53 protein-coding genes and 4 tRNA genes (1 of these 57 running past the window's edge) are annotated in these 57671 nt (G+C 52.2%); 40 read left to right on the top strand and 17 right to left on the bottom strand.

Annotation, left to right across the window (positions count from 1 at the left end; genetic code table 11):
• Nucleotides 1-338 carry the 5' end (the start) of an HTH-type transcriptional regulator HdfR gene (gene hdfR, locus HEN33_RS13375; RefSeq protein WP_032185545.1) on the bottom strand. It extends 502 nt beyond the left edge of the window, so the window shows 338 of its 840 coding nt (coding positions 1-338); it begins with the start codon at nucleotides 336-338; the stop codon falls past the left edge of the window.
• A 118-nt stretch (nucleotides 339-456) separates the two neighbouring features.
• Between hdfR and maoP the strand changes: the two genes are divergently transcribed.
• The gene (gene maoP, locus HEN33_RS13370) at nucleotides 457-795 is read left to right on the top strand and encodes a macrodomain Ori organization protein MaoP (protein WP_000841001.1); all 339 of its coding nucleotides are present in this window, start codon (nucleotides 457-459) and stop codon (nucleotides 793-795) included.
• Nucleotides 796-819: 24 nt separating this feature from the next.
• Here the strand turns inward: maoP and HEN33_RS13365 are convergent, their stop codons facing one another.
• Complete coding sequence (locus HEN33_RS13365; protein ID WP_105288344.1) at nucleotides 820-2340, bottom strand: YifB family Mg chelatase-like AAA ATPase; 1521 nt, start codon at nucleotides 2338-2340, stop codon at nucleotides 820-822.
• A 352-nt stretch (nucleotides 2341-2692) separates the two neighbouring features.
• Between HEN33_RS13365 and ilvL the strand changes: the two genes are divergently transcribed.
• The 7 genes from ilvL to ilvA all read left to right on the top strand — a co-directional run bounded on the left by ilvL (nucleotide 2693) and on the right by ilvA (nucleotide 9248).
• Nucleotides 2693-2791, top strand: a complete 99-nt coding sequence (gene ilvL, locus HEN33_RS13360; RefSeq protein ID WP_001311244.1) for an ilv operon leader peptide — start codon at nucleotides 2693-2695, stop codon at nucleotides 2789-2791.
• A gap of 86 nt (nucleotides 2792-2877) precedes the next feature.
• Nucleotides 2878-2928, top strand: coding sequence for a peptide IlvX (gene ilvX, locus HEN33_RS13355; RefSeq protein ID WP_001387183.1), 51 nt, complete (start codon nucleotides 2878-2880; stop codon nucleotides 2926-2928).
• A gap of 2 nt (nucleotides 2929-2930) precedes the next feature.
• Nucleotides 2931-4577 carry an acetolactate synthase 2 catalytic subunit gene (gene ilvG / locus HEN33_RS13350; RefSeq protein WP_176263596.1) on the top strand — a complete coding sequence of 549 codons (1647 nt, stop codon included), beginning with the start codon at nucleotides 2931-2933 and terminating at the stop codon, nucleotides 4575-4577.
• Complete coding sequence (ilvM, locus tag HEN33_RS13345; protein WP_000983255.1) at nucleotides 4574-4837, top strand: acetolactate synthase 2 small subunit; 264 nt, start codon at nucleotides 4574-4576, stop codon at nucleotides 4835-4837. The genes ilvG and ilvM overlap by 4 nt, the downstream gene beginning before the upstream one ends.
• 19 nt (nucleotides 4838-4856) lie before the next feature.
• Nucleotides 4857-5786, top strand: coding sequence for a branched-chain-amino-acid transaminase (ilvE, locus tag HEN33_RS13340; RefSeq protein ID WP_000208520.1), 930 nt, complete (start codon nucleotides 4857-4859; stop codon nucleotides 5784-5786).
• Nucleotides 5787-5850: 64 nt separating this feature from the next.
• Nucleotides 5851-7701, top strand: a complete 1851-nt coding sequence (ilvD, locus tag HEN33_RS13335; RefSeq protein WP_176263595.1) for a dihydroxy-acid dehydratase — start codon at nucleotides 5851-5853, stop codon at nucleotides 7699-7701.
• A gap of 2 nt (nucleotides 7702-7703) precedes the next feature.
• Nucleotides 7704-9248 carry a threonine ammonia-lyase, biosynthetic gene (gene ilvA, locus HEN33_RS13330; RefSeq protein WP_105288346.1) on the top strand — a complete coding sequence of 515 codons (1545 nt, stop codon included), beginning with the start codon at nucleotides 7704-7706 and terminating at the stop codon, nucleotides 9246-9248.
• Here ilvA and ilvY read toward each other — a convergent pair.
• Nucleotides 9245-10135: an HTH-type transcriptional activator IlvY gene (gene ilvY, locus HEN33_RS13325; RefSeq protein ID WP_032304143.1), complete on the bottom strand. Its 891-nt coding sequence runs from the start codon at nucleotides 10133-10135 to the stop codon at nucleotides 9245-9247. The genes ilvA and ilvY overlap by 4 nt on opposite strands.
• 151 nt (nucleotides 10136-10286) lie before the next feature.
• Between ilvY and ilvC the strand changes: the two genes are divergently transcribed.
• On the top strand, nucleotides 10287-11762 hold the full coding sequence (gene ilvC, locus HEN33_RS13320) for a ketol-acid reductoisomerase (RefSeq protein ID WP_001296589.1): 1476 nt from the start codon (nucleotides 10287-10289) through the stop codon (nucleotides 11760-11762).
• 45 nt (nucleotides 11763-11807) lie between these two features.
• Here the strand turns inward: ilvC and ppiC are convergent, their stop codons facing one another.
• Both ppiC and HEN33_RS13310 read right to left on the bottom strand, forming a co-directional pair.
• Nucleotides 11808-12089: a peptidylprolyl isomerase PpiC gene (gene ppiC, locus HEN33_RS13315; RefSeq protein WP_001140258.1), complete on the bottom strand. Its 282-nt coding sequence runs from the start codon at nucleotides 12087-12089 to the stop codon at nucleotides 11808-11810.
• Nucleotides 12090-12240: 151 nt separating this feature from the next.
• Entirely contained in the window at nucleotides 12241-12690 is a 450-nt protein-coding gene (locus HEN33_RS13310; protein ID WP_000996698.1) for a type II toxin-antitoxin system PemK/MazF family toxin, read from the bottom strand.
• Nucleotides 12691-12906: 216 nt separating this feature from the next.
• Here HEN33_RS13310 and rep point away from each other — a divergent pair, with 216 nt between their 5' ends.
• Nucleotides 12907-14928, top strand: a complete 2022-nt coding sequence (gene rep, locus HEN33_RS13305) for a DNA helicase Rep (RefSeq protein WP_176263594.1) — start codon at nucleotides 12907-12909, stop codon at nucleotides 14926-14928.
• Between the two features lie 47 nt (nucleotides 14929-14975).
• Here rep and gppA read toward each other — a convergent pair whose 3' ends face one another.
• Nucleotides 14976-16460, bottom strand: a complete 1485-nt coding sequence (gene gppA / locus HEN33_RS13300; RefSeq protein WP_001355380.1) for a guanosine-5'-triphosphate,3'-diphosphate diphosphatase — start codon at nucleotides 16458-16460, stop codon at nucleotides 14976-14978.
• Nucleotides 16461-16595: 135 nt separating this feature from the next.
• Nucleotides 16596-17861: an ATP-dependent RNA helicase RhlB gene (gene rhlB / locus HEN33_RS13295; RefSeq protein WP_000047508.1), complete on the bottom strand. Its 1266-nt coding sequence runs from the start codon at nucleotides 17859-17861 to the stop codon at nucleotides 16596-16598.
• A 130-nt stretch (nucleotides 17862-17991) separates the two neighbouring features.
• On the opposite strand from rhlB, the gene trxA reads away from it, so the two are divergent.
• The 21 genes from trxA (at nucleotide 17992) to HEN33_RS13190 (ending at nucleotide 36424) form a co-directional block, all read left to right on the top strand.
• Nucleotides 17992-18321 (top strand): thioredoxin TrxA, encoded by a 330-nt coding sequence (gene trxA, locus HEN33_RS13290; RefSeq protein WP_001280776.1) that lies wholly within the window; start codon nucleotides 17992-17994, stop codon nucleotides 18319-18321.
• Nucleotides 18322-18461: 140 nt separating this feature from the next.
• On the top strand, nucleotides 18462-18563 hold the full coding sequence (rhoL, locus tag HEN33_RS13285) for a rho operon leader peptide RhoL (protein WP_001295255.1): 102 nt from the start codon (nucleotides 18462-18464) through the stop codon (nucleotides 18561-18563).
• A gap of 84 nt (nucleotides 18564-18647) precedes the next feature.
• On the top strand, nucleotides 18648-19907 hold the full coding sequence (gene rho, locus HEN33_RS13280) for a transcription termination factor Rho (RefSeq protein ID WP_001054527.1): 1260 nt from the start codon (nucleotides 18648-18650) through the stop codon (nucleotides 19905-19907).
• A 239-nt stretch (nucleotides 19908-20146) separates the two neighbouring features.
• Complete coding sequence (gene wecA, locus HEN33_RS13275) at nucleotides 20147-21250, top strand: UDP-N-acetylglucosamine--undecaprenyl-phosphate N-acetylglucosaminephosphotransferase (protein ID WP_001050960.1); 1104 nt, start codon at nucleotides 20147-20149, stop codon at nucleotides 21248-21250.
• A gap of 11 nt (nucleotides 21251-21261) precedes the next feature.
• Complete coding sequence (wzzE, locus tag HEN33_RS13270) at nucleotides 21262-22308, top strand: ECA polysaccharide chain length modulation protein (protein ID WP_001355381.1); 1047 nt, start codon at nucleotides 21262-21264, stop codon at nucleotides 22306-22308.
• A 55-nt stretch (nucleotides 22309-22363) separates the two neighbouring features.
• Complete coding sequence (gene wecB / locus HEN33_RS13265) at nucleotides 22364-23494, top strand: non-hydrolyzing UDP-N-acetylglucosamine 2-epimerase (protein WP_001364316.1); 1131 nt, start codon at nucleotides 22364-22366, stop codon at nucleotides 23492-23494.
• Nucleotides 23491-24753, top strand: a complete 1263-nt coding sequence (gene wecC / locus HEN33_RS13260) for a UDP-N-acetyl-D-mannosamine dehydrogenase (protein WP_000006603.1) — start codon at nucleotides 23491-23493, stop codon at nucleotides 24751-24753. Before wecB ends, wecC begins: the two co-directional genes overlap by 4 nt.
• A complete protein-coding gene (rffG, locus tag HEN33_RS13255; RefSeq protein ID WP_001226575.1) occupies nucleotides 24753-25820 on the top strand; it encodes a dTDP-glucose 4,6-dehydratase in 1068 nt (355 codons plus the stop codon). Before wecC ends, rffG begins: the two co-directional genes overlap by 1 nt.
• A gap of 18 nt (nucleotides 25821-25838) precedes the next feature.
• A complete protein-coding gene (gene rfbA / locus HEN33_RS13250; protein ID WP_000676063.1) occupies nucleotides 25839-26720 on the top strand; it encodes a glucose-1-phosphate thymidylyltransferase RfbA in 882 nt (293 codons plus the stop codon).
• Nucleotides 26698-27372, top strand: coding sequence for a dTDP-4-amino-4,6-dideoxy-D-galactose acyltransferase (rffC, locus tag HEN33_RS13245; protein WP_032304146.1), 675 nt, complete (start codon nucleotides 26698-26700; stop codon nucleotides 27370-27372). Before rfbA ends, rffC begins: the two co-directional genes overlap by 23 nt.
• A 4-nt stretch (nucleotides 27373-27376) precedes the next feature.
• Nucleotides 27377-28507, top strand: a complete 1131-nt coding sequence (gene rffA / locus HEN33_RS13240) for a dTDP-4-amino-4,6-dideoxygalactose transaminase (protein WP_176263593.1) — start codon at nucleotides 27377-27379, stop codon at nucleotides 28505-28507.
• Nucleotide 28508: 1 nt separating this feature from the next.
• The gene (gene wzxE, locus HEN33_RS13235; protein WP_176263592.1) at nucleotides 28509-29759 is read left to right on the top strand and encodes a lipid III flippase WzxE; all 1251 of its coding nucleotides are present in this window, start codon (nucleotides 28509-28511) and stop codon (nucleotides 29757-29759) included.
• Nucleotides 29756-30835: a TDP-N-acetylfucosamine:lipid II N-acetylfucosaminyltransferase gene (rffT, locus tag HEN33_RS13230; protein ID WP_176263591.1), complete on the top strand. Its 1080-nt coding sequence runs from the start codon at nucleotides 29756-29758 to the stop codon at nucleotides 30833-30835. Before wzxE ends, rffT begins: the two co-directional genes overlap by 4 nt.
• Entirely contained in the window at nucleotides 30832-32184 is a 1353-nt protein-coding gene (gene wzyE, locus HEN33_RS13225) for an ECA oligosaccharide polymerase (protein ID WP_000055118.1), read from the top strand. The genes rffT and wzyE overlap by 4 nt, the downstream gene beginning before the upstream one ends.
• Nucleotides 32185-32186: 2 nt before the next feature.
• Nucleotides 32187-32927 carry a lipopolysaccharide N-acetylmannosaminouronosyltransferase gene (gene wecG, locus HEN33_RS13220; RefSeq protein ID WP_176263590.1) on the top strand — a complete coding sequence of 247 codons (741 nt, stop codon included), beginning with the start codon at nucleotides 32187-32189 and terminating at the stop codon, nucleotides 32925-32927.
• Between the two features lie 190 nt (nucleotides 32928-33117).
• On the top strand, nucleotides 33118-34503 hold the full coding sequence (gene thrP, locus HEN33_RS13215; RefSeq protein ID WP_176263589.1) for a bifunctional threonine/serine APC transporter ThrP: 1386 nt from the start codon (nucleotides 33118-33120) through the stop codon (nucleotides 34501-34503).
• 102 nt (nucleotides 34504-34605) lie between these two features.
• Nucleotides 34606-34682 (top strand) — tRNA-Arg (locus tag HEN33_RS13210).
• A 58-nt stretch (nucleotides 34683-34740) separates the two neighbouring features.
• Nucleotides 34741-34816: transfer RNA gene (locus HEN33_RS13205), tRNA-His, on the top strand.
• Between the two features lie 20 nt (nucleotides 34817-34836).
• Nucleotides 34837-34923, top strand: a tRNA-Leu gene (locus HEN33_RS13200).
• Between the two features lie 42 nt (nucleotides 34924-34965).
• Nucleotides 34966-35042: transfer RNA gene (locus HEN33_RS13195), tRNA-Pro, on the top strand.
• A gap of 146 nt (nucleotides 35043-35188) precedes the next feature.
• On the top strand, nucleotides 35189-36424 hold the full coding sequence (locus HEN33_RS13190; protein ID WP_176263588.1) for an anaerobic sulfatase maturase: 1236 nt from the start codon (nucleotides 35189-35191) through the stop codon (nucleotides 36422-36424).
• A gap of 174 nt (nucleotides 36425-36598) precedes the next feature.
• Here the strand turns inward: HEN33_RS13190 and aslA are convergent, their stop codons facing one another.
• The 5 genes from aslA to hemC all read right to left on the bottom strand — a co-directional run bounded on the left by aslA (nucleotide 36599) and on the right by hemC (nucleotide 43049).
• A complete protein-coding gene (gene aslA / locus HEN33_RS13185; protein ID WP_000395858.1) occupies nucleotides 36599-38254 on the bottom strand; it encodes an arylsulfatase AslA in 1656 nt (551 codons plus the stop codon).
• Nucleotides 38255-38932: 678 nt separating this feature from the next.
• Complete coding sequence (gene hemY, locus HEN33_RS13180; protein ID WP_000921814.1) at nucleotides 38933-40129, bottom strand: protoheme IX biogenesis protein HemY; 1197 nt, start codon at nucleotides 40127-40129, stop codon at nucleotides 38933-38935.
• A 2-nt stretch (nucleotides 40130-40131) separates the two neighbouring features.
• Complete coding sequence (gene hemX, locus HEN33_RS13175) at nucleotides 40132-41349, bottom strand: uroporphyrinogen-III C-methyltransferase (protein WP_000139105.1); 1218 nt, start codon at nucleotides 41347-41349, stop codon at nucleotides 40132-40134.
• A gap of 21 nt (nucleotides 41350-41370) precedes the next feature.
• Nucleotides 41371-42111, bottom strand: coding sequence for a uroporphyrinogen-III synthase (hemD, locus tag HEN33_RS13170; RefSeq protein ID WP_000026064.1), 741 nt, complete (start codon nucleotides 42109-42111; stop codon nucleotides 41371-41373).
• Nucleotides 42108-43049 carry a hydroxymethylbilane synthase gene (gene hemC, locus HEN33_RS13165; RefSeq protein WP_001303155.1) on the bottom strand — a complete coding sequence of 314 codons (942 nt, stop codon included), beginning with the start codon at nucleotides 43047-43049 and terminating at the stop codon, nucleotides 42108-42110. The genes hemD and hemC overlap by 4 nt, the downstream gene beginning before the upstream one ends.
• Before the next feature lie 386 nt (nucleotides 43050-43435).
• On the opposite strand from hemC, the gene cyaA reads away from it, so the two are divergent.
• Nucleotides 43436-45982 carry a class I adenylate cyclase gene (gene cyaA / locus HEN33_RS13160; protein WP_176262855.1) on the top strand — a complete coding sequence of 849 codons (2547 nt, stop codon included), beginning with the start codon at nucleotides 43436-43438 and terminating at the stop codon, nucleotides 45980-45982.
• A 39-nt stretch (nucleotides 45983-46021) separates the two neighbouring features.
• Here cyaA and cyaY read toward each other — a convergent pair whose 3' ends face one another.
• The 3 genes from cyaY to HEN33_RS13145 form a co-directional block, all read right to left on the bottom strand.
• Nucleotides 46022-46342 (bottom strand): iron donor protein CyaY, encoded by a 321-nt coding sequence (cyaY, locus tag HEN33_RS13155; RefSeq protein ID WP_000999963.1) that lies wholly within the window; start codon nucleotides 46340-46342, stop codon nucleotides 46022-46024.
• A 62-nt stretch (nucleotides 46343-46404) separates the two neighbouring features.
• Complete coding sequence (locus tag HEN33_RS13150) at nucleotides 46405-47718, bottom strand: DKNYY family protein (protein ID WP_176262856.1); 1314 nt, start codon at nucleotides 47716-47718, stop codon at nucleotides 46405-46407.
• Nucleotides 47715-49193: a DKNYY family protein gene (locus tag HEN33_RS13145; protein ID WP_105271957.1), complete on the bottom strand. Its 1479-nt coding sequence runs from the start codon at nucleotides 49191-49193 to the stop codon at nucleotides 47715-47717. The genes HEN33_RS13150 and HEN33_RS13145 overlap by 4 nt, the downstream gene beginning before the upstream one ends.
• 188 nt (nucleotides 49194-49381) lie before the next feature.
• Here HEN33_RS13145 and lptM point away from each other — a divergent pair, with 188 nt between their 5' ends.
• The 6 genes from lptM (at nucleotide 49382) to uvrD (ending at nucleotide 55005) form a co-directional block, all read left to right on the top strand.
• Nucleotides 49382-49585 (top strand): LPS translocon maturation chaperone LptM, encoded by a 204-nt coding sequence (gene lptM / locus HEN33_RS13140; RefSeq protein WP_000799889.1) that lies wholly within the window; start codon nucleotides 49382-49384, stop codon nucleotides 49583-49585.
• A 36-nt stretch (nucleotides 49586-49621) separates the two neighbouring features.
• Nucleotides 49622-50446 carry a diaminopimelate epimerase gene (dapF, locus tag HEN33_RS13135; RefSeq protein ID WP_001160648.1) on the top strand — a complete coding sequence of 275 codons (825 nt, stop codon included), beginning with the start codon at nucleotides 49622-49624 and terminating at the stop codon, nucleotides 50444-50446.
• The gene (locus HEN33_RS13130; RefSeq protein WP_176262857.1) at nucleotides 50443-51150 is read left to right on the top strand and encodes a DUF484 domain-containing protein; all 708 of its coding nucleotides are present in this window, start codon (nucleotides 50443-50445) and stop codon (nucleotides 51148-51150) included. Before dapF ends, HEN33_RS13130 begins: the two co-directional genes overlap by 4 nt.
• Entirely contained in the window at nucleotides 51147-52043 is an 897-nt protein-coding gene (gene xerC, locus HEN33_RS13125) for a tyrosine recombinase XerC (RefSeq protein ID WP_000130685.1), read from the top strand. The genes HEN33_RS13130 and xerC overlap by 4 nt, the downstream gene beginning before the upstream one ends.
• The gene (gene yigB / locus HEN33_RS13120) at nucleotides 52043-52759 is read left to right on the top strand and encodes a 5-amino-6-(5-phospho-D-ribitylamino)uracil phosphatase YigB (RefSeq protein ID WP_001213567.1); all 717 of its coding nucleotides are present in this window, start codon (nucleotides 52043-52045) and stop codon (nucleotides 52757-52759) included. The genes xerC and yigB overlap by 1 nt, the downstream gene beginning before the upstream one ends.
• An 83-nt stretch (nucleotides 52760-52842) precedes the next feature.
• Nucleotides 52843-55005 (top strand): DNA helicase II, encoded by a 2163-nt coding sequence (gene uvrD / locus HEN33_RS13115; RefSeq protein ID WP_176262858.1) that lies wholly within the window; start codon nucleotides 52843-52845, stop codon nucleotides 55003-55005.
• Nucleotides 55006-55147: 142 nt separating this feature from the next.
• Here the strand turns inward: uvrD and HEN33_RS13110 are convergent, their stop codons facing one another.
• Nucleotides 55148-55912: a phosphodiester glycosidase family protein gene (locus HEN33_RS13110; protein ID WP_176262859.1), complete on the bottom strand. Its 765-nt coding sequence runs from the start codon at nucleotides 55910-55912 to the stop codon at nucleotides 55148-55150.
• A 161-nt stretch (nucleotides 55913-56073) separates the two neighbouring features.
• Between HEN33_RS13110 and ysgD the strand changes: the two genes are divergently transcribed.
• Together ysgD and corA are read left to right on the top strand one after the other, a co-directional pair.
• Nucleotides 56074-56130, top strand: coding sequence for a YsgD/CorL family protein (gene ysgD / locus HEN33_RS26355; protein WP_212723238.1), 57 nt, complete (start codon nucleotides 56074-56076; stop codon nucleotides 56128-56130).
• Nucleotides 56131-56281: 151 nt separating this feature from the next.
• Nucleotides 56282-57232, top strand: coding sequence for a magnesium/cobalt transporter CorA (gene corA, locus HEN33_RS13105; RefSeq protein WP_000947159.1), 951 nt, complete (start codon nucleotides 56282-56284; stop codon nucleotides 57230-57232).
• Nucleotides 57233-57274: 42 nt separating this feature from the next.
• On the opposite strand, the gene HEN33_RS13100 is transcribed toward corA, so the two are convergent.
• Entirely contained in the window at nucleotides 57275-57655 is a 381-nt protein-coding gene (locus tag HEN33_RS13100) for a DUF2628 domain-containing protein (RefSeq protein ID WP_176262860.1), read from the bottom strand.
• Nucleotides 57656-57671: the final 16 nt, after the last annotated feature.

Raw genomic sequence — 57671 nt, 5'->3', positions numbered from 1 at the left:
TGATACAAGCGTCCCAACCACTGATTAAGCATACATTCCCACAACGAGGCGCTGGCACCGATAGAAAACTCATTATGTCGTGAGGTATGCGCCACCTCCTTACGGGCGGCCTGCCAGGTACTCATGAGCGTTTCTGCATAGGGCAGTAGCTTTTCACCGGCAGCGGTTAAACGGATATTGTTTCTGTGGCGGGTGAAAAGGTTCACACCCAGTTGATTTTCCAGTTGTCTGATTCGAAAGCTCACTGCTGACTGGGTCAGATAGAGCGATTCAGCCGCTCGACCAAAGTGACGCGTTCGGCTAACTTCCAGGAAAGTTTTTAACAATTCCGTATCCACAGTGCTCTCCGCAAAATTATTTGTCGTTATGATTTAAATGTTTTGTTTTACACTCTGTCAAGCGTAACTAATACTCCGCGCCATAACTAGCTCGGTCAAAGAATTAGGAGCGTGCAGGATGGCGGAAAGCTTTACGACGACTAATCGATATTTCGACAATAAACATTATCCACGTGGATTCTCTCGTCATGGTGATTTCACCATCAAAGAGGCACAACTGCTTGAGCGTCATGGTTATGCCTTCAATGAGCTGGATCTCGGCAAACGCGAGCCGGTTACCGAGGAAGAGAAACTCTTCGTAGCAGTATGCCGTGGCGAACGTGAGCCAGTGACAGAAGCAGAACGCGTGTGGTCCAAGTATATGACGCGTATCAAGCGTCCAAAACGTTTTCACACCCTTTCCGGCGGTAAACCGCAGGTTGAAGGTGCTGAAGACTACACCGATTCTGACGATTAATAAAAAGGGCGAAATGCCCTTTTTTTATGTCAGCAGTTTTTGCAAATGGATGAGCAAGCGGTCGATAGCACGATAGCTAACAGCCTCTTGCAAATGCTGACGTGTAATAATGTCAGACTGATCAATATCAGCAATGGTTCGTGCAACTTTAAGTAACCGCTGCCAGGCACGAATCGATAACCCCAGATGAAGCAGCGTTTCTTCCAGCCACTGCGCATCTTCGCTCTCAAGCTTGCAGAATTGGCGTATTTCCGGACTATCCAGCCAGGCATTCAGTTTATTCTGCCGCTTAAATTGGCGCTCTCTGGCGGCCATTACGCGTTGTTTAACGGTGGCGCTGCTTTCTCCCGGCACTACCGTTTTACTCAAAATGCCGGGTGGCGGTAATGGGATCTCCAGTGAGAGATCGAAGCGGTCGAGAAAGGGACCAGAGAGTCGGTTGAGATAACGCAGCGTTTGCTCTGGTGTGCAGCGGTTATGGTTTCCCTGATAATGTCCGGTAGGGCTGGGATTCATCGCCGCGACAAGCTGGAAACGGGCTGGATAGGTTATTTTTGCTCGCGTGCGTGAAAGATGGATCTGCCCGGATTCAATCGGCTCTCGCAAGGCATCCAGTGTACGCCGTTCAAATTCAGGTAACTCATCAAGAAAAAGCACGCCGTTATGCGCCAGCGAAATTTCACCAGGCCCTGGAATTGCACCACCGCCCACCATCGCAGTTAACGACGCACTGTGATGAGGTGAGCGGAACGGGCGCTGCCGCCATTGTTTTTGTACTGATTCAGCATTTACCAGACTTAATATCGCAGCGCTCTCCAGTGCCTCTTCATTGCTTAAATCTGGCAACAGGCCATTAATACGGCTGGCGAGCATTGTTTTACCTGTTCCCGGCGGTCCAATCAGTAAAAGGTTGTGTCCGCCAGCGGCGGTAATTTCCAGTCCTCGCTTTCCTTGCTCCTGACCGACAACATCACTGAGATCATGTTGTAGCGCCCGGGATACTGCATCAGTTGGTTTCGGGCGTTCGAGAGCGTGCTTACCTTCCAGAAACGCACAGACAGCCTGCAGATGATCGGCTATCAGGCATCCTTCACCGTTAATTAGCCCCACTTCATCTTCGTTATCTTTCGCGACGATAATTTTTCTGCCCGACTTAATAGCTTCAGTTGCACTGGAGATTGCGCCGGGAACGCCACGCAGAGCGCCTGTAAGCGCCAGTTCTCCGACTAATTCATATTCATCTAACTTATTGGCTGTAAGCTGTTCTGAGGCCGTCAGTAACGCAATAGCGATAGGCAAATCATATCGTCCCCCTTCTTTTGGCAGATCGGCTGGAGCAAGGTTGATGGTGATTTTTTTCGCCGGATATTCATATCCGCTATTGATAATGGCGCTGCGCACGCGATCGCGAGCTTCTTTTACCGTTGTTTCTGGTAAGCCCACCATCGTTAAGCCGGGTAGACCTTTACTGATATGTACCTCAACAGTGATTGGGGGCGCATTTACTCCCAGGGCTGCGCGGGTATGAACAATTGACAGTGACATAAGCCCTCCTTGAGTCACCATTATGTGCATAAGATATCGCTGCTGTAGCCCGCTAATTCGTGAATTTTAGTGGCTGATTCCTGTTTATTTGTGCAAGTGAAGTTGAGTTGTTCTGGCGGTGGAACGATGCTCGCAAAAATGCAGCGGGCAAAGGATGAACTACGAGGAAGGGTACAACATTCATACTGAAATTGAATTTTTTTCACTCACTATTTTCTTTTTAAAAAACAACAATTTCTCTTGAAATTATTAAAGACATCATAAAAATCAGCCAAAAAATATCTTGTGCTATTCGCAAAATCTATGGTAACTCTTTAGGCATTCCTTCGAACAAGATGCAAGAAAAGACAAAATGACAGCCCTTCTACGAGTGATTAGCCTGGTCGTGATTAGCGTGGTGGTGATTATTATCCCACCGTGCGGGGCTGCACTTGGACGAGGAAAGGCTTAGAGATCAAGCCTTAACGAACTAAGACCCCCGCACCGAAAGGTCCGGGGGTTTTTTTTGACCTTAAAAACATAACCGAGGAGCAGACAATGAATAACAGCACAAAATTCTGTTTCTCAAGATTCAGGACGGGGAACTAACTATGAATGGCGCACAGTGGGTGGTACATGCGTTGCGGGCACAAGGTGTGAATACCGTTTTCGGTTATCCGGGTGGCGCAATTATGCCGGTTTACGATGCATTGTATGACGGCGGCGTGGAGCACTTGCTGTGCCGGCATGAGCAGGGCGCGGCAATGGCGGCTATCGGTTATGCCCGTGCTACCGGCAAAACTGGCGTATGTATCGCCACATCTGGTCCGGGCGCAACCAACCTGATAACCGGGCTTGCGGACGCACTGTTAGATTCCATCCCTGTTGTTGCCATCACCGGTCAGGTGTCCGCTCCCTTCATCGGCACCGACGCATTTCAGGAAGTTGATGTCCTGGGGTTGTCGTTAGCCTGCACCAAGCACAGTTTCCTGGTGCAATCACTGGAAGAGTTGCCGCGCATCATGGCTGAAGCATTCGACGTTGCCAGTTCAGGTCGTCCAGGTCCGGTTCTGGTCGATATCCCAAAAGATATCCAGTTAGCCAGCGGCGATCTGGAACCCTGGTTCACCACCGTTGAAAACGAAGTGACTTTCCCACATGCCGAAGTCGAGCAAGCGCGCCAGATGTTGGCAAAAGCGCAAAAACCGATGCTGTACGTTGGCGGTGGCGTGGGTATGGCGCAGGCAGTTCCTGCATTACGAGAATTTCTCTCTGCCACAAAAATGCCTGCCACCTGCACGCTGAAAGGACTTGGCGCAGTTGATGCGGATTATCCGTACTATCTGGGCATGCTGGGGATGCACGGCACCAAAGCGGCGAACTTTGCGGTGCAGGAATGTGACTTGTTGATCGCCGTGGGTGCACGTTTTGATGACCGGGTAACTGGCAAACTGAACACCTTCGCACCACACGCCAGTGTTATCCATATGGATATCGACCCGGCAGAAATGAACAAGCTGCGTCAGGCGCATGTGGCATTGCAGGGTGATTTAAATGCTCTGTTACCGGCATTACGACAGCCGTTGAATATCAATGACTGGCAGCAACACTGCGCGCAGCTGCGTGATGAACATGCATGGCGTTACAACCATCCCGGTGATGCTATCTACGCGCCGTTGTTGTTAAAACAACTGTCGGATCGTAAACCTGAAGATTGTGTAGTAACCACAGATGTAGGGCAGCACCAGATGTGGGCCGCGCAGCACATCGTCCACACTCGCCCGGAAAATTTCATCACTTCAAGCGGATTAGGCACCATGGGGTTTGGTTTACCGGCAGCGGTTGGTGCGCAAGTTGCGCGGCCGAACGATACCGTCGTCTGTATCTCCGGTGACGGCTCTTTCATGATGAATGTGCAAGAGCTGGGCACCGTAAAACGCAAGCAGTTACCGTTGAAAATCGTCTTACTCGATAACCAACGGTTAGGGATGGTTCGACAATGGCAGCAACTGTTTTTCCAGGAACGATATAGCGAAACCACCCTTACCGATAATCCCGATTTCCTCATGTTAGCCAGCGCATTCGGCATCCCTGGCCAACACATCACCCGTAAAGACCAGGTTGAAGCGGCACTCGACACCATGCTGAACAGTGATGGGCCATACCTGCTTCATGTCTCAATCGACGAACTTGAGAACGTCTGGCCGCTGGTGCCGCCTGGCGCCAGTAATTCAGAAATGTTGGAGAAATTATCATGATGCAACATCAGGTCAATGTATCGGCTCGCTTCAATCCGGAAACCTTAGAACGTGTTTTACGCGTGGTGCGTCATCGTGGTTTCCACGTCTGCTCAATGAATATGGCCGCCGCCAGCGATGCACAAAATATAAATATCGAATTGACCGTTGCCAGCCCACGGTCGGTCGACTTACTGTTTAGTCAGTTAAATAAACTGGTGGACGTCGCACACGTTGCCATCTGCCAGAGCACAACCACATCACAACAAATCCGCGCCTGAGCGCAAAAGGAATATAAAAATGACCACGAAGAAAGCTGATTACATTTGGTTCAATGGGGAAATGGTTCGCTGGGAAGACGCGAAGGTGCATGTGATGTCGCACGCGCTGCACTATGGTACCTCAGTTTTTGAAGGTATCCGTTGCTATGACTCGCACAAAGGACCAGTTGTATTCCGCCATCGTGAGCATATGCAGCGTCTGCATGACTCCGCCAAAATCTATCGCTTCCCGGTTTCGCAGAGCATTGATGAGCTGATGGAAGCGTGTCGTGACGTGATCCGCAAAAACAATCTCACCAGCGCCTATATCCGTCCGCTGATCTTCGTCGGTGATGTTGGCATGGGCGTAAACCCGCCAGCGGGATACTCAACCGACGTGATTATCGCCGCTTTCCCGTGGGGAGCGTATCTGGGTGCAGAAGCGCTGGAGCAGGGGATCGATGCAATGGTTTCCTCCTGGAACCGCGCAGCGCCAAACACCATCCCAACCGCGGCAAAAGCCGGTGGTAACTACCTCTCTTCTCTGCTGGTGGGTAGCGAAGCGCGCCGCCACGGTTATCAGGAAGGTATCGCGCTGGACGTGAATGGTTATATCTCTGAAGGTGCGGGCGAAAACCTGTTTGAAGTGAAAGACGGTGTGCTGTTTACCCCACCGTTCACCTCATCCGCGCTGCCGGGGATTACCCGTGACGCCATCATCAAACTGGCGAAAGAACTGGGAATTGAAGTGCGTGAGCAGGTGCTGTCGCGCGAATCACTGTACCTGGCGGATGAAGTGTTTATGTCTGGTACAGCGGCTGAAATCACGCCAGTGCGCAGTGTAGATGGTATCCAGGTAGGCGAAGGCCGTTGTGGCCCGGTTACCAAACGCATCCAGCAAGCCTTCTTCGGCCTCTTCACTGGTGAAACCGAAGATAAATGGGGCTGGTTAGATCAAGTTAATCAATAAATACAAAAAATGGGACGGCACGCACCGTCCCATTTACGAGACAGACACTGGGAGTAAATAAAGTATGCCTAAGTACCGTTCCGCCACCACCACTCATGGTCGTAATATGGCGGGTGCTCGTGCGCTGTGGCGCGCCACCGGAATGACCGACGCCGATTTCGGTAAGCCGATTATCGCGGTTGTGAACTCGTTCACCCAATTTGTACCGGGTCACGTTCATCTGCGCGATCTCGGTAAACTGGTCGCCGAACAAATTGAAGCGGCTGGCGGCGTTGCCAAAGAGTTCAATACCATTGCGGTGGATGATGGGATCGCTATGGGCCACGGGGGGATGCTTTATTCACTGCCATCTCGCGAACTGATCGCTGATTCCGTTGAGTATATGGTCAATGCCCACTGCGCCGACGCCATGGTCTGCATCTCTAACTGCGACAAAATCACCCCGGGGATGCTGATGGCCTCCCTGCGCCTGAATATTCCGGTGATCTTTGTTTCCGGCGGCCCGATGGAAGCCGGGAAGACCAAACTGTCCGATCAGATCATCAAGCTCGATCTGGTGGATGCGATGATCCAGGGCGCAGACCCGAAAGTCTCTGACTCGCAGAGCGAGCAGGTTGAACGTTCCGCCTGCCCGACCTGCGGTTCCTGCTCCGGGATGTTCACCGCTAACTCGATGAACTGCCTGACCGAAGCTCTGGGTCTGTCGCAGCCGGGCAACGGCTCGCTGCTGGCAACCCACGCTGACCGTAAGCAGTTGTTCCTCAATGCCGGTAAACGCATTGTTGAATTGACCAAACGTTACTACGAACAGGATGATGAAAGCGCACTGCCGCGTAACATCGCCAGTAAGGCGGCGTTTGAAAACGCCATGACGCTGGATATCGCGATGGGCGGATCGACTAACACCGTACTTCACCTGCTGGCGGCGGCACAGGAAGCGGAAATCGACTTCACCATGAGTGATATCGATAAGCTCTCCCGCAAAGTACCGCAGCTGTGTAAAGTCGCGCCGAGCACCCAGAAATACCATATGGAAGATGTTCACCGTGCTGGTGGTGTTATCGGTATTCTCGGCGAACTGGATCGCGCGGGGTTACTGAACCGTGATGTGAAAAACGTACTTGGCCTGACGTTGCCGCAAACCCTTGAGCAATACGACATCGTCGTGACCCAGGATGATGCGGTAAAAAATATGTTCCGCGCTGGCCCTGCGGGCATTCGTACTACACAGGCATTCTCGCAGGATTGCCGCTGGGATACGCTGGACGACGATCGCTCCAATGGCTGTATCCGCTCGCTGGAACACGCCTACAGCAAAGACGGCGGTCTGGCGGTGCTCTACGGTAATTTCGCAGAAAACGGCTGCATCGTTAAAACCGCAGGCGTCGATGACAGCATCCTAAAATTCACCGGCCCGGCGAAAGTGTACGAAAGCCAGGACGACGCGGTAGACGCGATCCTCGGTGGTAAAGTTGTCGCGGGCGATGTGGTGGTGATCCGCTATGAAGGCCCGAAAGGCGGCCCTGGCATGCAGGAAATGCTCTACCCAACCAGCTTCCTGAAATCAATGGGGCTCGGCAAAGCCTGTGCGCTGATCACCGATGGACGCTTCTCCGGCGGCACCTCTGGTCTTTCCATCGGCCACGTCTCGCCGGAAGCGGCAAGCGGCGGCAGCATTGGCCTGATTGAAGATGGTGACCTGATCGCTATCGACATTCCGAACCGTGGCATTCAGTTACAGGTAAGCGATGCCGAACTGGCGGCCCGTCGTGAAGCGCAGGAAGCCCGTGGCGACAAAGCCTGGACGCCGAAAAACCGTGAACGTCAGGTTTCCTTTGCCCTGCGCGCCTACGCCAGCCTGGCAACCAGCGCCGACAAAGGCGCGGTGCGCGATAAATCGAAACTGGGGGGTTAATGATGGCAGACTCACAACCCCTGTCTGGTGCTCCGGAAGGCGCCGAATATTTAAGAGCGGTGCTACGTGCACCGGTTTACGAGGCGGCGCAGGTCACGCCGCTACAAAAAATGGAAAAGCTCTCGTCGCGTCTTGATAACGTGATTCTGGTGAAGCGCGAAGATCGCCAGCCGGTACACAGCTTTAAGCTGCGCGGTGCATACGCCATGATGGCGGGCCTGACGGAAGAACAAAAAGCGCATGGCGTGATCACTGCCTCGGCGGGTAATCACGCGCAGGGCGTCGCGTTTTCTTCCGCACGGTTAGGCGTGAAGGCGCTGATCGTCATGCCAACCGCCACCGCCGATATCAAAGTCGATGCGGTACGCGGCTTTGGCGGCGAAGTGCTGCTTCATGGCGCGAACTTTGATGAAGCGAAAGCCAAAGCGATCGAACTGTCACAGCAGCAGGGCTTCACCTGGGTGCCGCCGTTCGATCATCCGATGGTGATCGCCGGGCAAGGCACGCTGGCGCTGGAACTGCTCCAGCAGGATGCCCATCTTGACCGCGTGTTTGTGCCGGTCGGCGGCGGCGGTCTGGCGGCGGGTGTGGCGGTGCTGATCAAACAACTGATGCCGCAAATCAAAGTGATCGCCGTTGAAGCGGAAGACTCCGCCTGCCTGAAAGCGGCGCTGGATGCGGGTCATCCTGTGGATCTGCCGCGCGTGGGGCTGTTTGCTGAAGGCGTTGCGGTAAAACGCATTGGCGACGAAACCTTCCGTTTGTGCCAGGAGTATCTCGACGACATCATCACCGTCGATAGTGATGCTATCTGTGCGGCGATGAAGGATTTATTCGAAGATGTGCGCGCGGTGGCGGAACCCTCCGGCGCGCTGGCACTGGCAGGGATGAAAAAATATATCGCTCAGCACAACATTCGCGGTGAACGGCTGGCGCATATTCTTTCCGGTGCTAACGTGAACTTCCACGGCCTGCGCTACGTCTCGGAACGCTGCGAACTGGGCGAACAACGTGAAGCATTGCTGGCGGTGACCATTCCGGAAGAAAAAGGCAGCTTCCTGAAGTTCTGCCAGTTGCTTGGCGGGCGTTCGGTCACCGAGTTCAACTACCGCTTTGCCGATGCCAAAAACGCCTGCATCTTTGTCGGCGTGCGCTTAAGCCGCGGGCTCGAAGAGCGAAGAGAAATTTTGCAGATGCTCAACGATGGCGGCTACAGCGTGGTTGATCTCTCCGACGACGAAATGGCGAAGCTACACGTGCGCTATATGGTTGGCGGGCGTCCATCGCATCCGTTGCAGGAACGTCTCTACAGCTTCGAATTCCCGGAATCACCGGGTGCGCTGCTGCGCTTCCTCAACACGCTAGGTACCCACTGGAACATTTCGCTTTTCCATTATCGCAGCCACGGCACCGACTACGGGCGCGTACTGGCGGCGTTCGAGCTTGGCGACCACGAACCGGATTTCGAAACCCGGCTGAATGAGCTGGGCTACGATTGCCACGACGAAACCCATAACCCGGCGTTCAGGTTCTTTTTGGCGGGTTAATGGTTCGGTAAAATCTTCCAGAAAGCCTCAATCAGCGGCTCATGCAGCCGCTTTTTTTGTGCACACACACCCAGTTCAAACGGCGTTTTCTCATCGCTACGCTCCAGAATCATCACGCGGTTACGCACCGGTTCCGGGCTGTTTTCCAGCACCACTTCTGGCAACAAGGCCACGCCGCAGCCGAGCGCCACCATCGATACCATCGCTTCATGCCCACCGACTGTGGCGTAAATCATCGGGTTGCTGATTTTGTTGCGTCGGAACCACAGTTCAATGCGGCGGCGTACCGGTCCCTGATCGGCCATGATAAACGGCACTGTAGACCAGTCCGGCTTCTCTACCGAAACCTGATTACGCACCGGGCACGGTAAGGCTGGCGCGATCAGCACCACCGCAAGGTTCTCCAGCATCGAAAACGCCACCGCACCGGGCAGCGTCTCCGGCTTCCCGGCAATCGCCAGATCCGCTTCCCCCGTTACAACTTTTTCCATTGCATCCGCCGCATCACCAGTAGTGAGTTTAATCTCCACCGACGGGTGTTCCGCGCGGAAGCGATCCAGAATCGGCGGCAGATGGCTGTAGGCAGCGGTCACCGAGCAGAAGATATGTAATTCGCCAGAGAGGGACGGCCCTTGCTGGTCGATGGTGTGGCGCAATTGCTGATACTGCAACAGTGTTTGCTGGGCGAAAACGCGCAGTTCTTCGCCCGCTTCCGTCAGCGTCACCGTACGGTTATCGCGTACAAACAATGGTTGACCGAGATCGTCTTCCAGGCGCTGAATCTGACGCGAAAGCGTGGACGGACTGACGTGCATCGCCCGTGCGCTGCGGCCAAAATGGCGGCTTTCCGCCAGATGTAGAAACATTTTCAGGTCGCGTAAATCCACTGGTAGATCCCCCGGTTAGGACGTTGCAGAAATTGCAACATGACGTTGTGAATATATCAATTTCCGCAATAAATTTCCTGTTGTAATGTGGTGACATTCTCGCTCATCAGCGAACCGAACAATAAGAAGCACAACATCACGAGGAATCACCATGGCTAACTACTTCAATACACTGAATCTGCGCCAGCAACTGGCGCAACTGGGTAAATGTCGCTTTATGGGCCGCGACGAATTCGCTGACGGCGCGAGCTACCTTCAGGGTAAAAAAGTGGTCATCGTCGGTTGTGGCGCACAGGGTCTGAACCAGGGCCTGAACATGCGTGATTCTGGTCTGGACATCTCCTATGCCCTGCGTAAAGAAGCGATCGCTGAGAAGCGCGCATCCTGGCGTAAAGCGACCGAAAACGGTTTTAAAGTTGGCACTTATGAAGAGCTGATCCCGCAGGCGGATCTGGTCGTTAACCTGACGCCAGACAAACAGCACTCCGACGTGGTGCGTTCCGTACAGCCGCTGATGAAAGACGGCGCGGCGCTGGGTTACTCGCATGGTTTCAACATCGTCGAAGTGGGCGAGCAGATCCGTAAAGACATCACCGTAGTAATGGTTGCGCCGAAATGCCCTGGCACCGAAGTGCGTGAAGAGTACAAACGTGGGTTTGGCGTACCGACGCTGATTGCCGTTCACCCGGAAAACGATCCGAAAGGCGAAGGCATGGCGATCGCTAAAGCATGGGCGGCAGCCACCGGTGGTCACCGTGCGGGCGTGCTGGAGTCGTCCTTTGTTGCGGAAGTGAAATCTGACCTGATGGGCGAGCAAACCATTCTGTGCGGTATGTTGCAGGCTGGCTCTCTGCTGTGCTTCGACAAGCTGGTGGAAGAAGGCACCGACCCGGCATATGCAGAAAAACTGATTCAGTTCGGTTGGGAAACCATCACCGAAGCCCTGAAGCAGGGCGGCATCACCCTGATGATGGACCGTCTCTCTAACCCGGCGAAACTGCGTGCTTATGCGCTGTCAGAGCAACTGAAAGAGATCATGGCACCGCTGTTCCAGAAACATATGGACGATATCATCTCTGGCGAATTCTCTTCCGGCATGATGGCGGACTGGGCTAACGACGATAAGAAACTGCTGACCTGGCGTGAAGAGACCGGCAAAACCGCGTTCGAAACCGCGCCGCAGTATGAAGGCAAAATCGGCGAGCAGGAGTACTTCGATAAAGGCGTACTGATGATCGCGATGGTAAAAGCAGGCGTTGAGCTGGCATTCGAAACCATGGTTGATTCCGGCATCATCGAAGAGTCTGCTTACTATGAATCACTGCACGAACTGCCGCTGATTGCCAATACCATCGCCCGTAAGCGTCTGTACGAAATGAACGTGGTTATCTCTGATACCGCCGAGTACGGTAACTATCTGTTCTCTTACGCTTGTGTGCCGTTGCTGAAACCGTTTATGGCAGAGCTGCAACCGGGCGACCTGGGTAAAGCTATTCCGGAAGGTGCGGTAGATAACGCGCAGTTGCGTGATGTGAACGAAGCGATTCGCAGCCATGCGATTGAGCAGGTAGGTAAGAAACTGCGCGGCTATATGACGGATATGAAACGTATTGCAGTTGCGGGTTAAGTGCGATTCAGAGTTCAAGGCCTTCTCCCGGAGAAGGCCTTGCTGTTAGTTACGGTAAAGCACCTTAATGATGTGATACCCGAACTGGGTATGCAGCGGACCGGTTGGCTCCAGTACCGGACAAGAGAAAACCACTTTATCGAACGCCGGAACCATCTGGCCCTGGCGGAATTCACCTAAATCACCGCCGCGTTTCCCTGACGGGCAAATAGAGTGTTTCTTCGCCAGCTTGCCGAAATCGGCACCATTCTTAATCTGCTCGAGAAGTTCCAGAGCCAGTTTCTCTTCTTTTACAAGGATATGCAGTGCTGCTGCTGTTTTTGCCATGATCGTGCCTTGAATTAAAAATTGTCAGTCAGGGAGGGGGGACATATATGGCAAAAGCCCGGAAAATCCGGGCTTCGCAGGTCCCTCAAGGGGAGAAAACTTAGGGCCTCTATGGGCTACAGAGTCATTATCGGGGATGGTGATTTTATTGTCAATTTATGAGCGATATGGCATTGATTGACTTGATGACTGCCCTCTGTATGTCTGCAACCAACTCATGTGGCAAACATTGATTAAGATACCCCCGATAAGTCCTTGCTCTGTTTAATCGGTTTCGACTGACTTGTTGTACCAGGTCGGCTTTAGCCCAACGTATCTGCTGATCAAAGAATTGCAGGTCATTGATAACATTACTGGCTATTTCAACATGCATTCCACGATTTAACTTGTCATGGTCGCGAGTGGTTGATAATGGAACGACGATACATGCGTTGCCATTAATTTTTCCGTTGAGCACGACAACCAACCTATTTTTTATCATCTCAGGTGGAATGCGGCCATCGTAATACGTCGTGCTGAACTGTCCATTCTGGCTAACAGGATAGTTACCAAAGTTGCATTCCAGTATTTCACCAACCTTGGGGCTGAAATTAATCGCCACGAGTAAACCTCTCCTTAGTAAACTCTGAAAAAGTAATAACACAACGTTACGACCCGATATTTTCTAAGTCTAATGGATTCATGATGCACTCCGGTTTCGGCCTTCCCTCTCTGATTTAAACATCCGCAGCCATCCGGTTAGCGGTTTTCACTCGGTCACATTCAAATGCGATTCTGCTACAATCCTCCCCCCGTTCGAAGATTGAGCAATACACCTATGCGTCTAAACCCCGGCCAACAACAAGCTGTCGAATTCGTTACCGGCCCCTGCCTGGTGCTGGCGGGCGCGGGTTCCGGTAAAACTCGTGTTATCACCAATAAAATCGCCCATCTGATCCGCGGTTGCGGTTATCAGGCACGGCATATCGCGGCGGTGACCTTTACCAATAAGGCGGCGCGCGAGATGAAAGAGCGTGTCGGGCAGACGCTGGGGCGTAAAGAGGCGCGCGGGCTGATGATCTCCACCTTCCATACATTAGGGCTGGATATCATCAAACGGGAGTATGCGGCGCTTGGGATGAAAGCGAACTTTTCACTGTTTGACGATACCGATCAACTGGCGTTGCTCAAAGAACTGACCGAGGGGCTGATTGAAGATGACAAAGTTCTTCTGCAACAGCTGATTTCGACCATCTCTAACTGGAAGAACGATCTCAAAACACCGGCGCAGGCGGCGGCAGAAGCAAAGGGCGAGCGGGATCGCATTTTTGCCCATTGTTATGGGCTGTATGATTCACACCTGAAAGCCTGTAACGTTCTCGACTTCGATGATCTGATTTTATTGCCGACGTTACTGCTGCAACGCAATGAAGAAGTCCGCGAGCGCTGGCAGAACAAAATTCGCTACCTGCTGGTGGATGAGTATCAGGACACCAACACCAGCCAGTATGAACTGGTGAAACTGCTGGTGGGCAGCCGCGCACGTTTTACCGTGGTAGGCGATGATGACCAGTCGATCTACTCCTGGCGCGGTGCCCGTCCGCAAAACCTGGTGCTGTTGAGCCAGGATTTCCCTGCGTTGAAGGTGATTAAACTCGAACAGAACTATCGCTCTTCCGGGCGTATTCTGAAAGCGGCGAACATCCTTATCGCCAATAACCCGCACGTCTTTGAAAAGCGTCTTTTTTCTGAACTGGGTTACGGCACAGAGCTAAAAGTTTTAAGCGCGAATAACGAGGAACATGAGGCCGAGCGCGTCACCGGTGAATTGATCGCCCATCACTTCGTCAATAAAACGCAGTACAAAGATTACGCCATTCTTTATCGTGGTAACCATCAGTCGCGGGTGTTTGAAAAATTCCTGATGCAAAACCGCATCCCGTACAAAATTTCCGGTGGCACGTCGTTTTTCTCTCGCCCAGAAATCAAAGATTTGCTGGCTTATCTGCGCGTGCTGGCTAACCCGGACGATGACAGCGCATTTCTGCGTATCGTTAACACGCCGAAACGAGAGATTGGCCCGGCGACGCTGAAAAAGCTGGGCGAGTGGGCGATGACGCGCAATAAAAGTATGTTTACCGCCAGTTTTGATATGGGCCTGAGTCAGACGCTTAGTGGACGTGGTTATGAAGCATTGACCCGCTTCACTCACTGGCTAGCGGAAATCCAGCGCCTGGCGGAGCGGGAACCGATTGCCGCAGTACGCGATCTGATCCACGGCATGGATTATGAATCCTGGCTGTATGAAACATCGCCCAGCCCGAAAGCTGCCGAAATGCGCATGAAGAACGTCAACCAACTGTTTAGCTGGATGACGGAGATGCTGGAAGGCAGTGAACTGGATGAGCCGATGACGCTCACTCAGGTGGTGACGCGCTTTACTCTGCGAGACATGATGGAGCGCGGCGAGAGCGAGGAAGAGCTGGATCAGGTACAACTGATGACTCTGCACGCGTCAAAAGGGCTGGAGTTTCCTTATGTCTACATGGTCGGTATGGAAGAAGGATTTTTGCCTCACCAGAGCAGCATCGATGAAGACAATATTGATGAGGAGCGTCGGCTGGCCTATGTTGGCATCACCCGCGCCCAGAAGGAATTGACCTTTACGCTGTGTAAAGAACGCCGTCAGTACGGCGAACTTGTGCGCCCGGAGCCGAGTCGCTTCCTGCTGGAGCTGCCGCAGGATGATTTGGTATGGGAACAGGAGCGCAAAGTTGTCAGCGCCGAAGAACGAATGCAGAAAGGCCAAAACCATCTGGCAAATCTGAAGGCGATGATGGCAGCAAAACGAGGGAAATAATCAAGGCCGGGTAAGATGCGCGAGCATCGCACCCAGCATATTACTCTTTAATGCACTTCCAACGGCCAGTGAACATAGCTTTGCCACTGGCTTTCCTGATCAATAATCTCTTTACCCAGCGGATGTTGGGTTAGCCAACCTTGCGGAAGCGTCAAGGTCAACAGTTCATGGTTGGCCTTTAATGTCATCTCTGGCACGAGATCGTCACGGCGACGGCTGGCAAAAATGATGGCCAGGCGTAGTAAACGGCAGAGTTGTTCTGCGACGCGTGGCGGTACGGCATTTTGTTGATGCAACGAGGAGAGATCTATTGGGTTCGTCTGGTTGAGTAGTAGCGTCGCCAGTAATTTTTTCTGTGCAGGCGTAAAACCGGGAAGATCCAGATTACGCACCAGATAAGCAGCATGTTGCGGCGCTTGTTTGAAATCAACGCTCAGACCGATTTCATGAAGCTGACAGGCGCTGATGAGCAAATCACGGCTTATTGCTTCAAGATGCCATTCGTTTTCCACCTGATCGAAGAAATTAGCCGCAACTTTGGCTACTCGCTGAGCCTGATCAATATCGATCATAAAGCGGCGTTGAATATTACGCAGCGTACGGCTGCGAATATCCTGCTCGACGGCCAGATGCAACATGCCGTAGACCAGGCCTTCACGCAGTGCACCGCCAGCCAGGGTCATACACTGAATATTCAGTTCGGTAAAAATGGCTATCAGGATCGCCAGACCACTCGGGAACACTAACGCACGTTCCAGCGTCAGCCCGTCGATCTCCAGTTCCTCCAGTCGACCACAATGAATGGCGCGCTGTTTCAGTTGCTGCAACTTTTCCAGGGTAATCCGTTCATCCATCCCCTGTGCCATCATGATTTCTTGTAAGGCCTGCACAGTGCCGGAAGCACCAACGCATACTTTCCAGCCGTGATACCGCAATTCATCGGCAACCGGACGTAACACTTCGCGTGCCGCTTTTTCTGCGGCATCAAAATTTTCCTGCCCCAGATTACGATCGGCAAAATAGCGTTCCAGCCAGGTGACGCAGCCCATCGACAGGCTGAACAACGAGGTGGTTTGTGCGCCCGTGCCGGTTACCAGTTCAGTACTGGCGCCGCCGATATCCACCACCAGGCGCTGATCGGCACCGCCAGTGGTGTGAGCAACCCCCTGATAAATCAGGCGAGCTTCTTCTTCACCGCTGATCACTTGTACCGGACAACCGAGGATTTCCTGCGCTTTGGCAATAAAATCACCGGCATTGACGGCAAGGCGTAATGTCGCCGTGGCGACAACGCGAATTTGCGAGGGAGGGATATCTTGCAGACGTTCAGCAAACAGGCGCAAACATTGCCAACCGCGCTCCATTGCTTCATTAGACAGGGCATTTTCGCTGTTCAGGCCAGCAGCCAGACGCACTTTGCGTTTAATTCGCGTCAGCGTCTGGATGCTTCCAGCCACCTCGCGCACAACCAGCATATGAAAACTATTCGAACCGAGATCAATGGCTGCATATAATGACGAGGTGGAACCCATACTCTTCATCCTTCATTCTGTCTCTGCGTTGGCTGCGTTCTTTCACCCGAATCACTTACTACAGTAAGCTCATTGGGATTAACTCTCTTGCCATCTTGATACAGTTTGAATGATTTTGAGTATGACATTTTTTATTTAACCTGAACGACGACGATTACGCGGAGCGCCAGTACGACGCGGACCATTACCTGTACGCGGGCGTGTGAGGCGCAGCGGTTTTGGCAGATCGGTCATCAATGCGTCCGGATTGTATTTGCTTACCGGAATTGAGTGACCAATATAGGTCTCAATAGCAGGCAAATTCAATGCATACTCTTCACAGGCCAGGCTGATAGAGTGACCGCTTGCGCCTGCGCGACCTGTACGACCAATACGGTGAACGTAATCTTCACAGTCATCGGGTAAATCGTAGTTAAAGACGTGCGTCACCGCAGGGATGTGCAAACCACGCGCAGCAACGTCGGTGGCAACCAGAATATCCAGATCGCCACGGGTAAATTCATCAAGGATACGCAGACGTTTTTTCTGCGCGACATCGCCTGTCAACAAACCGACACGATGACCATCTGCCGCCAGGTGGCCCCAGATCTCTTCACAACGATGTTTGGTGTTGGCGAAAATAATCGCTCGGTCTGGCCATTCTTCTTCAATCAGCGTTTGCAGCAAACGCATTTTTTCTTCGTTAGAAGGGTAGAAAAGCTCTTCTTTTATACGGTGGCCCGTTTTCTGTTCCGGTTCCACTTCAATATATTCGGCATTGTTCATCTGCTCGAATGCCAGTTCGCGTACCCGGTACGAAAGCGTGGCGGAGAACAGCATGTTGAGGCGCTGGTTTGCAGGCGGCATACGGCGGAACAGCCAGCGTATATCTTTAATAAAGCCCAGATCGTACATGCGATCGGCTTCGTCCAGTACCACCACCTGAATGGCACCGAGGTTAATGTGGTTCTGCTTGGCGTAGTCAATTAAACGACCCGTGGTGCCAATCAGTATGTCAACGCCGCTTTCCAGCACTTTCAGCTGTTTGTCGTAGCCATCACCACCGTAAGCCAGACCCAGCTTCAGGCCGGTAGCTTGCGCCAGTGGCTCCGCATCGGCGTGGATCTGCACGGCAAGTTCACGCGTCGGTGCCATAATTAAGGCACGCGGCTGATTCACCTTGCGATCGGCAATCGCGGGATGAGAGAGAAGATAATGAAACGTTGACGTAAGAAACGCCATCGTTTTCCCGGTACCGGTTTGCGCCTGCCCGGCTACGTCACGACCCGCCAGCGTCAGCGGAAGGGCCAGTGCCTGAATGGGCGTACAGTTATGAAACCCTTTTTTTTCAAGGGCTTCTACAACCTTCGGATGCAGGGCGAAGTCGGAAAACTTCTGTTCTGTTAAATGTGTTTTGCTCATAGTGTGGTAGAATATCAGCTTACTATTGCTTTACGAAAGCGTATCCGGTGAAATAAAGTCAACCTTTAGTTGGTTAATGTTACACCAACAACGAAACCAACACGCCAGGCTTATTCCTGTGGAGTTATATATGAGCGATAAAATTATTCACCTGACTGACGACAGTTTTGACACGGATGTACTCAAAGCGGACGGGGCGATCCTCGTTGATTTCTGGGCAGAGTGGTGCGGTCCGTGCAAAATGATCGCCCCGATTCTGGATGAAATCGCTGACGAATATCAGGGCAAACTGACCGTTGCAAAACTGAACATCGATCAAAACCCTGGCACTGCGCCGAAATATGGCATCCGTGGTATCCCGACTCTGCTGCTGTTCAAAAACGGTGAAGTGGCGGCAACCAAAGTGGGCGCACTGTCTAAAGGTCAGTTGAAAGAGTTCCTCGACGCTAACCTGGCGTAAGGGAATTTCATGTTCGGGTGCCCCGTCGCTAAAAACTGGACGCCCGGCGTGAGTCATGCTAACTTAGTGTTGACTTCGTATTAAACATACCTTATTAAGTTTGAATCTTGTAATTTCCAACGCTTCCCGTTTTATCTTAAATGCGAAGTGAACAGATTTCTGGCTCGTCACTCAATCCGTCTTGTCGTTTCAGTTCTGCGTACTCTCCTGTGACCAGGCAGCGAAAAGACATGAGTCGATGACCGTAAACAGGCATGGATGATCCTGCCATACCATTCACAACATTAAGTTCGAGATTTACCCCAAGTTTAAGAACTCACACCACTATGAATCTTACCGAATTAAAGAATACGCCGGTTTCTGAGCTGATCACTCTCGGCGAAAATATGGGGCTGGAAAACCTGGCTCGTATGCGTAAGCAGGACATTATTTTTGCCATCCTGAAGCAGCACGCAAAGAGTGGCGAAGATATCTTTGGTGATGGCGTACTGGAGATATTGCAGGATGGATTTGGTTTCCTCCGTTCCGCAGACAGCTCCTACCTCGCCGGTCCTGATGACATCTACGTTTCCCCTAGCCAAATCCGCCGTTTCAACCTCCGCACTGGTGATACCATCTCTGGTAAGATTCGCCCGCCGAAAGAAGGTGAACGCTATTTTGCGCTGCTGAAAGTTAACGAAGTTAACTTCGACAAACCTGAAAACGCCCGCAACAAAATCCTCTTTGAGAACTTAACCCCGCTGCACGCAAACTCTCGTCTGCGCATGGAACGTGGTAACGGTTCTACTGAAGATTTAACCGCTCGCGTACTGGACCTGGCATCACCTATCGGTCGTGGTCAGCGTGGTCTGATTGTGGCACCGCCGAAAGCCGGTAAAACCATGCTGCTGCAGAACATTGCCCAGAGCATTGCTTACAACCACCCGGATTGTGTGCTGATGGTTCTGCTGATTGACGAACGTCCGGAAGAAGTCACCGAGATGCAGCGTCTGGTAAAAGGTGAAGTTGTTGCTTCTACCTTTGACGAACCCGCATCTCGCCACGTTCAGGTTGCGGAAATGGTGATCGAGAAGGCGAAACGCCTGGTTGAGCACAAGAAAGACGTTATCATTCTGCTCGACTCCATCACTCGTTTGGCGCGTGCTTACAACACCGTTGTTCCGGCGTCAGGTAAAGTGCTGACCGGTGGTGTGGATGCCAACGCCCTGCATCGCCCGAAACGCTTCTTCGGTGCGGCGCGTAATGTGGAAGAGGGCGGCAGCCTGACCATCATCGCTACCGCGCTTATCGATACCGGTTCCAAGATGGACGAAGTTATCTACGAAGAGTTTAAAGGTACAGGCAACATGGAACTGCACCTCTCTCGTAAGATCGCTGAAAAACGCGTCTTCCCGGCAATCGACTACAACCGTTCCGGTACCCGTAAAGAAGAGCTGCTCACTACTCAGGAAGAGCTGCAGAAAATGTGGATCCTGCGCAAAATCATTCACCCGATGGGCGAAATCGATGCCATGGAGTTCCTCATTAATAAACTGGCGATGACCAAGACCAATGACGATTTCTTCGAAATGATGAAGCGCTCATAAATTTGTCTTATGCCAAAAACGCCACGTGTTTACGTGGCGTTTTGCTTTTATATCTGTAATCTTAATGCCGCGCTGGCGATGTTAGGAAAATTCCTGGAATTTGCTGGTGTGTTATGCAATTTGCATATCAAGTGGTTAATTTTTGCACAGGACTGGTGGGTTCGGAACGGACTTTCCCTTCTGAATAAAGGTCTTCGTGGTTATACTTCTGCTAATAATTTTCTCTGAGAGCATGCATTGTGAATTTACTGACAGTGAGTACTGATCTCATCAGTATTTTTTTATTCACGACACTGTTTCTGTTTTTTGCCCGTAAGGTGGCAAAAAAAGTCGGTTTAGTGGATAAACCAAACTTCCGCAAACGTCACCAGGGGTTGATACCACTCGTTGGGGGTATTTCGGTTTACGCAGGGATTTGCTTCACGTTCGGAATTGTCGATTACTATATTCCGCATGCATCTCTCTATCTCGCTTGTGCTGGTGTACTGGTGTTTATCGGTGCGCTGGATGACCGTTTTGATATCAGCGTAAAAATCCGTGCCACCATACAGGCCGCTGTTGGCATTGTTATGATGGTGTTCGGCAAACTTTATCTCAGTAGCCTGGGTTATATCTTTGGCTCCTGGGAGATGGTGCTCGGACCGTTTGGTTACTTCCTGACGCTATTTGCCGTCTGGGCGGCCATTAATGCGTTCAACATGGTTGATGGTATTGATGGCTTGCTGGGCGGGTTGTCCTGCGTCTCGTTTGCAGCAATCGGTATGATTTTGTGGTTCGACGGGCAAACCAGCCTCGCAATCTGGTGCTTTGCGATGATCGCCGCCATCCTGCCATACATCATGCTTAACCTTGGTATCCTGGGTCGCCGCTACAAAGTCTTTATGGGTGATGCGGGCAGTACGCTGATTGGTTTTACCGTTATCTGGATCCTGCTCGAAACGACCCAGGGCAAAACCCATCCCATCAGCCCGGTTACCGCTTTGTGGATCATCGCCATTCCGCTAATGGATATGGTGGCGATTATGTACCGTCGCCTGCGTAAAGGCATGAGCCCATTCTCTCCTGACCGTCAGCATATTCACCATTTGATCATGCGTGCTGGGTTTACTTCCCGCCAGGCGTTTGTGCTGATTACCCTTGCCGCGGCACTGCTCGCTTCCATTGGCGTGCTGGCAGAATATTCTCATTTTGTCCCGGAGTGGGTCATGCTGGTGCTCTTTTTGCTAGCATTCTTCCTCTATGGATATTGCATTAAGCGTGCCTGGAAAGTTGCTCGCTTTATTAAGCGCGTAAAACGCAGACTGCGTAGAAATCGTGGTGGCAGCCCCAATTTAACCAAATAAATGAGGATGTGATGACACAACCAATGCCTGGGAAACCGGCCGAAGACGCTGAAAATGAACTGGATATTCGTGGGTTGTTTCGTACCTTGTGGGCTGGGAAGCTGTGGATTATTGGCATGGGGCTGGCGTTTGCGTTAATCGCGCTGGCGTATACTTTTTTTGCTCGTCAGGAGTGGAGCTCGACGGCGATTACCGATCGTCCAACAGTGAATATGCTGGGAGGATACTACTCGCAGCAGCAATTTTTGCGTAACCTGGACGTCCGTTCGAACATGGCTTCTGCCGACCAACCATCGGTCATGGATGAAGCCTATAAAGAGTTTGTTATGCAACTGGCCTCGTGGGATACCCGCCGCGATTTCTGGTTGCAGACAGACTATTATAAACAGCGGATGGTCGGGAACAGCAAAGCCGATGCGGCGTTGCTGGATGAAATGATTAACAACATCGTGTTTATTCCCGGTGACTTCACGCGTGCGGTCAATGATAGCGTTAAGCTGATTGCCGAAACCGCGCCTGACGCTAATAACCTGTTACGTCAGTATGTTGCGTTTGCCAGCCAACGAGCAGCCAGCCATCTGAATGATGAGCTGAAAGGCGCATGGGCGGCGCGTACCATCCAGATGAAAGCTCAGGTGAAGCGTCAGGAAGAAGTGGCGAAAGCCATCTACGACCGCCGGATGAACAGCATTGAACAGGCGCTGAAAATTGCTGAGCAGCATAATATTTCGCGCAGTGCGACAGATGTACCTGCCGAGGAATTGCCTGATTCAGAAATGTTCCTGCTTGGGCGTCCAATGCTCCAGGCGCGACTGGAAAATTTACAGGCCGTCGGTCCGGCCTTTGATCTCGACTATGATCAGAATCGGGCCATGTTAAACACCCTGAATGTTGGTCCAACCCTGGATCCGCGTTTTCAGACCTATCGCTATTTGCGTACGCCGGAAGAACCGGTAAAACGCGATAGCCCACGTCGTGCCTTCCTGATGATTATGTGGGGCATTGTCGGGGGGCTGATCGGGGCTGGTGTCGCATTAACCCGCCGTTGCTCGAAATAGCAACACTGCTGCGGTGAGCGCAAAGGCGCTCGCCGCTTATTCGAAGAGAATCGATGTGAAAGTACTGACTGTATTTGGTACGCGCCCGGAAGCCATCAAGATGGCGCCGTTGGTGCATGCGTTGGCAAAAGATCCTTTTTTTGAGGCTAAAGTTTGCGTCACTGCGCAGCATCGGGAGATGCTCGATCAGGTGCTGAAACTCTTTTCCATTGTACCTGACTACGATCTCAACATAATGCAGCCAGGACAGGGTCTGACAGAGATAACCTGTCGGATTCTGGAAGGGCTAAAACCTATTCTTGCCGAGTTCAAACCAGACGTCGTGCTGGTTCACGGCGATACGACGACGACGCTGGCAACCAGCCTGGCGGCGTTTTATCAGCGTATTCCTGTTGGTCACGTTGAGGCTGGTCTGCGCACGGGCGATCTCTATTCGCCGTGGCCGGAAGAGGCTAACCGTACATTGACCGGGCATCTGGCGATGTATCACTTCTCTCCAACCGAAACTTCCCGGCAAAACTTGCTGCGTGAAAACGTTGCTGACAGCCGAATCTTCATTACCGGTAATACCGTTATTGATGCACTGTTATGGGTGCGTGACCAGGTGATGAGCAGCGATACGCTGCGTTCAGAACTGGCGGCAAATTATCCGTTTATCGACCCTGATAAAAAAATGATTCTGGTGACCGGTCACAGACGTGAGAGTTTTGGTCGTGGCTTTGAAGAAATCTGCCATGCGCTGGCAGACATCGCCACCACTCACCAGGACATTCAGATTGTCTATCCGGTGCATCTCAACCCGAACGTCAGAGAGCCGGTCAATCGCATTCTGGGGCACGTGAAAAATGTCATTCTGATCGATCCCCAGGAGTATCTACCGTTTGTCTGGCTGATGAACCACGCCTGGCTGATTTTGACCGATTCAGGTGGCATTCAGGAGGAAGCGCCTTCGCTGGGGAAACCAGTGCTGGTGATGCGTGAAACCACTGAACGTCCGGAAGCAGTGAAGGCGGGTACGGTGCGTCTGGTCGGCACGGATAAGCAGCGAATCGTCGAGGAAGTGACGCGTCTTTTAAAAGACGAAAACGAATATCAAACCATGAGCCGCGCCCATAACCCGTATGGTGATGGTCAGGCATGCTCTCGCATTCTGGAAGCGTTAAAAAATAATCGGATATCACTATGAGTTTTGCGACCATTTCTGTCATTGGACTGGGTTACATTGGACTGCCAACGGCGGCAGCGTTTGCCTCCCGGCAAAAACAGGTGATTGGTGTTGATATCAACCAACACGCGGTTGATACCATCAATCGTGGCGAAATCCATATCGTCGAGCCTGATTTGGCGAGCGTAGTAAAAACTGCCGTAGAAGGCGGTTTTTTACGAGCGAGCACGACGCCGGTTGAAGCGGATGCCTGGCTGATTGCTGTACCCACGCCGTTTAAAGGCGATCATGAGCCTGATATGGCTTACGTTGAATCGGCTGCTCGCTCCATTGCGCCAGTGCTGAAAAAAGGCGCGCTGGTGATCCTTGAGTCCACCTCGCCGGTGGGTTCAACCGAGAAGATGGCAGAATGGTTAGCAGAGATGCGTCCGGACCTGACTTTCCCACAGCAGGTGGGCGAGCAGGCGGACGTCAACATTGCTTACTGCCCGGAACGAGTGTTACCGGGCCAGGTTATGGTCGAGCTGATTAAAAACGATCGCGTGATTGGTGGTATGACGCCGGTTTGTTCGGCCCGTGCCAGCGAACTGTACAAAATTTTCCTCGAAGGTGAGTGTGTCGTCACTAACTCACGGACGGCGGAAATGTGTAAACTCACCGAGAACAGCTTCCGCGATGTGAATATCGCTTTTGCTAATGAATTGTCGCTGATTTGTGCCGATCAGGGGATTAACGTCTGGGAACTGATTCGCCTGGCGAATCGCCACCCACGCGTCAATATTCTTCAGCCTGGCCCAGGCGTGGGCGGCCACTGCATCGCTGTTGATCCGTGGTTTATCGTGGCACAGAATCCGCAGCAGGCGCGGCTTATCCGTACCGCGCGCGAAGTGAACGATCACAAACCGTTCTGGGTGATTGATCAGGTCAAAGCGGCGGTTGCCGACTGCCTGGCCGCTACCGATAAACGCGCCAGTGAGCTGAAAATTGCCTGCTTTGGTCTGGCGTTTAAACCGAATATTGATGACCTGCGCGAAAGTCCGGCGATGGAAATCGCTGAATTGATCGCTCAGTGGCACAGCGGCGAAACGCTGGTTGTTGAGCCTAACATTCACCAGTTGCCGAACAAACTGAATGGGCTTTGTACTCTGGCGCAGCTTGACGAGGCGCTGGCAACGGCAGATGTGCTGGTGATGTTGGTCGATCATAGTCAGTTCAAAGTTATCAATGGCGACAACGTCCATCAGCAGTATGTCGTCGATGCCAAAGGAGTCTGGCGCTAATGAGAAAGATTCTGATAACAGGCGGTGCCGGGTTTATTGGCTCGGCGCTGGTGCGTTATATCATCAACGAGACGAACGATGCGGTGGTGGTGGTCGATAAGCTGACCTACGCCGGAAACCTGATGTCGTTGGCACCAGTCGCGCAAAGCGATCGCTTTGCCTTTGAGAAAGTTGATATCTGCGATCGGGCAGAGTTGGCGCGCATTTTCACAGAACATCAGCCAGACTGCGTTATGCATCTGGCAGCTGAAAGCCATGTTGACCGTTCTATTGACGGCCCGGCAGCGTTTATCGAAACCAACATTGTCGGGACTTATACACTGCTTGAAGCGGCGCGGGCTTACTGGAATGCGCTGGCAGAAGACAAAAAATCGGCGTTCCGTTTTCATCATATCTCCACCGACGAAGTATACGGTGACCTGCATTCCACAGATGATTTCTTCACCGAAACCACGCCGTATTCGCCGAGCAGCCCTTATTCTGCTTCAAAAGCAAGCAGCGACCATCTGGTGCGCGCCTGGCTGCGGACCTACGGTCTACCGACGTTGATTACCAACTGCTCTAATAACTACGGTCCTTACCACTTTCCGGAAAAACTGATCCCGCTGATGATCCTCAACGCGCTGGCGGGTAAACCGCTGCCAGTATATGGCAATGGGCAGCAAATCCGTGACTGGTTATATGTTGAAGATCATGCCCGCGCGCTGTATTGCGTGGTGACCACCGGGAAAGTCGGTGAAACCTATAATATTGGTGGTCACAACGAGCGTAAGAATCTCGAGGTTGTGGAAACCATTTGCGAGCTGCTGGAAGAACTGGCCCCGAATAAACCGCACGGTGTGGCGCACTATCGCGATCTGATCACCTTTGTCGCTGACCGTCCAGGGCATGACCTACGCTATGCCATTGATGCTTCGAAAATTGCCCGTGAACTTGGCTGGCTGCCGCAGGAAACCTTTGAAAGTGGAATGCGTAAAACAGTGCAGTGGTATCTGGCTAATGAAAGCTGGTGGAAGCAGGTGCAGGACGGCAGCTATCAGGGTGAGCGTTTAGGTCTGAACGGCTAATTCTCAGCGGAGGCAAACATGAAAGGTATTATCCTGGCGGGCGGTTCCGGCACCCGATTGCATCCGATTACGCGCGGCGTATCGAAGCAATTGTTGCCGATTTACGATAAGCCAATGATTTACTATCCGCTGTCGGTGCTGATGCTGGCCGGTATCCGCGAAATTCTCATCATCACCACGCCGGAAGATAAAGGTTATTTCCAGCGCCTGCTGGGCGATGGTAGTGAGTTCGGTATCCAGCTGGAATATGCCGAACAGCCCAGCCCGGACGGTCTTGCGCAGGCATTTATCATCGGTGAAACCTTCCTTAATGGTGAACCATCTTGTCTGGTGCTGGGCGATAACATCTTCTTCGGCCAGGGCTTCAGTCCGAAGCTGCGTCATGTTGCGGCGCGCACGCAAGGGGCGACGGTATTTGGCTATCAGGTAATGGATCCAGAACGCTTTGGCGTCGTGGAGTTTGACGACAATTTCCGCGCTATCTCTCTGGAAGAAAAGCCAAAACAGCCAAAATCAAACTGGGCGGTGACCGGGCTTTATTTCTACGACAGTAAAGTTGTGGAGTACGCAAAGCAGGTGAAGCCGTCGGAGCGTGGTGAACTGGAGATTACCTCCATCAACCAGATGTACCTCGAGGCAGGCAACCTGACCGTTGAACTGCTCGGGCGCGGATTTGCCTGGCTGGACACCGGCACACACGACAGCCTGATTGAAGCCAGTACCTTTGTACAGACGGTGGAAAAACGCCAGGGCTTTAAGATTGCCTGCCTGGAAGAGATTGCCTGGCGTAACGGCTGGCTCGATGACGAAGGTGTGAAGCGTGCTGCCAGTTCATTAGCGAAAACTGGCTACGGCCAATATCTGCTGGAGTTACTCCGTGCCCGTCCGCGCCAGTATTGAACCACTAACCTGGGAAAATGCCTTCTTTGGCGTTAACAGCGCTATCGTGCATCTCACTCCTGATGCGCCACTCCTGACGCCAGACGCTTTAGCGCCGTGGTCACGAGTGCAGGCCAAAATTGCTGCATCAAATACTGTTGAGCTGGATGCCTTGCAACAGCTGGGATTCTGCCTGGTTGAAGGTGAAGTTGATTTGGCGCTACCCGTGAACAATGTCAGTGATAGCGGCGCAGAAGTGGCACAAGAGACAGATATTCCCGTATTACGTCAGTTAGCCAGTGCCGCATTTGCGCAAAGCCGTTTTCGTGCGCCGTGGTATGCGCCTGACGCCAGCGGTCGCTTTTATGCGCAGTGGGTTGAAAATGCCGTGCGCGGCACCTTTGATCATCAATGCCTCATTTTACGTTCGGCGTCCGGCGATATTCGCGGCTATGTCTCTTTACGGGAACTCAATGCGACAGATGCGCGAATTGGCCTGCTGGCTGGACGCGGTGCAGGTGCTGAGCTGATGCAAACAGCGCTAAACTGGGCGTATGCTCGCGGTAAAACAACTTTGCGGGTGGCGACCCAGATGGGCAACACCGCCGCGCTTAAACGATACATACAAAGTGGTGCGAATGTAGAAAGCACCGCGTACTGGTTATACAGGTGATCACATGATTCCATTTAACGCACCGCCGGTGGTGGGAACCGAACTCGACTATATGCAGTCGGCAATGGGTAGCGGCAAACTGTGTGGCGATGGCGGTTTTACCCGTCGCTGCCAGCAGTGGCTGGAGCAACGTTTTGGCAGCGCCAAAGTGTTACTGACACCATCCTGCACCGCTTCGCTGGAGATGGCGGCGCTGCTGCTCGATATCCAGCCTGGCGATGAAGTGATCATGCCGAGCTACACCTTTGTCTCCACCGCCAATGCCTTTGTGCTGCGTGGCGCAAAAATCGTTTTTGTGGATGTTCGCACGGACACCATGAACATCGACGAAACGTTGATTGAAGCAGCGATCACCGACAAAACGCGCGTTATCGTGCCGGTTCATTACGCGGGTGTGGCCTGCGAAATGGACACCATTATGGCGTTGGCGAAAAAGCATAATCTGTTTGTGGTGGAAGATGCCGCTCAGGGCGTGATGTCCACTTATAAAGGGCGTGCGCTGGGAACCATTGGTCATATTGGCTGCTTTAGCTTCCATGAAACCAAAAACTACACGGCGGGCGGTGAAGGCGGCGCGACGCTGATTAACGATAAAGCGTTAATCGAACGAGCCGAGATCATCCGTGAAAAAGGCACAAACCGCAGCCAGTTCTTCCGTGGTCAGGTCGATAAATATACCTGGCGCGATATTGGCTCCAGCTATTTGATGTCCGATCTGCAAGCTGCGTACCTGTGGGCGCAACTGGAAGCAGCGGATCGTATCAATCAGCAACGTCTGGCGCTGTGGCAAAACTACTACGATGCGTTAGCACCTCTGGCGAAAGCCGGGCGTATCGAGCTGCCGTCGATTCCCGATGGCTGCGTGCAGAACGCGCATATGTTCTACATTAAACTGCGGGATATTGATGACCGGAGCGCGTTGATTAACTTTCTGAAAGAAGCGGAAATCATGGCGGTGTTCCATTACATTCCGCTGCACGGTTGCCCTGCGGGGGAACGCTTTGGTGAGTTCCACGGTGAAGATCGCTACACCACCAAAGAGAGCGAGCGCCTGCTGCGCCTGCCGCTGTTCTACAACCTGTCGCCCGTCAATCAGCGTACGGTAATTGCGACCTTGTTGAATTACTTCTCCTGATATGTCGTTGGCAAAAGCGTCCTTGTGGACGGCGGCCAGTACACTGGTCAAGATTGGTGCCGGGTTACTAGTCGGTAAGTTGCTGGCGGTGTCATTTGGTCCTGCGGGGCTTGGGCTGGCGGCAAATTTCCGCCAGTTGATTACCGTGCTCGGCGTGCTTGCCGGGGCGGGCATCTTTAATGGCGTAACCAAATACGTTGCTCAGTACCATGATAATCCGCAGCAGCTGCGTCGCGTGGTCGGCACTTCATCAGCGATGGTACTTGGCTTCTCTACGCTGATGGCGCTGGTTTTTGTGCTGGCGGCAGCCCCAATTAGCCAGGGATTGTTTGGTAATACCGACTATGTGGGGCTGGTGCGTTTAGTGGCGCTGGTGCAAATGGGGATCGCCTGGGGCAACCTGTTACTGGCGTTGATGAAAGGCTTTCGCGATGCCGCAGGTAATGCGTTATCCCTGATTGTCGGCAGCCTGATTGGCGTTCTCGCGTACTACGTCAGTTACCGTTTGGGTGGTTATGAAGGGGCGTTGCTGGGGCTGGCGTTGATTCCCGCGCTGGTGGTGATTCCTGCCGTCATCATGTTGATCAAACGTGGTGCCATCCCGTTAAGCTATCTGAAACCCAGCTGGGATAACGGCCTGGCAGGGCAGTTGAGCAAATTTACGCTCATGGCGTTGATTACGTCGGTGACCTTGCCCGTTGCGTACATCATGATGCGTAAACTGTTGGCGGCGCAGTATAGCTGGGATGAAGTGGGTATCTGGCAAGGGGTGAGCAGTATTTCCGATGCCTACCTGCAATTTATTACGGCATCGTTCAGCGTATATTTGCTGCCCACGTTGTCGCGGCTAACGGAAAAGCGCGATATCACCCGGGAAGTGGTTAAATCGCTGAAATTCGTCTTACCGGCAGTGGCGGCGGCGAGTTTTACCGTCTGGTTGCTGCGTGATTTTGCTATCTGGCTGCTGTTGTCGAATAAATTTACCGCTATGCGCGATCTCTTTGCCTGGCAGTTAGTGGGTGATGTGTTAAAAGTGGGCGCTTATGTCTTTGGTTATCTGGTGATCGCCAAAGCGTCACTGCGGTTTTATATTCTGGCGGAAGTCAGCCAGTTCACTTTATTGATGGTATTTGCCCACTGGCTAATCCCTGCGCATGGTGCACTGGGCGCGGCGCAGGCCTATATGGCAACCTATATCGTCTATTTTTCTCTTTGTTGTGGCGTGTTTTTACTCTGGCGTAGGCGGGCATGACTGTACTGATTCACGTACTGGGATCGGATATCCCTCACCATAACCGAACCGTTCTGCGGTTTTTCAACGACGTGCTGGCCGCGACGAGCGAGCATGCGCGCGAGTTTATGGTTGTTGGCAAGGACGACGGCTTAAGTGATAGCTGTCCGGCGCTTTCTGTGCAATTTTTTCCTGGGAAAAAATCGCTGGCGGAAGCGGTCATCGCGAAAGCAAAAGCTAACCGTCAGCAGCGATTTTTTTTCCACGGTCAGTTCAATCCCAAACTGTGGCTGGCTCTGCTGAGTGGTGGCATTAAGCCCAGCCAGTTTTTCTGGCATATCTGGGGGGCAGACCTGTATGAGCTTTCCAGTGGCTTGAGATATAAGCTTTTTTACCCGTTGCGTCGCCTGGCGCAAAAGCGAGTCGGCTGTGTATTTGCCACCCGCGGTGATTTGAGTTTTTTTGCCAAAACGCATCCAAAGGTGCGGGGCGAACTGCTGTACTTCCCGACGCGGATGGACCCTTCTCTCAATACGATGGCGAACGATCGCCAACGTGAAGGGAAAATGACCATTCTGGTGGGGAACTCCGGTGACCGCAGCAATGAGCATGTCGCCGCCTTACGCGCCGTTCATCAGCAATTTGGCGATACGGTAAAAGTCGTGGTGCCGATGGGATATCCACCCAATAACGATGCATATATCAATGAAGTTCGCCAGGCGGGGCTGGCGTTATTCAGCGAAGAAAATCTGCAAGTTCTGAGCGAAAAACTGGAATTTGATGCCTATCTGGCGCTACTTCGTCAGTGCGATCTCGGTTACTTTATTTTTGCCCGCCAGCAGGGCATTGGTACGCTGTGCTTACTGATTCAGGCGGGTATTCCTTGTGTGCTTAACCGGGAAAATCCGTTCTGGCAGGATATGACGGAACAGCATTTGCCGGTGCTGTTTACTACCGACGATCTCAACGAGGATATTGTGCGTGAAGCGCAGCGCCAGCTGGCGTCGGTGGATAAAAACACCATTGCCTTCTTTAGCCCGAACTATCTGCAAGGCTGGCAGCGGGCATTGGCGATTGTCGCCGGGGAGGTCGCATGAGTCTGCTGCAATTCAGTGGCCTGTTTGTTGTCTGGCTGCTCTGCACGCTGTTTATCGCCACGCTGACCTGGTTTGAGTTTCGCCGTGTGCGCTTTAACTTCAATGTCTTCTTTTCATTGCTGTTTTTGCTCACCTTTTTCTTCGGCTTTCCGCTGACCAGCGTGCTGGTATTTCGCTTTGATGTTGGTGTCGCGCCGCCAGAAATCTTGTTACAGGCGTTGCTTTCTGCGGGCTGCTTCTATGCGGTTTACTACGTCACTTACAAAACCCGCCTACGCAAACGCACTACCGATGTACCGCGCCGCCCATTGTTTACCATGAACCGCGTGGAGACCAATCTCACATGGGTGATTCTGATGGGCATTGCACTGGTGAGCGTCGGCATCTTCTTCATGCACAACGGATTTTTGCTGTTCCGGCTTAACTCCTACAGTCAGATCTTCTCCAGTGAAGTCTCCGGCGTGGCGTTAAAACGTTTCTTTTACTTTTTCATCCCGGCGATGCTGGTGGTCTACTTTCTGCGCCAGGACAGCAAAGCGTGGCTGTTTTTCCTCGTCAGCACGGTCGCCTTTGGCTTGCTGACTTACATGATTGTCGGCGGCACTCGCGCCAATATCATCATCGCATTTGCTATCTTCCTGTTTATTGGCATTATTCGCGGCTGGATTTCGTTGTGGATGCTGGCGGCGGCGGGCGTGCTGGGGATTGTGGGCATGTTCTGGCTGGCGCTAAAACGCTATGGAATGAATGTGAGCGGCGATGAAGCGTTCTATACGTTTCTCTATCTCACCCGCGATACCTTTTCGCCGTGGGAGAATCTGGCATTGCTGTTGCAGAACTACGACAACATCGACTTCCAGGGCCTGGCTCCCATTGTCCGCGATTTCTATGTCTTTATCCCTTCCTGGCTGTGGCCGGGTCGCCCGAGTATGGTACTGAACTCCGCCAACTACTTTACCTGGGAAGTGCTGAATAACCACTCCGGGCTGGCGATCTCGCCTACGCTTATAGGCTCACTGGTTGTTATGGGCGGCGCGTTGTTCATCCCGCTCGGGGCGATTGTGGTTGGACTAATCATCAAATGGTTCGACTGGCTGTATGAACTGGGCAATCGCGAAACTAATCGCTATAAGGCTGCGATATTGCACAGTTTCTGCTTCGGGGCGATCTTCAATATGATCGTACTGGCGCGTGAAGGGCTGGATTCGTTTGTCTCACGCGTGGTCTTTTTTATCGTGGTCTTCGGCGCATGTCTGATGATCGCAAAACTGTTGTACTGGCTTTTTGAAAGCGCCGGACTCATTCATAAACGTACAAAATCATCGCTCCGGACGCAGGTTGAAGGATAACAATGAATAACAACACCACAGCACCGACCTATACGCTGCGTGGCTTACAGTTGATTGGTTGGCGTGATATGCAGCACGCCCTCGATTATCTGTTTGCTGACGGGCAGCTTAAGCAGGGAACGCTGGTTGCCATTAATGCCGAAAAAATGCTGACCATTGAAGATAACGCCGAGGTCAGGGAGTTAATTAATGCTGCCGAATTTAAATATGCTGATGGCATCAGCGTTGTACGTTCAGTACGTAAAAAGTACCCGCAGGCGCAGGTTTCCCGCGTTGCCGGGGCCGATCTCTGGGAAGAGCTGATGGCGCGCGCAGGCAAAGAAGGGACGCCGGTATTTCTTGTGGGCGGTAAACCTGAAGTGCTAGCGCAAACTGAAGCTAAACTGCGCAAACAGTGGAATGTGAATATCGTTGGCAGTCAGGATGGTTATTTTAAACCCGAGCAGCGTCAGGCGCTGTTTGAACGCATTCATGCCAGCGGAGCGCAAATCGTCACCGTTGCGATGGGATCGCCAAAGCAGGAGATCTTCATGCGCGACTGCCGTCTGGTGCATCCGGATGCGCTGTATATGGGCGTTGGCGGGACTTACGATGTTTTCACCGGTCACGTGAAACGCGCACCGAAAATCTGGCAAACGCTGGGGCTGGAGTGGCTCTACCGCCTGCTTTCGCAGCCGAGCCGCATTAAGCGTCAGCTTCGTTTGCTGCGTTATTTACGCTGGCATTACACCGGCAACCTCTGATTTTCCTCTCTCTGTAAAGCGACGGAGTGGTCACTTCGTCGCCTGCCTGTCTTTTTATTACACAAAGCATTCAAATTTTTAATGCTTTATTTGCCATTTCTCCTGAATTACGAAAACATTCGCAACACTCGATGTACCCATAACGATAACCGGTAACACCGGAAAGCATGCAAACACAACACGAGGATTTATGGCAGATAACAAACCAGAGCTACAGCGTGGGCTGGAAGCTCGACATATCGAACTCATCGCCCTGGGGGGCACCATTGGCGTCGGCCTGTTTATGGGGGCCGCCAGTACCCTGAAATGGGCCGGGCCATCCGTATTGTTGGCCTATATCATCGCCGGACTGTTCGTCTTTTTCATTATGCGCTCAATGGGCGAAATGTTGTTCCTCGAACCGGTTACCGGTTCGTTCGCCGTTTATGCGCATCGTTATATGAGCCCGTTTTTTGGCTATCTCACCGCCTGGTCTTACTGGTTTATGTGGATGGCGGTGGGGATCTCAGAAATCACCGCCATTGGCGTTTATGTCCAGTTCTGGTTCCCGGAGATGGCGCAGTGGATACCGGCATTGATTGCGGTGGCGCTGGTGGCACTGGCGAATCTGGCGGCAGTGCGGTTGTACGGCGAAATCGAGTTCTGGTTCGCGATGATCAAAGTCACCACGATTATCGTGATGATTGTTATTGGCCTGGGCGTGATTTTCTTTGGCTTTGGCAATGGCGGGCAGTCGATTGGTTTTAGCAATCTCACAGAGCATGGCGGTTTCTTTGCGGGTGGCTGGAAAGGGTTCCTGACCGCATTGTGTATTGTGGTGGCGTCTTACCAGGGCGTGGAGCTGATTGGCATTACGGCCGGTGAAGCGAAGAATCCGCAGGTGACGCTGCGCAGTGCCGTAGGCAAAGTGCTGTGGCGAATCCTGATTTTCTACGTAGGTGCGATTTTCGTTATTGTCACCATCTTCCCGTGGAATGAAATTGGCAGCAACGGCAGCCCGTTCGTACTGACTTTCGCCAAAATCGGTATTACCGCAGCAGCGGGTATTATCAACTTTGTGGTGCTGACGGCTGCGCTCTCTGGCTGTAACAGCGGCATGTACAGTTGCGGACGTATGCTCTACGCGCTGGCGAAAAACCGTCAGTTACCGGCGGCGATGGCAAAAGTTTCCCGTCAAGGTGTTCCAGTTGCAGGCGTGGCGGTATCAATTGCTATTCTGTTAATTGGCTCGTGCCTGAACTACGTCATTCCCAATCCGCAGCGCGTGTTTGTCTACGTCTACAGTGCCAGCGTGCTTCCGGGGATGGTGCCATGGTTTGTGATATTGATAAGCCAGCTGCGTTTTCGTCGTGCGCATAAAGCGGCGATTGCCAGCCATCCGTTCCGCTCAATCCTGTTCCCGTGGGCCAACTACGTAACAATGGCATTCCTGATTTGCGTTTTGATCGGCATGTACTTTAATGAAGATACGCGTATGTCGCTGTTTGTCGGCATCATCTTTATGCTGGCGGTGACGGCGATTTATAAAGTTTTTGGGCTTAATCGCCACGGTAAAGCGCATAAACTGGAGGAATAAGCAGCAAAACGCACAAACCGTAACCAAACGCGCAATTTATTTAAAAAGGGACTAGACAGAGGGGTGGGAAGTCCGTATTATCCACCCCCGCAACGGCGCTAAGCGCCCGTAGCTCAGCTGGATAGAGCGCTGCCCTCCGGAGGCAGAGGTCTCAGGTTCGAATCCTGTCGGGCGCGCCATTTAGTCCCGGCGCTTGAGCTGCGGTGGTAGTAATACCGCGTAACAAGATTTGTAGTGGTGGCTATAGCTCAGTTGGTAGAGCCCTGGATTGTGATTCCAGTTGTCGTGGGTTCGAATCCCATTAGCCACCCCATTATTAGAAGTTGTGACAATGCGAAGGTGGCGGAATTGGTAGACGCGCTAGCTTCAGGTGTTAGTGTCCTTACGGACGTGGGGGTTCAAGTCCCCCCCCTCGCACCACGACTTTAAAGAATTGAACTAAAAATTCAAAAAGCAGTATTTCGGCGAGTAGCGCAGCTTGGTAGCGCAACTGGTTTGGGACCAGTGGGTCGGAGGTTCGAATCCTCTCTCGCCGACCAATTTTGAACCCCGCTTCGGCGGGGTTTTTTGTTTTCTGTGCATTTCATCACTCTCCCTTCGCAAGAAACGCCCGTAGTCACTCATTGCTACACGGTATGATTTCGCCCTTAACGTATTGAAGGATGACTTCAGGCAAGGAGCGACCATGCTGCAACAGGTTCCAACGCGTGCTTTTCATGTGATGGCGAAACCAAGCGGTTCCGATTGTAATCTGAACTGTGACTACTGTTTTTATCTCGAAAAACAATCCCTTTACCGCGAAAAGCCAGTTGCGCATATGGACGATGACACGCTGGAAGCGTATGTCCGTCACTATATCGCTGCCAGCGAACCCCAAAACGAAGTGGCTTTTACCTGGCAGGGCGGCGAACCAACGTTACTCGGGCTGGATTTTTACCGCCGTGCCGTGGCGCTACAGGCGAAATATGGTGCTGGTAGGAAGGTAAGTAACAGCTTTCAGACTAACGGTGTGCTGCTCGATGATGAATGGTGTGCATTTCTGGCAGAAAATCATTTTCTTGTTGGGTTATCGCTGGACGGTCCGGCTGAGATCCACAATCAATATCGCGTGACCAAAGGTGGCAGACCCACGCATAAGCTGGTGATGCGTGCCCTGACGCTCCTGCAAAAACATCATGTCGACTATAACGTGCTGGTCTGTGTCAACCGCACCAGCGCGCAGCAACCGTTACAGGTTTATGATTTTTTGTGCAATGCAGGCGTGGAGTTCATCCAGTTTATTCCGGTGGTGGAGCGCCTGGCTGATGAAACAGCTGCCCGCAATGGACTGAAATTACATGCGCCTGGTGATATTCAGGGGGAACTGACAGAATGGTCGGTGCGCCCCGATGAGTTCGGTGAGTTTCTGGTGGCAATTTTTGACCACTGGATCAAACGTGACGTCGGCAAGATTTTCGTGATGAATATCGAATGGGCGTTTGCCAATTTTGTCGGTGCGCCGGGTGCGGTTTGCCATCATCAGCCGACCTGTGGACGCTCGGTGATTGTCGAACACAACGGCGACGTTTACGCCTGCGATCACTATGTTTATCCGCAATATCGACTGGGGAATATGCTTCAGCAAACAATTGCAGAAATGGTAGATTCCCCGCAGCAGCAGGTGTTTGGAGAAGATAAATTTAAGCAGTTACCGGCGCAGTGTCGCAGTTGTAACGTGTTAAAAGCATGTTGGGGAGGCTGCCCGAAACACCGTTTTATGCTCGATGCCAGCGGTAAGCCGGGGCTGAATTATTTGTGTGCCGGGTATCAGCGTTATTTCCGCTATCTACCGCCATATCTTAAAGCAATGGCTGATTTGCTGGCGCACGGTCGCCCGGCCAGCGACATTATGCAGGCGCATTTGATGGTGGTGAATAAGTAAAAAAGCAGCCATTTTGTGGCCGACTGCGGTTGATTGCCGGATGCGATGCTGACGCATCTTATCCGGCTTATAGGACGCTGCAATTTATTGAATTTGCAAGGCTTGTAGTCCGGATAAGGCGTTCACGCCGCATCCGGCAAGGTCAGTGTGGCCCGATGTAGCGATAGCGCCGGCTTAATCAGATTTAATCTGCGCGCGCGGCGGATATTTTTTCAGGATCTCCATATACGCATGCATTTCGGTCTGTAGCGGTACTCCCATCGGAATATGGCGGACGCCGATGGAGTCGCTTTCCTGCGGATCGGTGTACAGGTTAAACACCGACGATCCCGCCGTTTGCATTACTGTGCCGGTGAATCCACCCTGATATCCGCTCTGGGTATAAGCGTAAGGTTGCTGAATCAGGACGTGATACTTGAACTCATCCATACGCACAGCAGAAAGTTTGCCGTTGAGGAAGTAGTGCTCGGCCTTACGGTTAGACTGACCATTTGTTCCCAGGAAGAAAGATGTCTGGTCCACACCATCAATAAAGGTGGTTTTCGGTACTAAATTCGCCACTTTCGCTCCAGGATGTCCTGCCAGATCCAGCGCCGTAGGGAAGAGATCCGCCAGATCGACAATACCGTCAGATTTACGCGGTTGGATCATCCCTTTCCAGTAAACGAAGGTTGGCACACGAACGCCGCCTTCCCATGTAGAACCTTTCGCACCGCGGAACGGCGTGCGACCGTGCGGCGGAACTTCAGCTTCCGGACCGTTATCGGAGGTAAAGACGATCAGCGTGTTATCCAACTGACCATTTTTCTCCAGCGCTTTATACAAGTTGGCGAAGATATCGTTCATCTCCACCATGCAGTCGCCATACGAGGTGCGTGCCGGAGAGCTACCCGCATATTTGGCGTTCGGGTAGTTATCGAAGTGACAGCCGCGAGTGCCGTAGTAGAGGAAGAAAGGCTTATCGCTCTTCGCCATCTTGTCGAGGAACTTAACGCCATATTCCATCCAGCGTTGATCCAGGTCTTCCATATATTTCGGCGTAATGTCGGCAATGGCTTCCTGTTCACCGCCGCGCACGGCATGAACGTCATCTTTGCTGAACGGCAGTTTTTGGATGTATTCAGAACGATCCGGGCTCAGGGCGACTTCCGGGTTGACGTGAACATCACGCCATTCGGTATACATATCGGATACCGAGTTAAAGCCGCGGAAATCATCAAATCCAACGTTCTGCGGCTGCGACTCTTTGTTTTCCCCCATATGCCATTTCCCGATGGCCTGGGTGACGTAGCCCTGATCGTGCAGCAATTGCGGCAGGGTGGTTAACCCTTGCAGACCGCCCGGTTGCCCGTACATTGGCGGCATCAGAATGCCGTGGTGGATGGAGTATTGTCCGGTAAGAATCGTGGCGCGGGTTGGGGAAGAACTCGGTTGAGAATACGCCGAAGTTAAAATCAGCCCCTGGCTGGCAACGGCGTCGATATCTGGTGTAGGGTTACCCACCGCCACGCCGCCGCCGTTAAAGCCAACGTCCATCCAGCCCACATCATCCAGCAAGAAAACAACCACGTTCGGTTTCTTACCGGTTTTTTTCTCAAGTTCTGCCAGCTTCTGCTGGGTTTCTTTGTCTTGTGCAGGATGCTGCATCACCGGCATCATGTTGTCGGCAATAGTGGTCGCCGGTTTAACCAGATACTGGTTTGGGTGATCGTATCCGGCAAAGCCTTTGCGTGCGGTGGCGGTTGACGGGGTATCTGCTGCGCTGGCCATGAGTGGAAGAGCGGCGGCGACAGCCACAACAAGAAGTTTGGGTGAAAACGAAAATTCCATGCAAAATGCTCCGGTTTCATGTCGTCAAAATGTTGACGTAATTAAGCATTGATAATTGAGATCCCTCTCCCTGACAGGATGATTGCATAAATAATAGTGATGAAAATAAATTATTTATTTATCCAGATAATGAATTGGAAAATCAGGAGAGCGTTTTCAATCCTACCTCTGGCGCAGGTGATATGTAAGGCGGTGATGTTATATCGCGTTGATTATTGATGCTGTTTTTAGTTTTAACAGCAATTAATATATATGTTATTAATTGAATGACTTTTATTATTCATTATATATATGTGTAGAATCGTGCGCAGGAGAAATATTCACTCAGGAAGTTATTACTCAGGAAGCAAAGAGGATTACAGAATTATCTCATAACAAGTGTTAAGGGATGTTATTTCCCGGTTCTCTGTGGCATAATAAACGAGTAGATGCTCATTCCATCTCTTATGTTCGCCTTAGTGCCTCATAAACTCCGGAATGACGCAGAGCCGTTTACGGTGCTTATCGTCCACTGACAGATGTCGCTTATGCCTCATCAGACACCATGGACACAACGTTGAGTGAAGCACCCACTTGTTGTCATACAGACCTGTTTTAACGCCTGCTCCGTAATAAGAGCAGGCGTTTTTTTATATATCAGAAAGGCCCCGGAGGTGCTTGCCTCCGGGTGAGAAAGAGCTACTGTGGCGGGTTGTTCTGCAACGTTAACATCAAGCCATCGCGACGCATCGCTGCGGCTTCTTCCGGCTTGTGCAGTCTGTCCAGCGCGTCGGCAAGCCATGCGTAATCGTAGGCGTCCGGACGTTGTTTCAGCGCCGCGCGGAAGGCGAGCGATGCTTCCTGCCATTCGCCGTGCTTCATCAGCGACTGACCCAGTGTGCTCCACAACAACGGGCGATCGCCCACGTTTTTGATCTGTTGGCGCAGCACTTTTTCCAGCTGTTCCGGGTTATTGGTTTTCAGACGCGGGATCGGCAGCAGCAGGCGATCGTCATACTGGCGTTTCAGGCCGTCGATGATAATTTGCTGGGCAGTATCATGATCGTCACATTCAATAAGATGTTCCGCCATTGCCACCTGTAACGCCACCTGATGACGCGTTTTCCGGCTTTGGTTTTTCCACCAGTTACGCAAACCTTCGCTACCGTTATCGGCACGCGCCTGATCCATCAGGCCAATCCATGCCTGTTGTTCCAGCATTGCACGATGCTCTTCATCGCCAACGTGGGCTTTTGCCATTGATGGGATGATATCCAGCAGCGAACTCCATGCACCAGTGCGGATATACGCCTGTTCCGCCAGACGTAATACTTCCGGATGGCGTGGCGTAACTTCCAGCAGCTTATCAACGCCGTGACGTGCTGCATGGTTTTCATTACGGGCCAGTTGCAGACGTACACGGGTGATTTCTACCGGAATTGTGTCGTTGCCGGCCAGCTCCGCTGCGCGTTCCAGATGTTGGTTGGCGCGTGCTTCATCACCACGTTGTTGCGCGGCTTCGGCAGCCAGTAGATAGTTCACCACCGGTTGTTCCGCGTGATCGGCATTTTTCGCCATCAGCTTTTCAACTTGCTGATAATCGCCTTCCGCCAGTTTCAGCAGCGCCTGTTCGGTCTGCTTACGTGCACGGCGACGCTTACGTCCGACAAACCACCCACGGGTGTGCGCGCCTGTGCGGAAGATCCGCCGCAGTAGCCACTCAATGGCAAACAGCACTACCATCGCCAGAATCAAAATGATCGCCAGGCCCGTGACGCTGGTTTCGATATTGTAGGTATCGGTCTGGATCAGCACGTAACCCTGATGACCGGCAATCATCGGGCCGACCACGATCCCCGCAATCAGCAACACAAAGAGCAATAACACTTTTAGCATGGTTATTCTCCTTGCGGCGCGGCTGCCGGAGTATCAGCTTGCGGTGCAGGTGCAGGTGCAGGTGCAGGTGCAGGTGCAGGTGCAGGTGCAGGTTTAGCTTCCGTTGTCCCTGCTGCCGGTTGTGCCAGCAGGTTACGCACGCGGGTCTGCATCAGTTTTTCCAGCATCGCCTGGCTTTGCAGAGTTTCCGGGAGATCCATCGAGATATTTTGCTGACTTAGCTGATCCACCTCGTCGAGGAACGCTTTGGTGGTGGCATCATCAGTATCGTAATAAGCACGAACCCAGGTGGAGACGTTCTCCAGCGCCTGGCGGTAAGTCTCTTCCTGATGACGCGGTACGGCTTGTGCCGCGACCAGCAGGCGGGAGCGAATATTTTCGCGCAGATAGATATCCTGATTCGGTGCTAACAGTGGTACGGCGGTGTCATCACGACGGCGAATCGTAATGAAGTTGTCCATAAAGTTCTGCCAGCTTTTTTGTAGATTGATACGCCATTCGCTGAGGGAACTGGAAAGCTCTTCACCGTCGGAATCCATTGGTGAACCATCGCTGTCATTATCGGCCAGACGCAGGTTATCTACCTGATTAGAAAGCTGATTCAGCTTAAGGATGATGCCGTCATAATCCACCTGCGATACCGCAGAAAGGCTGGCGATATCATCGGTAATTGCCCGACGAACGGTAATCAGACTCGGGTCATTCATATCCGCCAGGCTGGCATCTGCACTTTTCAGCAACGCTGCAGCGGTCGTGACGTCCTGATCGCTCCACAGCTTCCTTCCGGCGAGTTTCACCAGGAAATCAGCCTGAGCCAGCAGCCAGGTTTTAGCATCGCTGCCGGAAATAGTCGCGACCTTTTGTTGGACTTCATCCAGCTGTTTTGCCAGCGTTTCTTGCTGACGATTCGCTTGCTCAAGCTGTACAGCTTGTTGCTTGATAATGCCTTCCAGCTCGGCTTTTTGGCTCTCCTGGGCTTTTTGCAGTGCCGTAAGTTGGTTAGCCAGGGCATCGCTGGTGGCAGTCTGATTGACGGCCTGTTGTTTACCCCAGCCATACAAACCGACGCCCGCCGCCAGAGCAATAGCGATAGCCACCGCGCTGAGAATCAATGCGGTGTTGTTCTTGCTCTTTTTTTCTGTTGCGACAGGTTGTGACGTGGTGTCCACGGCCTCCCTGGTCTCTTCAACCACGGCGGAGGTTTTTTCTTGTTCCGTCATTATGGCTTCCTGTTATGAGAGTTATTGTAATGCCCGTAAAAGCGCATCGTTGTCAGCGTTATCGGCGACCTTAATGTCTTGCCAGCCCAGTTCCCGGGCGAGTTTCGCCAAACGCTCACTGACGACTAAAAGTCGACAGCGTAGTAACCAGTGCTCACGATACCATTGTGGGATCAGCGACCAGAGTTGCTGCAACATTTCACCGCTGGTAACAACGACCGTCGTCACCTCGCGGGATTGCCAGCGCATCGCTTCTTCTGCACCATCGTAATGGATTGCGCATCGTTGATAACATTCACAAAAAGTGACCTCAGCACCGCGCGCCGTCAGGGTATCCCCAATTAGCTCACGACCGCCATTGCCACGTAATATCAGTGCACGTTTGCCCGCAATATTTTGTAATTCAGGTAATTGTAGCAAGACTTCGCTGATTTCCCGATCCTGCGGGTAGAGAATCTTCTGTCCGCTTACGGTATGTAGTGCCAGCGCGGTGGTGCGTCCAATGGCGAAATAATCAGGTAGTCGGGGCCATTTACGATCTTGCTGATGCAGCTGTGATTGGGCAAAAGCAACCGCGTGTTGCGAGAGGGCAAACAACAGATCGCTCTCTCCCAGCGCTGCCAGTTGATCGGCAAGTTGTGGTAATTGCCGACCCGGGGAAAACTCAATCAGCGGAAAATGCCAGGCCACCTGCCCCAGTGTGCGCAGACGGCTCACTAACTCTTCTCCTGCGGGAGACGGGCGGGTGACCAGGATACTCATGCCGGGGCGTCTCCGTTATAGACTTCAGCAAGGATCTCGCGCGCGCCGTTATTCAGTAGCTCTTCTGCCAGCGAAATCCCCATTTGTTCGGCATCTTGCGGCGCACCGCGGCGTTCACCGCGAATAATCTGCGAACCGTCCGGCGCGCCGACCAACGCACGCAGCCAGATTTCGCCATCAATAAGCTCGGCGTAGCTACCAATTGGCACCTGACATCCGCCTTCGAGACGGGTATTCATGGCGCGTTCTGCGGTAACACGCAGTGCAGTTTCGTGGTGATTCAGCGCGGCAAGCAGCTCGCGAGTGCGTGTATCATCAAGGCGGCATTCAATACCTACCGCACCTTGCCCTACTGCCGGAAGAGAAATCTCGGGTGGCAGTGCGGCGCGAATTCGTGACTCCAGACCTAAACGTTTTAGTCCGGCTACGGCAAGAATGATGGCATCGTATTCGCCGTTATCCAGTTTGCTCAGGCGAGTGCCGACGTTGCCGCGCAGGGAGCGGATAATCAGGTCCGGGCGGCGTTCAGCCAGTTGGCACTGGCGACGTAAACTGGACGTCCCGACGATACTGCCTGCCGGTAACGCATCCAGACTGTCATAGTTATTGGACACAAAGGCATCGCGAGGATCTTCACGCTCGCAAATGGTGACCAGCCCCAGACCTTGCGGGAATTCAACCGGCACATCTTTCATTGAATGTACGGCGATATCGGCGCGATTCTCCAGGAGCGCGACTTCCAGCTCTTTTACAAATAAGCCTTTTCCGCCTACTTTCGCCAGCGGCGTATCAAGAATCACATCGCCGCGCGTCACCATCGGTACCAGTTCAACGACCAGGCCCGGATGGCTCGCCATCAACTTGTCTTTGACATAGTGTGCCTGCCAGAGTGCAAGTGGGCTTTGGCGTGTGGCAATTCTTAAAACATTGTCTAACATGCTTGTTACCGTCATTATCATCCGTGGTCCATCCTAACATCCTTGCCAGAGCGATGTCAGTGTTGTGGTGAAACGTAGACGCCTGCGCAAACCGTAAAATGAGGTCTGGCAGTGGATCCTGACAGGCGTTTCACGCCGTCGTAATAAGGAATTTACAGAGAATAAACGGTGCTACACTTGTATGTAGCGCATCTTTCTTTACGGTCAATCAGCAAGGTGTTAAATTGATCACGTTTTAGACCATTTTTTCGTCGTGAAACTAAAAAAACCAGGCACGAAAAGTGGTAACGGTTACCTTTGACATACGAAATATCCCGAATGCCGCGTGTTACCGTTGATGTTGGCGGAATCACAGTCATGACGGGTAGCAAATCAGGCGATACGTCTTGTACCTCTATATTGAGACTCTGAAACAGAGACTGGATGCCATAAATCAATTGCGCGTGGATCGCGCGCTTGCTGCTATGGGGCCTGCATTCCAACAGGTCTACAGTCTACTGCCGACATTGTTGCACTATCACCATCCGCTAATGCCGGGTTACCTTGATGGTAACGTTCCCAAAGGCATTTGCCTTTACACGCCTGATGAAACTCAACGCCACTACCTGAACGAGCTTGAACTGTATCGTGGAATGTCAGTACAGGACCCACCGAAAGGTGAGCTTCCAATTACTGGTGTATACACCATGGGCAGCACCTCGTCCGTAGGGCAAAGTTGTTCCTCTGACCTGGATATCTGGGTCTGCCATCAATCCTGGCTCGATAGCGAAGAGCGCCAGTTACTGCAACGTAAATGCAGCCTGCTGGAAAGCTGGGCCGCCTCGCTGGGCGTAGAAGTCAGTTTTTTCCTGATTGATGAAAACCGTTTCCGACATAATGAAAGCGGCAGTCTGGGGGGCGAAGATTGTGGCTCCACCCAGCATATACTGCTGCTTGACGAATTTTATCGTACCGCCGTGCGTCTCGCCGGTAAGCGTATTCTGTGGAATATGGTGCCGTGTGACGAAGAAGAGCATTACGACGACTATGTGATGACGCTTTACGCGCAGGGCGTGCTTACTCCTAATGAATGGCTGGATCTCGGCGGCTTAAGCTCACTTTCTGCCGAAGAGTACTTTGGTGCCAGCCTTTGGCAGCTCTATAAGAGTATCGATTCTCCCTACAAAGCGGTGCTGAAAACACTGCTGCTGGAAGCCTATTCCTGGGAATACCCAAACCCACGCCTGCTGGCGAAAGATATCAAACAGCGTTTGCACGACGGCGAGATTGTATCGTTTGGTCTCGATCCGTACTGCATGATGCTGGAGCGTGTTACTGAATACCTGACGGCGATTGAAGATTTCACCCGTCTGGATTTAGTGCGTCGCTGCTTCTATTTAAAAGTGTGCGAAAAACTCAGCCGTGAACGCGCCTGTGTAGGCTGGCGTCGTGAAGTGCTAACCCAGTTAGTGAAAGAGTGGGAATGGGACGATGGTCGTCTTGCAATGCTCGATAACCGCGCTAACTGGAAGATTGATCAGGTGCGTGAGGCGCACAACGAGCTGCTCGATGCAATGATGCAGAGCTACCGTAATCTGATCCGCTTTGCGCGTCGCAATAACCTTAGCGTCTCCGCCAGCCCACAGGATATCGGTGTTCTGACGCGTAAACTGTACGCCGCGTTTGAAGCATTGCCAGGTAAAGTGACGCTGGTAAACCCGCAGATTTCGCCCGATCTCTCGGAACCGAATCTGACCTTTATTTATGTGCCGCCGGGCCGGGCTAACCGTTCAGGTTGGTATCTGTATAACCGCGCGCCAAATATTGAGTCGATCATCAGCCATCAGCCGCTGGAATATAACCGTTACCTGAATAAACTGGTGGCGTGGGCATGGTTTAACGGTCTGCTGACCTCGCGCACCCGCTTGTATATTAAAGGCAACGGCATTGTCGATTTGCCTAAGTTGCAGGAGATGGTCGCCGATGTGTCGCACCATTTCCCGCTGCGCCTGCCTGCACCGACGCCAAAAGCGCTCTACAGCCCGTGTGAAATTCGCCATCTGGCGATTATCGTTAACCTGGAATATGACCCGACAGCTGCGTTCCGCAATCAGGTGGTGCATTTTGATTTCCGTAAGCTGGACGTCTTCAGCTTTGGCGAAAATCAAAATTGCCTGGTAGGTAGCGTTGACCTGCTGTACCGCAACTCGTGGAACGAAGTGCGTACGCTGCACTTCAACGGCGAGCAATCGATGATCGAAGCCCTGAAAACTATTCTCGGCAAAATGCATCAGGACGCCGCACCGCCAGATAGCGTGGAAGTCTTCTGCTACAGCCAGCATCTGCGCGGCTTAATCCGTACTCGCGTGCAGCAACTGGTTTCTGAGTGCATTGAACTGCGTCTTTCCAGCACCCGCCAGGAAACCGGGCGCTTCAAGGCGCTGCGCGTTTCTGGTCAAACCTGGGGCTTATTCTTCGAACGCCTGAATGTATCGGTACAGAAACTGGAAAATGCCATCGAGTTTTATGGTGCTATTTCGCATAACAAACTGCACGGCCTGTCAGTGCAGGTTGAAACCAATCACGTCAAATTACCGGCGGTGGTGGACGGCTTTGCCAGCGAAGGGATCATCCAGTTCTTCTTCGAAGAAACGCAAGACGAGAATGGCTTTAATATCTACATTCTCGACGAAAGCAACCGGGTTGAGGTATATCACCACTGCGAAGGCAGCAAAGAGGAGCTGGTGCGTGACGTCAGTCGCTTCTACTCGTCATCGCACGACCGTTTTACCTACGGCTCAAGCTTCATCAACTTCAACCTGCCGCAGTTCTATCAGATTGTGAAGGTTGATGGTTGTGAACAGGTGATTCCGTTCCGCACCAAATCTATCGGCAACATGCCGCCTGCCAATCAGGATCACGACACGCCGCTATTACAGCAGTATTTTTCGTGATGAGCGTGCCGGAAAGCGAGGCTTATCCGGCATGCAATCTTAGCGGAAACTGACTGTTTCACCCGCTTGCTGCGTTGCCGCCTGTTCCAGCAAATCCCAGAAGGTTTCGCCGCTACGGTCGCAAATCCATTCATCGCCTTTCAGATCAAAATGGTAGCCGCCCTGTTTGGTTGCCAGCCACACCTGGTGCAGCGGTTCCTGGCGGTTAATAATGATTTTGCTGCCGTTTTCAAAGGTAATGGTCAACACGCCGCCGTTGATTTCACAGTCGATATCGCTGTCGCCATCCCAGTCGTCCAGACGTTCTTCAATGGTCAGCCACAGGGTATCGGCCAGGCGATGAAATTCACTGTCGTTCATTGTTGTTTCCTGTTTTTAGGTGATGGCGGCAGTATAGCGGCATGGTGTCAGGGCTTCAAAGTTTACCCGTCTGCTGCTGCGTTCCGGCACGATTCCTCCGTCACCGGAATAATAATGTCGCTGTTATGAATTTCACGGACATTCTTTTCTCTGACGTATGTTTTCGCTGGGCAGGGGGAGGGTGTAATCCTTACCTCTGTATCGGTCCATGTATAAACATTGCGATCGTCATAAGCAAAGCGATCGTTTTTAGTTAGCGGGCTGTTAGTTGGAATAATTTGCACGCTCTTGCGTGACCGTAATTGGTGGATAAAGTAAGCATGCTGTTTGCCGCGATTAAATGAGTGATCAATGACCAGGTCTGGCGAATCCAGCGGGATTATTTCAAGCTGGTCTTCACCAAAAGTCGATAATTTTGTTACATACAGCCGATCTTTATACTGCGCAATATTGTCAGTAATCAGATGAAATTGTTCAGGTTCAATACCTGGTAGGTCTATCCACTGGCTCCACTGACGGTCGGGCGTGAGCTGTTTACGCCAGCGAACGCGACTTTCCCCTACTTCAAAAGAGACGTCATCATCTACGGGTATTGCCTTGCCTGATAATTGACCAAAGGGATAACGATGCAGACCCTTATTGTCGCGAAAAACCAGCAGTGAATGAGGTATCCAGCGAATTATCTCAAATGAGTCTGCATTCGCCGTAAGGTGAACGCCATTTAAATAAATATTCTGCCCACTGCGGATAAGCAGATCATTGGAATACAAATTTCTGTTTGCACTCATAAGACGTGGATTAATACCCCACCATCTTTTTTCTAATACAGTAACATTACTGCTGCTCCCCTGACGTCGACCGGACAAGTAGAGATTTTTACTATCCACCAGCGTGGTAGAGTTACCTTCGATAGCTTTTAGTGTCGCCAGATCAACACGTGACGCGCCGCTATTACTTTCGGTGCGCTGTCCGTCAAAATAGAGGCTATATTTATCGACCGCGAAGCGGCCCATAGCCTGAAAGCTGGCAATATCGACAGTGGGTGTTCCCGGTGGATTGCTAACGATTTTGCCACGCCAGAGAATAACGTGGCCGTCTGTCACCCAGTGGTATTCCTCATTTTTTATGCTTATTTCATCGGTGGGTATATAGCCTTCCACTAACTCCCGCTTCCCGGATATATTTGTCACAAGGCGCAAATCGGCTCTGTTCATCTTCGGAAATTGGGCAATAATTTTCTCATCCTCCCCATAACCTTTACCGTAAGACATAACACCGTGATCATTGTAATAGTCGAACCCTATGGCCTGTACAGCAGGTGTCAGAAATGTGTGCCCCAACAGGATGAGTGCAACTGTGATTATTTGACCTTTCATTTTGTCGCCTCATTGCGCGGGGCAGGAATAAATTCGCCGTCATCGGTAATTTTTCCGTCCAGATATCCCGTTTTGTAATTTACGCCATAGCCATATCCCGAATGTTGTTCCTTCCAGATTAAGCGAACTTGTTTCGGATCCGCGGTGCGGTATCGCCAGAGCTGCGCGCCATCAAAGCTGTAAACGTAGCGGTTATCGCGGGCATACCATCTGCGCAAAAAGGGATGGTCATCAAGATGGGCTTCGCGTTCATCCGGAGAGTGGTTATCCAGTAAGATCAGCGGTCCGTCAGATTCAAACACGTGTAAACCGGAATGGTTTGGCCACCCTTCGGCACGCGTAAGTAAATAGCCATGGCGTTTCCCGGCGTTGAAACGTTTGTTGATAATAAGATTGGGATCATCAAGTTTTACGATCTCCAGCTTGCGGTCACCAGACTCTGTTTCGATGATGGTATAAAGCGAATCCTGATACTGGGCGACAGCATCACTGATGGGGTGGAACTGTTCAGGATCGAGCCCCGGTACTTCTTCCTGTTTACAAGCAGGCCCTTTACGCCAGAACACTTTCTTTTCCAGCAGAGAAAAATCCAGACAGTGCTTTGTTAAATCTTCATCCCACGCCAGATTTTCCTTGTCGAGGACTTTACGCTGTAGCCCGTTTTTATCACGCCAGGTCAAGAGTGAGCCGGGCATCCAGCGCACGACGGAAAAGGTGTCCGGGTCGGCATCAAGCTGTTCGCCGTTGATCAGGATTTTGGTGCGTGTACGAGCCAGGGTATCCCAGGGGCCAAATGGCATAGCCACACAGGGATTAAACGCGGTAGAAAACTTTCCTCGCTGATCCCATGACTTTTGTGCCAGCACACGGAAACTATCGGGATCTGCGAGGCGATGCCCATTGATATACAAGAAATTAGCGTCACGTAATATCAGCCCCAGTAAGTCAGGATCCCAGGGAGGCCGGAATTCCACCTGATGCAGTGTTTTGATATCTAAGCTATTTCCCCCGCCATTGTTATCGGTGCGCTTGCCTTCAAAATAGAGACTGTGTTTATCCGCGGCAAAATCTCCCCATGCCTTGAATGAGGCGATATCGACGGGTGGTGCGTCGTGAGGATTTTGCACTACTTCACCCGCGTAGAGGATATAGCGACCATCGCTATGCCAGGAGTAATGGGGATACCAGGCTTGTGCGCCCTCATAGAGGTTGTCAGTTGTTAGATCAGTCAGAGGTGGTTCTTTATTCCATTCATCTTGTGTTGTTGCGTCTATTAATAAATTAGGTAAACGACGCAAACTCTTGTAATTCACGTCAGGTAGAGAAAGATTTGTTTCTTTATAAGGGCGCAGGTACACCACGCCTTTTCCCTGTTTCTGGTAAATATTATGTTCAGGCGCGGAAAGCCGACATCCCCATGCCGGGGATAAGAATAACGAACAAGACAACAAACAAACCACATTGCGATAGTGCATAAAGCCATCCTGGCGCGAGGTGCCGATCACGAAACTACCAGCAAAACATAAATCACCACGTGTAAGCGTTATACTCGCAGCAATTCCTCATTTTTCAGACTTCATAAAGAGTCGCTAAACGCTTGCTTTTACGTCTTCTCCTGCGATGATAGAAAGCAGAAAGCGATGAACTTTACAGGCAATCCATAATGAAAAACGTGTTTAAGGCACTCACTGTATTACTTACTCTCTTCAGCCTGACGGGCTGCGGTCTGAAAGGTCCGCTCTATTTCCCGCCTGCAGATAAAAACGCACCGCCACCGACCAAACCGGTAGAGACGCAAACGCAATCCACGGTGCCGGATAAAAACGATCGCGCCACTGGCGATGGTCCATCCCAGGTGAATTACTAAAAGTCAGTTTCTGTACCCGCGTGATTGGAGTAAATGATGCAGTTCTCGAAAATGCATGGCCTTGGCAACGATTTTATGGTCGTCGACGCGGTAACGCAGAATGTCTTTTTTTCACCAGAACTGATTCGTCGTCTGGCGGATCGGCACCTGGGGATAGGGTTTGACCAACTGCTGGTGGTTGAGCCACCGTATGATCCGGAACTGGATTTTCACTATCGCATTTTCAATGCTGATGGCAGTGAAGTGGCGCAGTGCGGCAACGGCGCGCGCTGCTTTGCCCGCTTTGTGCGCCTGAAAGGGCTGACCAATAAGCGCGATATCCGCGTCAGCACTGCCAACGGGCGGATGGTTCTGACCGTCACCGATGACGATCTGGTGCGCGTCAATATGGGCGAACCCAACTTCGAACCTTCTGCCGTGCCATTTCGCGCTAACAAAGCGGAAAAGACCTATATTATGCGCGCCGCCGAGCAGACAATCTTATGCGGCGTGGTGTCGATGGGAAATCCGCACTGCGTGATTCAGGTTGATGATGTCGATACTGCGGCGGTAGAAACGCTTGGTCCTGTTCTGGAAAGCCACGAACGTTTTCCGGAGCGCGCTAATATCGGTTTTATGCAAGTGGTTAAGCGCGAGCATATTCGTTTACGCGTTTATGAGCGTGGGGCAGGAGAAACCCAGGCCTGCGGCAGCGGCGCGTGTGCGGCGGTGGCGGTAGGGATTCAGCAAGGTTTGCTGGCCGAAGAAGTACGCGTGGAACTCCCCGGCGGTCGTCTTGATATCGCCTGGAAAGGTCCGGGTCACCCGTTATATATGACGGGGCCGGCGGTACATGTCTACGACGGATTTATTCATCTATGAAGCAACCAGGGGAAGAACTACAGGAAACACTCACGGAGCTAGATGACCGGGCGGTTGTCGATTATCTGATTAAAAATCCTGAATTTTTTATCCGCAATGCGCGCGCAGTAGAAGCGATACGTGTGCCGCATCCGGTACGCGGCACCGTTTCGTTGGTCGAGTGGCACATGGCCCGCGCACGTCATCATATTCATGTTCTGGAAGAGAACATGGCGCTGTTGATGGAACAGGCTATCGCCAACGAAGGCTTGTTCTATCGCTTACTTTACCTGCAGCGTAGTCTCACCGCCGCCAGCAGTCTCGACGATATGCTGATGCGTTTTCACCGCTGGGCGCGCGATCTCGGCCTGGCAGGTGCGAGTCTGCGCCTGTTTCCGGATCGCTGGCGCTTAGGTGCGCCGTCGAACCACACTCATCTCGCATTAAGCCGTCAGTCTTTCGAACCGCTGCGTATTCAGCGTCTGGGGCAGGAACAGCACTATCTTGGGCCGCTTAACGGACCGGAGCTGCTGGTGGTGCTACCGGAAGCGAAAGCGGTAGGATCGGTGGCGATGTCGATGCTGGGGAATGATGCTGATTTGGGTGTCGTGCTGTTCACCAGCCGCGATGCCAGTCACTATCAACAAGGGCAGGGAACGCAGTTACTTCATGAAATTGCGCTGATGTTGCCGGAGCTTCTGGAGCGTTGGATTGAACGCGTATGACCGATTTACACACCGATGTAGAACGCTACCTACGTTATCTGAGCGTGGAGCGTCAGCTTAGCCCGATAACCCTGCTTAACTACCAGCGCCAACTTGAGGCGATCATCAATTTTGCCAGCGAAAACGGCCTGCAAAGCTGGCAGCAATGTGATGCGGCGATGGTGCGCAATTTCGCTGTACGCAGTCGCCGTAAAGGGCTGGGCGCGGCAAGCCTCGCATTACGCCTCTCTGCGCTACGTAGCTTTTTTGACTGGTTGGTCAGCCAGAACGAACTTAAAGCCAACCCGGCGAAAGGTGTTTCGGCACCGAAAGCGCCGCGTCATCTGCCGAAAAATATCGACGTCGATGATATAAATCGGCTGCTGGATATTGATATCAACGATCCCCTCGCCGTGCGCGATCGGGCAATGCTGGAAGTAATGTACGGTGCGGGTCTGCGTCTTTCCGAACTGGTGGGGCTCGATATCAAACACCTCGACCTGGAGTCCGGCGAAGTGTGGGTGATGGGGAAAGGCAGCAAAGAGCGCCGCCTGCCGATTGGTCGCAACGCCGTGGCGTGGATTGAGCACTGGCTTGATTTGCGCGACCTGTTTGGTAGCGAAGACGACGCGCTTTTTCTGTCGAAACTGGGCAAGCGTATCTCCGCGCGTAATGTGCAGAAACGCTTTGCCGAATGGGGCATAAAACAAGGGCTGAATAATCACGTTCACCCGCATAAATTACGTCACTCGTTCGCTACGCATATGCTGGAGTCGAGCGGTGATCTTCGTGGTGTACAGGAGCTGCTGGGTCATGCCAACCTTTCTACCACGCAAATCTATACTCATCTTGATTTTCAACACCTTGCCTCGGTGTACGATGCGGCGCATCCACGCGCCAAACGGGGGAAATAATGCGTTTTTACCGGCCTTTGGGGCGCATCTCGGCGCTCACCTTTGACCTGGATGATACCCTTTACGATAACCGTCCGGTGATTTTGCGCACTGAGCAGGAGGCGCTTACCTTTGTGCAAAATTACCATCCGGCGCTGCGCAGCTTCCAGAATGAAGATCTGCAACGTCTGCGTCAGGCGGTACGGGAAGCGGAACCCGAGATTTATCATGATGTGACGCGCTGGCGTTTTCGCTCAATAGAACAAGCGATGCTCGACGCCGGGCTGAGCGCAGAAGAAGCCAGTGCAGGCGCACACGCGGCAATGATCAACTTTGCCAAATGGCGTAGCCGGATCGACGTTCCGCAGCAAACGCACGACACCTTAAAACAGCTGGCGAAGAAATGGCCGCTGGTGGCGATCACCAACGGTAACGCCCAGCCGGAGCTGTTTGGTTTGGGGGATTATTTTGAGTTTGTGCTGCGCGCTGGTCCGCACGGGCGCTCGAAACCGTTCAGCGATATGTACTTCCTGGCGGCGGAAAAACTCAACGTGCCGATCGGTGAGATCTTACATGTCGGGGACGATCTCACCACTGACGTGGGTGGGGCAATTCGCAGCGGAATGCAGGCCTGTTGGATCAGACCGGAAAATGGCGATCTGATGCAAACCTGGGACAGCCGTTTACTCCCGCATCTGGAAATTTCCCGGTTGGCATCTCTGACCTCGCTGATATAATCAGCAAATCTGTATATATACCCAGCTTTTTGGCGGAGGGCGTTGCGCTTCTCCGCCCAACCTATTTTTACGCGGCGGTGCCAATGGACGTTTCTTACCTGCTCGACAGCCTTAATGACAAACAGCGCGAAGCGGTGGCCGCGCCACGCAGCAACCTTCTGGTGCTGGCGGGCGCGGGCAGTGGTAAGACGCGCGTACTGGTGCATCGTATCGCCTGGCTGATGAGCGTGGAAAACTGCTCGCCGTACTCGATTATGGCGGTGACATTTACCAACAAAGCGGCGGCAGAAATGCGCCATCGTATCGGGCAACTGATGGGCACCAGCCAGGGCGGTATGTGGGTCGGCACTTTCCACGGGCTGGCACACCGTCTGCTGCGTGCGCACCATATGGACGCCAACCTGCCGCAGGATTTCCAGATCCTCGACAGCGAAGACCAGCTGCGCCTGCTTAAGCGTCTGATCAAAGCCATGAACCTCGACGAGAAGCAGTGGCCGCCGCGCCAGGCAATGTGGTACATCAACAGCCAGAAAGATGAAGGGCTGCGTCCGCATCATATTCAAAGCTACGGTAATCCGGTGGAGCAGACCTGGCAGAAGGTGTACCAGGCGTATCAGGAAGCGTGCGACCGCGCGGGCCTGGTAGACTTCGCTGAACTACTGCTACGCGCCCACGAACTGTGGCTTAACAAGCCGCATATCCTGCAACACTACCGCGAACGTTTTACCAATATCCTGGTAGACGAATTCCAGGATACCAACAACATTCAGTACGCGTGGATCCGCCTGCTGGCGGGCGATACTGGCAAAGTGATGATCGTTGGCGATGACGACCAGTCAATCTACGGCTGGCGTGGGGCGCAGGTAGAGAATATTCAGCGTTTCCTCAATGATTTCCCCGGTGCTGAAACTATCCGTCTGGAGCAGAACTACCGCTCTACCAGCAATATTCTGAGCGCCGCTAACGCCCTGATTGAAAACAATAACGGGCGTCTGGGTAAAAAGTTGTGGACCGATGGCGCGGACGGTGAGCCGATTTCCCTCTATTGCGCTTTTAACGAACTCGACGAAGCGCGTTTTGTCGTTAACCGCATCAAAACCTGGCAGGATAACGGCGGAGCGCTCGCCGAGTGCGCCATTCTCTACCGCAGCAACGCCCAGTCGCGTGTACTGGAAGAGGCGTTATTACAAGCCAGTATGCCGTACCGTATTTATGGCGGGATGCGCTTCTTCGAACGCCAGGAAATCAAAGATGCGCTCTCGTATCTGCGCCTGATTGCCAACCGTAACGACGACGCGGCCTTTGAGCGTGTGGTCAATACGCCAACGCGGGGTATTGGTGACCGGACGCTGGACGTGGTGCGTCAGGCATCGCGCGATCGCCAGTTAACCCTCTGGCAAGCGTGCCGTGAACTGTTGCAGGAAAAAGCGCTCGCCGGGCGAGCAGCCAGCGCCTTGCAGCGGTTTATGGAACTGATCGACGCCTTAGCGCAGGAAACTGTCGATATGCCGCTGCATGTACAGACTGACCGGGTCATTAAAGACTCCGGCCTGCGCACCATGTACGAGCAGGAGAAGGGCGAAAAAGGCCAGACGCGTATCGAAAACTTAGAGGAACTGGTGACGGCAACGCGCCAGTTCAGCTACAACGAAGAAGACGAAGATTTAATGCCGCTGCAGGCGTTCCTCTCCCATGCGGCACTGGAAGCGGGCGAGGGGCAGGCGGATACCTGGCAGGATGCGGTGCAGTTGATGACGCTACACTCGGCGAAAGGTCTGGAGTTCCCGCAGGTGTTTATCGTTGGTATGGAAGAGGGCATGTTCCCAAGCCAGATGTCGCTGGATGAAGGCGGGCGTCTGGAAGAAGAACGCCGTCTGGCCTACGTTGGCGTAACCCGCGCGATGCAGAAACTGACGCTGACCTATGCGGAAACCCGCCGTCTGTATGGCAAAGAAGTTTACCATCGCCCGTCGCGCTTTATTGGCGAGCTGCCGGAAGAGTGTGTGGAAGAGGTGCGCTTGCGCGCTACGGTAAGCCGTCCTGTCAGCCATCAGCGGATGGGTACGCCGATGGTCGAGAACGACAGCGGCTACAAACTCGGCCAGCGCGTACGCCACGCTAAGTTTGGTGAAGGCACTATCGTCAATATGGAAGGCAGCGGCGAGCATAGCCGTTTGCAGGTGGCGTTCCAGGGCCAGGGTATTAAATGGCTGGTGGCGGCTTACGCCCGGCTGGAGACGGTATAACGTTGCCGGATGCGGTGCTGCGCACCATATTCGGCCTATAAAATCATGTAGATTCAATAAATTGCAACGTCATGTAGGCCGGATAAGGCGTTTATGCCGCATCCGGCATCTGCACCATATTCAGTGATACAAAACGGTTGTTCTAACCTTTCCGCTCGACGGAAATCATGGTAACAAAAGGATAGCGTTGCCACGGGATTGCCCCGCCTTTCACATACATATGTGAAATCGTGCCATCAAGATAAAGCAGTTGCTCAACGTTCAGTTTCGCTTTGGCATAACAGGCAAAATCATAAAAATTTGTCACCTGCTGGCTCAACAAAAACACGGCGTTCCCTTGTTTATTAATCCCAACACCATTACGAATTTTGCGTGAGGCGACGTTGGGATGAATACGCGGATTAATGACGCCGTTTTCCATCAACATTGGCCCTGACTGCACCGCAAACTGAATCTCTTTACTGGTTTTAAAGGCATCCAGACGAACGATGCCGACTTTATCTCCCGCGACATAAAACACACCGCCAGGACGGATAAAGAAATTCCCTTCACCTGAAGCGAGATTTAACGCCACTTTCTGCTGACCGTTTTCGATGTACAAACCGAGTGGCGCATAGTTTTCATCATAGATGCCGCCGTTCATCACCATCTGAACCTGATCCTGACTATTAACATCAGCTAGCAGCGAATGTAACGTTCCCCACGCTTCTCCATTGGCTTTTTTCCAGTACATTTTCACCCGTTCGGTGTGAGGATTAACGGTATATGCCTGCACGGTCAGTGTCGGATCAGAGAGTGTGCAGTCATCAGCAGCACCAGCAAATAAGGGGAGTAAGACGAGGGCGGGTAAAATCCGTTTGAGATTCAAGGTGATCATTCCTTTACCAATGAGTAGCCGATGCGCCATTATAGGTCCTGGATGTGTGATTTTTTTATCCTGTTAACGACCTTGACGAGTACCAAAAAGCGCGAAGTTCAACTATTGTTCTGTGGTGTTCCGTTGCGTGTTGACGGCAAAATTTTGCTGGCGTAACATGCGCGCACGATCACTCTAAGAGGACATTCGCCTTGGACACACCCAGTAGATACTGGCTCATTATCCTGTCATCCAGGATCAACTCCTAAGGCTATCCCTTTTTGCTGATAGCCTTAGCGGTTGTCAGCGACCTCAATTTTTCCCGTCGCGCTGAGTCAGGCTGTTTAATGGTCTGAAACCCAATTTGTTTCTGTGTGCCCACCGAACTGTCCGATATTTTAAGCATTGGGAGTCCCGGTCATGCTGAGCGCATTTCAACTGGAAAATAACCGACTGACCCGGCTGGAAGTCGAAGAGTCACAACCCCTTGTAAATGCAGTATGGATTGATCTTGTCGAACCGGACGACGACGAGCGACTGCGCGTACAATCTGAACTTGGCCAGAGCCTGGCAACCCGCCCGGAACTGGAAGACATCGAAGCATCGGCACGTTTCTTTGAAGACGATGACGGCCTGCATATTCACTCCTTCTTCTTCTTTGAAGATGCGGAAGATCACGCCGGTAACTCCACTGTGGCATTTACCATCCGTGATGGTCGTCTGTTTACTCTGCGTGAGCGTGAACTGCCCGCTTTTCGTCTGTATCGTATGCGTGCCCGTAGCCAGTCAATGGTGGACGGTAACGCCTACGAGCTGCTGCTGGATCTGTTCGAAACCAAAATCGAACAGTTGGCAGATGAAATTGAAAATATCTACAGCGACCTGGAGCAGTTGAGCCGGGTAATTATGGAAGGGCATCAGGGCGATGAGTACGACGAGGCGCTCTCCACGCTGGCGGAACTGGAAGATATCGGCTGGAAAGTTCGCCTGTGTCTGATGGATACCCAGCGCGCGCTCAACTTCCTGGTACGTAAAGCACGCTTACCGGGTGGGCAACTGGAGCAGGCGCGTGAAATCCTGCGAGATATCGAATCCCTGCTGCCGCATAACGAATCCCTGTTCCAGAAGGTGAACTTCCTGATGCAGGCGGCGATGGGCTTTATCAACATCGAGCAGAACCGCATCATCAAAATCTTCTCGGTGGTATCCGTCGTGTTCCTGCCGCCGACGCTGGTTGCTTCCAGCTATGGCATGAACTTTGAGTTTATGCCTGAACTGAAGTGGAGTTTCGGCTACCCAGGCGCGATTATCTTTATGATCCTCGCGGGCCTGGCACCGTATTTGTACTTTAAGCGGAAGAACTGGTTGTAAAAAACGAGAGCGGTGGCTTAGCCTGGCTAAGCCACCTGTTATTCAAAGGCTCCAGGTATTTAACCCTTTTACCTCTTTCTCATAAAACCATTTGTTCGTGTTAACAGCAACATAGGCTGCTACGGCAATTCCCAGAATGTTAACGCCAATTAGTGCACCAACAAATAAAGATAGAATGCCAAGTAATAGAACTATAATTGCTTTTTTCCATAATCCCAGAACAAATAAATAGATCCAGGAACAGAAGAAAGCAATGAAATTCATTTGAATAGTTAATCGTTGTCTTACTTTTAATGTTTTAAATGCTGCTTTATATTCTGGTGTTGCCCCCCAGAATCCAGGAAAGCCATGTTGATCATAAAAACTAAAGCGATATTTCCATTTTTCACTTAATGAACCATCGTTCATATATTCCTTACTCATAAATACTCCATAACTA

This window comes from Escherichia sp. 94.0001 (assembly GCF_013369155.2).
Classification (GTDB): Bacteria; Pseudomonadota; Gammaproteobacteria; order Enterobacterales; family Enterobacteriaceae; genus Escherichia; species Escherichia coli_F.
The sequence above is the reverse complement of the archived record's forward strand: the minus strand, read 5'-3'. Positions and strand labels throughout refer to the sequence as shown.

Coding starts and splice junctions, on each gene's coding strand:
- hemC (WP_001303155.1), bottom strand. CDS start 43,049: ATGTTAGACAATGTTTTAAGAATTGCCACACGCCAAAGCCCACTTGCA.
- HEN33_RS13150 (WP_176262856.1), bottom strand. CDS start 47,718: ATGAAAGGTCAAATAATCACAGTTGCACTCATCCTGTTGGGGCACACA.
- hemD (WP_000026064.1), bottom strand. CDS start 42,111: ATGAGTATCCTGGTCACCCGCCCGTCTCCCGCAGGAGAAGAGTTAGTG.
- xerC (WP_000130685.1), top strand. CDS start 51,147: ATGACCGATTTACACACCGATGTAGAACGCTACCTACGTTATCTGAGC.
- gppA (WP_001355380.1), bottom strand. CDS start 16,460: ATGGGTTCCACCTCGTCATTATATGCAGCCATTGATCTCGGTTCGAAT.
- ilvD (WP_176263595.1), top strand. CDS start 5,851: ATGCCTAAGTACCGTTCCGCCACCACCACTCATGGTCGTAATATGGCG.
- rfbA (WP_000676063.1), top strand. CDS start 25,839: ATGAAAGGTATTATCCTGGCGGGCGGTTCCGGCACCCGATTGCATCCG.
- ilvA (WP_105288346.1), top strand. CDS start 7,704: ATGGCAGACTCACAACCCCTGTCTGGTGCTCCGGAAGGCGCCGAATAT.
- rhoL (WP_001295255.1), top strand. CDS start 18,462: ATGCGAAGTGAACAGATTTCTGGCTCGTCACTCAATCCGTCTTGTCGT.
- wecC (WP_000006603.1), top strand. CDS start 23,491: ATGAGTTTTGCGACCATTTCTGTCATTGGACTGGGTTACATTGGACTG.
- aslA (WP_000395858.1), bottom strand. CDS start 38,254: ATGGAATTTTCGTTTTCACCCAAACTTCTTGTTGTGGCTGTCGCCGCC.
- dapF (WP_001160648.1), top strand. CDS start 49,622: ATGCAGTTCTCGAAAATGCATGGCCTTGGCAACGATTTTATGGTCGTC.
- rffA (WP_176263593.1), top strand. CDS start 27,377: ATGATTCCATTTAACGCACCGCCGGTGGTGGGAACCGAACTCGACTAT.
- hemY (WP_000921814.1), bottom strand. CDS start 40,129: ATGCTAAAAGTGTTATTGCTCTTTGTGTTGCTGATTGCGGGGATCGTG.
- wzyE (WP_000055118.1), top strand. CDS start 30,832: ATGAGTCTGCTGCAATTCAGTGGCCTGTTTGTTGTCTGGCTGCTCTGC.
- yigB (WP_001213567.1), top strand. CDS start 52,043: ATGCGTTTTTACCGGCCTTTGGGGCGCATCTCGGCGCTCACCTTTGAC.
- maoP (WP_000841001.1), top strand. CDS start 457: ATGGCGGAAAGCTTTACGACGACTAATCGATATTTCGACAATAAACAT.
- HEN33_RS13365 (WP_105288344.1), bottom strand. CDS start 2,340: ATGTCACTGTCAATTGTTCATACCCGCGCAGCCCTGGGAGTAAATGCG.
- thrP (WP_176263589.1), top strand. CDS start 33,118: ATGGCAGATAACAAACCAGAGCTACAGCGTGGGCTGGAAGCTCGACAT.
- lptM (WP_000799889.1), top strand. CDS start 49,382: ATGAAAAACGTGTTTAAGGCACTCACTGTATTACTTACTCTCTTCAGC.
- rho (WP_001054527.1), top strand. CDS start 18,648: ATGAATCTTACCGAATTAAAGAATACGCCGGTTTCTGAGCTGATCACT.
- HEN33_RS13145 (WP_105271957.1), bottom strand. CDS start 49,193: ATGCACTATCGCAATGTGGTTTGTTTGTTGTCTTGTTCGTTATTCTTA.
- hemX (WP_000139105.1), bottom strand. CDS start 41,349: ATGACGGAACAAGAAAAAACCTCCGCCGTGGTTGAAGAGACCAGGGAG.
- wzxE (WP_176263592.1), top strand. CDS start 28,509: ATGTCGTTGGCAAAAGCGTCCTTGTGGACGGCGGCCAGTACACTGGTC.
- HEN33_RS13100 (WP_176262860.1), bottom strand. CDS start 57,655: ATGAGTAAGGAATATATGAACGATGGTTCATTAAGTGAAAAATGGAAA.
- ilvM (WP_000983255.1), top strand. CDS start 4,574: ATGATGCAACATCAGGTCAATGTATCGGCTCGCTTCAATCCGGAAACC.
- trxA (WP_001280776.1), top strand. CDS start 17,992: ATGAGCGATAAAATTATTCACCTGACTGACGACAGTTTTGACACGGAT.
- wzzE (WP_001355381.1), top strand. CDS start 21,262: ATGACACAACCAATGCCTGGGAAACCGGCCGAAGACGCTGAAAATGAA.
- HEN33_RS13190 (WP_176263588.1), top strand. CDS start 35,189: ATGCTGCAACAGGTTCCAACGCGTGCTTTTCATGTGATGGCGAAACCA.
- rep (WP_176263594.1), top strand. CDS start 12,907: ATGCGTCTAAACCCCGGCCAACAACAAGCTGTCGAATTCGTTACCGGC.
- HEN33_RS13110 (WP_176262859.1), bottom strand. CDS start 55,912: ATGGCGCATCGGCTACTCATTGGTAAAGGAATGATCACCTTGAATCTC.
- uvrD (WP_176262858.1), top strand. CDS start 52,843: ATGGACGTTTCTTACCTGCTCGACAGCCTTAATGACAAACAGCGCGAA.
- wecG (WP_176263590.1), top strand. CDS start 32,187: ATGAATAACAACACCACAGCACCGACCTATACGCTGCGTGGCTTACAG.
- cyaY (WP_000999963.1), bottom strand. CDS start 46,342: ATGAACGACAGTGAATTTCATCGCCTGGCCGATACCCTGTGGCTGACC.
- rffT (WP_176263591.1), top strand. CDS start 29,756: ATGACTGTACTGATTCACGTACTGGGATCGGATATCCCTCACCATAAC.
- corA (WP_000947159.1), top strand. CDS start 56,282: ATGCTGAGCGCATTTCAACTGGAAAATAACCGACTGACCCGGCTGGAA.
- rffG (WP_001226575.1), top strand. CDS start 24,753: ATGAGAAAGATTCTGATAACAGGCGGTGCCGGGTTTATTGGCTCGGCG.
- ilvL (WP_001311244.1), top strand. CDS start 2,693: ATGACAGCCCTTCTACGAGTGATTAGCCTGGTCGTGATTAGCGTGGTG.
- ilvC (WP_001296589.1), top strand. CDS start 10,287: ATGGCTAACTACTTCAATACACTGAATCTGCGCCAGCAACTGGCGCAA.
- ilvG (WP_176263596.1), top strand. CDS start 2,931: ATGAATGGCGCACAGTGGGTGGTACATGCGTTGCGGGCACAAGGTGTG.
- HEN33_RS13130 (WP_176262857.1), top strand. CDS start 50,443: ATGAAGCAACCAGGGGAAGAACTACAGGAAACACTCACGGAGCTAGAT.
- ppiC (WP_001140258.1), bottom strand. CDS start 12,089: ATGGCAAAAACAGCAGCAGCACTGCATATCCTTGTAAAAGAAGAGAAA.
- ilvE (WP_000208520.1), top strand. CDS start 4,857: ATGACCACGAAGAAAGCTGATTACATTTGGTTCAATGGGGAAATGGTT.
- rhlB (WP_000047508.1), bottom strand. CDS start 17,861: ATGAGCAAAACACATTTAACAGAACAGAAGTTTTCCGACTTCGCCCTG.